At 43.1% G+C, this 57,671-nt stretch carries 49 protein-coding genes and 1 pseudogene (1 of these 50 running past the window's edge); 16 read left to right on the top strand and 34 right to left on the bottom strand.

Annotated features, from left to right (window positions below):
* From B0O44_RS23495 to B0O44_RS23485, 3 genes are all read right to left on the bottom strand, one after another.
* A protein-coding gene (locus tag B0O44_RS23495) for a metallophosphoesterase family protein (RefSeq protein WP_110834546.1) crosses the window boundary here: on the bottom strand, positions 1-126 show its start. The gene continues 1,053 nt to the left of window position 1, outside the view; 126 of the gene's 1,179 nt are visible here — the first part of the coding sequence; its start codon is at positions 124-126; its stop codon lies beyond the left edge, outside the window.
* Positions 127-231: 105 nt separating this feature from the next.
* Complete coding sequence (locus tag B0O44_RS23490) at positions 232-1,002, bottom strand: GLPGLI family protein (RefSeq protein WP_110834666.1); 771 nt, start codon at positions 1,000-1,002, stop codon at positions 232-234.
* Positions 1,003-1,007: 5 nt separating this feature from the next.
* Positions 1,008-3,809, bottom strand: coding sequence for a TonB-dependent receptor (locus tag B0O44_RS23485; RefSeq protein ID WP_110834545.1), 2,802 nt, complete (start codon positions 3,807-3,809; stop codon positions 1,008-1,010).
* 142 nt (positions 3,810-3,951) lie between these two features.
* Here B0O44_RS23485 and B0O44_RS23480 point away from each other — a divergent pair, with 142 nt between their 5' ends.
* Together B0O44_RS23480 and B0O44_RS23475 are read left to right on the top strand one after the other, a co-directional pair.
* Positions 3,952-5,010: a 2Fe-2S iron-sulfur cluster-binding protein gene (locus B0O44_RS23480; protein WP_110834544.1), complete on the top strand. Its 1,059-nt coding sequence runs from the start codon at positions 3,952-3,954 to the stop codon at positions 5,008-5,010.
* 27 nt (positions 5,011-5,037) lie between these two features.
* The gene (locus B0O44_RS23475) at positions 5,038-5,520 is read left to right on the top strand and encodes a GtrA family protein (protein WP_110834543.1); all 483 of its coding nucleotides are present in this window, start codon (positions 5,038-5,040) and stop codon (positions 5,518-5,520) included.
* Here B0O44_RS23475 and B0O44_RS23470 read toward each other — a convergent pair.
* Together B0O44_RS23470 and B0O44_RS23465 are read right to left on the bottom strand one after the other, a co-directional pair.
* Positions 5,495-6,268: a polysaccharide deacetylase family protein gene (locus tag B0O44_RS23470; protein WP_110834542.1), complete on the bottom strand. Its 774-nt coding sequence runs from the start codon at positions 6,266-6,268 to the stop codon at positions 5,495-5,497. The genes B0O44_RS23475 and B0O44_RS23470 overlap by 26 nt on opposite strands.
* Complete coding sequence (locus B0O44_RS23465; protein WP_110834541.1) at positions 6,268-7,203, bottom strand: glycosyltransferase family 2 protein; 936 nt, start codon at positions 7,201-7,203, stop codon at positions 6,268-6,270. The genes B0O44_RS23470 and B0O44_RS23465 overlap by 1 nt, the downstream gene beginning before the upstream one ends.
* A gap of 175 nt (positions 7,204-7,378) precedes the next feature.
* Here B0O44_RS23465 and B0O44_RS23460 point away from each other — a divergent pair, with 175 nt between their 5' ends.
* Entirely contained in the window at positions 7,379-9,967 is a 2,589-nt protein-coding gene (locus tag B0O44_RS23460) for a phosphatidylglycerol lysyltransferase domain-containing protein (protein ID WP_110834540.1), read from the top strand.
* A gap of 7 nt (positions 9,968-9,974) precedes the next feature.
* Here B0O44_RS23460 and B0O44_RS23455 read toward each other — a convergent pair whose 3' ends face one another.
* The 5 genes from B0O44_RS23455 to B0O44_RS23435 form a co-directional block, all read right to left on the bottom strand.
* Positions 9,975-10,661: an alpha/beta fold hydrolase gene (locus B0O44_RS23455; RefSeq protein WP_110834539.1), complete on the bottom strand. Its 687-nt coding sequence runs from the start codon at positions 10,659-10,661 to the stop codon at positions 9,975-9,977.
* A 15-nt stretch (positions 10,662-10,676) separates the two neighbouring features.
* Positions 10,677-11,444: an AcvB/VirJ family lysyl-phosphatidylglycerol hydrolase gene (locus B0O44_RS23450; RefSeq protein ID WP_110834538.1), complete on the bottom strand. Its 768-nt coding sequence runs from the start codon at positions 11,442-11,444 to the stop codon at positions 10,677-10,679.
* Positions 11,445-11,591: 147 nt separating this feature from the next.
* On the bottom strand, positions 11,592-12,206 hold the full coding sequence (locus tag B0O44_RS23445; RefSeq protein ID WP_110834537.1) for an HAD family hydrolase: 615 nt from the start codon (positions 12,204-12,206) through the stop codon (positions 11,592-11,594).
* Between the two features lie 18 nt (positions 12,207-12,224).
* On the bottom strand, positions 12,225-13,244 hold the full coding sequence (locus tag B0O44_RS23440; protein WP_110834536.1) for a cytochrome d ubiquinol oxidase subunit II: 1,020 nt from the start codon (positions 13,242-13,244) through the stop codon (positions 12,225-12,227).
* Positions 13,245-13,247: 3 nt separating this feature from the next.
* On the bottom strand, positions 13,248-14,576 hold the full coding sequence (locus tag B0O44_RS23435) for a cytochrome ubiquinol oxidase subunit I (protein WP_110834535.1): 1,329 nt from the start codon (positions 14,574-14,576) through the stop codon (positions 13,248-13,250).
* 372 nt (positions 14,577-14,948) lie between these two features.
* On the opposite strand from B0O44_RS23435, the gene B0O44_RS23430 reads away from it, so the two are divergent.
* Both B0O44_RS23430 and B0O44_RS23425 read left to right on the top strand, forming a co-directional pair.
* Positions 14,949-15,353, top strand: a complete 405-nt coding sequence (locus B0O44_RS23430; protein ID WP_110834534.1) for a hypothetical protein — start codon at positions 14,949-14,951, stop codon at positions 15,351-15,353.
* Between the two features lie 43 nt (positions 15,354-15,396).
* Positions 15,397-15,870, top strand: coding sequence for a hypothetical protein (locus tag B0O44_RS23425; protein WP_110834533.1), 474 nt, complete (start codon positions 15,397-15,399; stop codon positions 15,868-15,870).
* Positions 15,871-15,988: 118 nt separating this feature from the next.
* Here B0O44_RS23425 and B0O44_RS23420 read toward each other — a convergent pair whose 3' ends face one another.
* Entirely contained in the window at positions 15,989-17,194 is a 1,206-nt protein-coding gene (locus tag B0O44_RS23420; RefSeq protein WP_110834532.1) for an MFS transporter, read from the bottom strand.
* A complete protein-coding gene (locus B0O44_RS23415; protein WP_170123398.1) occupies positions 17,194-18,060 on the bottom strand; it encodes an ROK family protein in 867 nt (288 codons plus the stop codon). Before B0O44_RS23415 ends, B0O44_RS23420 begins: the two co-directional genes overlap by 1 nt.
* 232 nt (positions 18,061-18,292) lie before the next feature.
* Between B0O44_RS23415 and B0O44_RS23410 the strand changes: the two genes are divergently transcribed.
* Positions 18,293-20,923 (top strand): PAS domain S-box protein, encoded by a 2,631-nt coding sequence (locus tag B0O44_RS23410; RefSeq protein ID WP_110834530.1) that lies wholly within the window; start codon positions 18,293-18,295, stop codon positions 20,921-20,923.
* A gap of 11 nt (positions 20,924-20,934) precedes the next feature.
* Here B0O44_RS23410 and B0O44_RS25370 read toward each other — a convergent pair whose 3' ends face one another.
* The 10 genes from B0O44_RS25370 to B0O44_RS23365 all read right to left on the bottom strand — a co-directional run bounded on the left by B0O44_RS25370 (position 20,935) and on the right by B0O44_RS23365 (position 35,370).
* Complete coding sequence (locus B0O44_RS25370) at positions 20,935-21,786, bottom strand: TolC family protein (RefSeq protein WP_394340878.1); 852 nt, start codon at positions 21,784-21,786, stop codon at positions 20,935-20,937.
* An 18-nt stretch (positions 21,787-21,804) separates the two neighbouring features.
* Positions 21,805-22,347 (bottom strand): TolC family protein, encoded by a 543-nt coding sequence (locus tag B0O44_RS25365; RefSeq protein WP_394340877.1) that lies wholly within the window; start codon positions 22,345-22,347, stop codon positions 21,805-21,807.
* A gap of 16 nt (positions 22,348-22,363) precedes the next feature.
* Positions 22,364-25,579, bottom strand: a complete 3,216-nt coding sequence (locus B0O44_RS23400; protein WP_110834529.1) for an efflux RND transporter permease subunit — start codon at positions 25,577-25,579, stop codon at positions 22,364-22,366.
* A 24-nt stretch (positions 25,580-25,603) separates the two neighbouring features.
* Positions 25,604-26,740 carry an efflux RND transporter periplasmic adaptor subunit gene (locus tag B0O44_RS23395; protein WP_110834665.1) on the bottom strand — a complete coding sequence of 379 codons (1,137 nt, stop codon included), beginning with the start codon at positions 26,738-26,740 and terminating at the stop codon, positions 25,604-25,606.
* Between the two features lie 217 nt (positions 26,741-26,957).
* Positions 26,958-27,557: a TetR/AcrR family transcriptional regulator gene (locus B0O44_RS23390; RefSeq protein WP_110834664.1), complete on the bottom strand. Its 600-nt coding sequence runs from the start codon at positions 27,555-27,557 to the stop codon at positions 26,958-26,960.
* Between the two features lie 120 nt (positions 27,558-27,677).
* The gene (locus B0O44_RS23385; protein WP_110834528.1) at positions 27,678-28,457 is read right to left on the bottom strand and encodes a TerC family protein; all 780 of its coding nucleotides are present in this window, start codon (positions 28,455-28,457) and stop codon (positions 27,678-27,680) included.
* A gap of 121 nt (positions 28,458-28,578) precedes the next feature.
* Positions 28,579-29,526, bottom strand: a complete 948-nt coding sequence (locus B0O44_RS23380) for a helix-turn-helix domain-containing protein (protein ID WP_110834527.1) — start codon at positions 29,524-29,526, stop codon at positions 28,579-28,581.
* A 30-nt stretch (positions 29,527-29,556) separates the two neighbouring features.
* Entirely contained in the window at positions 29,557-30,657 is a 1,101-nt protein-coding gene (locus tag B0O44_RS23375) for an efflux RND transporter periplasmic adaptor subunit (RefSeq protein WP_110834526.1), read from the bottom strand.
* A 27-nt stretch (positions 30,658-30,684) separates the two neighbouring features.
* A complete protein-coding gene (locus B0O44_RS23370) occupies positions 30,685-33,963 on the bottom strand; it encodes an efflux RND transporter permease subunit (RefSeq protein WP_110834525.1) in 3,279 nt (1,092 codons plus the stop codon).
* A gap of 12 nt (positions 33,964-33,975) precedes the next feature.
* Positions 33,976-35,370, bottom strand: a complete 1,395-nt coding sequence (locus tag B0O44_RS23365) for a TolC family protein (RefSeq protein ID WP_110834524.1) — start codon at positions 35,368-35,370, stop codon at positions 33,976-33,978.
* Between the two features lie 177 nt (positions 35,371-35,547).
* On the opposite strand from B0O44_RS23365, the gene B0O44_RS23360 reads away from it, so the two are divergent.
* Both B0O44_RS23360 and B0O44_RS23355 read left to right on the top strand, forming a co-directional pair.
* Positions 35,548-35,919, top strand: a complete 372-nt coding sequence (locus B0O44_RS23360; protein ID WP_110834523.1) for a group III truncated hemoglobin — start codon at positions 35,548-35,550, stop codon at positions 35,917-35,919.
* 86 nt (positions 35,920-36,005) lie between these two features.
* Positions 36,006-36,854 carry a DUF2911 domain-containing protein gene (locus tag B0O44_RS23355; protein ID WP_211321444.1) on the top strand — a complete coding sequence of 283 codons (849 nt, stop codon included), beginning with the start codon at positions 36,006-36,008 and terminating at the stop codon, positions 36,852-36,854.
* A gap of 31 nt (positions 36,855-36,885) precedes the next feature.
* Here B0O44_RS23355 and B0O44_RS23350 read toward each other — a convergent pair whose 3' ends face one another.
* The 7 genes from B0O44_RS23350 to B0O44_RS23320 form a co-directional block, all read right to left on the bottom strand.
* Positions 36,886-38,580 carry a sodium:solute symporter gene (locus B0O44_RS23350; RefSeq protein ID WP_110834522.1) on the bottom strand — a complete coding sequence of 565 codons (1,695 nt, stop codon included), beginning with the start codon at positions 38,578-38,580 and terminating at the stop codon, positions 36,886-36,888.
* A 115-nt stretch (positions 38,581-38,695) separates the two neighbouring features.
* Positions 38,696-41,140 carry a PIG-L family deacetylase gene (locus B0O44_RS23345; RefSeq protein WP_110834521.1) on the bottom strand — a complete coding sequence of 815 codons (2,445 nt, stop codon included), beginning with the start codon at positions 41,138-41,140 and terminating at the stop codon, positions 38,696-38,698.
* Positions 41,141-41,232: 92 nt separating this feature from the next.
* On the bottom strand, positions 41,233-41,832 hold the full coding sequence (locus B0O44_RS23340) for a hypothetical protein (RefSeq protein WP_110834520.1): 600 nt from the start codon (positions 41,830-41,832) through the stop codon (positions 41,233-41,235).
* A 63-nt stretch (positions 41,833-41,895) separates the two neighbouring features.
* Complete coding sequence (locus B0O44_RS23335; protein WP_110834519.1) at positions 41,896-42,330, bottom strand: DoxX family protein; 435 nt, start codon at positions 42,328-42,330, stop codon at positions 41,896-41,898.
* 54 nt (positions 42,331-42,384) lie between these two features.
* Positions 42,385-42,993 (bottom strand): TetR/AcrR family transcriptional regulator, encoded by a 609-nt coding sequence (locus tag B0O44_RS23330; RefSeq protein WP_110834518.1) that lies wholly within the window; start codon positions 42,991-42,993, stop codon positions 42,385-42,387.
* A 108-nt stretch (positions 42,994-43,101) separates the two neighbouring features.
* Positions 43,102-43,707 (bottom strand): alpha-ketoglutarate-dependent dioxygenase AlkB family protein, encoded by a 606-nt coding sequence (locus B0O44_RS23325; RefSeq protein ID WP_110834517.1) that lies wholly within the window; start codon positions 43,705-43,707, stop codon positions 43,102-43,104.
* Positions 43,708-43,740: 33 nt separating this feature from the next.
* Entirely contained in the window at positions 43,741-45,234 is a 1,494-nt protein-coding gene (locus tag B0O44_RS23320; protein WP_110834516.1) for a L,D-transpeptidase family protein, read from the bottom strand.
* 189 nt (positions 45,235-45,423) lie between these two features.
* Here B0O44_RS23320 and B0O44_RS23315 point away from each other — a divergent pair, with 189 nt between their 5' ends.
* Entirely contained in the window at positions 45,424-47,802 is a 2,379-nt protein-coding gene (locus B0O44_RS23315) for an ABC transporter permease (protein WP_110834515.1), read from the top strand.
* Positions 47,803-47,849: 47 nt separating this feature from the next.
* Here B0O44_RS23315 and B0O44_RS23310 read toward each other — a convergent pair whose 3' ends face one another.
* Complete coding sequence (locus B0O44_RS23310) at positions 47,850-48,344, bottom strand: GNAT family N-acetyltransferase (protein WP_110834514.1); 495 nt, start codon at positions 48,342-48,344, stop codon at positions 47,850-47,852.
* A 513-nt stretch (positions 48,345-48,857) separates the two neighbouring features.
* Here B0O44_RS23310 and B0O44_RS23300 point away from each other — a divergent pair.
* Positions 48,858-49,352 (top strand): SRPBCC family protein, encoded by a 495-nt coding sequence (locus tag B0O44_RS23300; RefSeq protein ID WP_110834662.1) that lies wholly within the window; start codon positions 48,858-48,860, stop codon positions 49,350-49,352.
* Positions 49,353-49,482: 130 nt separating this feature from the next.
* On the opposite strand, the gene B0O44_RS23295 is transcribed toward B0O44_RS23300, so the two are convergent.
* From B0O44_RS23295 to B0O44_RS23285, 3 genes are all read right to left on the bottom strand, one after another.
* A complete protein-coding gene (locus B0O44_RS23295) occupies positions 49,483-49,905 on the bottom strand; it encodes a hypothetical protein (protein ID WP_110834512.1) in 423 nt (140 codons plus the stop codon).
* A gap of 119 nt (positions 49,906-50,024) precedes the next feature.
* Positions 50,025-50,498 (bottom strand): hypothetical protein, encoded by a 474-nt coding sequence (locus B0O44_RS23290; protein ID WP_110834511.1) that lies wholly within the window; start codon positions 50,496-50,498, stop codon positions 50,025-50,027.
* A gap of 33 nt (positions 50,499-50,531) precedes the next feature.
* Positions 50,532-50,885: a winged helix-turn-helix transcriptional regulator gene (locus B0O44_RS23285; protein ID WP_110834510.1), complete on the bottom strand. Its 354-nt coding sequence runs from the start codon at positions 50,883-50,885 to the stop codon at positions 50,532-50,534.
* Positions 50,886-50,982: 97 nt separating this feature from the next.
* Between B0O44_RS23285 and B0O44_RS23280 the strand changes: the two genes are divergently transcribed.
* The 6 genes and pseudogenes from B0O44_RS23280 (at position 50,983) to B0O44_RS23260 (ending at position 57,349) form a co-directional block, all read left to right on the top strand.
* Positions 50,983-51,876, top strand: coding sequence for an NAD(P)H-binding protein (locus B0O44_RS23280; protein WP_110834509.1), 894 nt, complete (start codon positions 50,983-50,985; stop codon positions 51,874-51,876).
* A 231-nt stretch (positions 51,877-52,107) separates the two neighbouring features.
* Positions 52,108-55,461: an eCIS core domain-containing protein gene (locus B0O44_RS23275; RefSeq protein WP_110834508.1), complete on the top strand. Its 3,354-nt coding sequence runs from the start codon at positions 52,108-52,110 to the stop codon at positions 55,459-55,461.
* A 317-nt stretch (positions 55,462-55,778) separates the two neighbouring features.
* Positions 55,779-55,994 carry a hypothetical protein gene (locus B0O44_RS23270; protein WP_110834507.1) on the top strand — a complete coding sequence of 72 codons (216 nt, stop codon included), beginning with the start codon at positions 55,779-55,781 and terminating at the stop codon, positions 55,992-55,994.
* Positions 55,988-56,365 (top strand): annotated as a pseudogene (locus B0O44_RS25405) (type II toxin-antitoxin system VapC family toxin). Before B0O44_RS23270 ends, B0O44_RS25405 begins: the two are co-directional and overlap by 7 nt.
* Positions 56,366-56,541: 176 nt before the next feature.
* Positions 56,542-56,712: a hypothetical protein gene (locus tag B0O44_RS25030; RefSeq protein WP_170123397.1), complete on the top strand. Its 171-nt coding sequence runs from the start codon at positions 56,542-56,544 to the stop codon at positions 56,710-56,712.
* Position 56,713: 1 nt separating this feature from the next.
* A complete protein-coding gene (locus tag B0O44_RS23260; protein ID WP_110834506.1) occupies positions 56,714-57,349 on the top strand; it encodes a hypothetical protein in 636 nt (211 codons plus the stop codon).
* A gap of 19 nt (positions 57,350-57,368) precedes the next feature.
* On the opposite strand, the gene B0O44_RS25025 is transcribed toward B0O44_RS23260, so the two are convergent.
* A partial coding sequence (locus B0O44_RS25025) for a hypothetical protein (protein WP_211321442.1) occupies positions 57,369-57,671 on the bottom strand: 303 nt, incomplete at its 5' end.

The following is a 57,671-nucleotide window of genomic DNA, read 5'->3' as shown; positions in this document are numbered from 1 at the left end:
GGAAAGAGGAAGGTCCAGGTGGTAGGGATAGGCCCCGGTTGGCAAAGGTGGGAACTGGAATTTGTAGGAATCGTCGGGCTGGTCCTTCTTAAAAACCGGCCCTGTAAAAATCTCTTGTGTACACATAGGTCCTTGAGCTTAAAACAAAGCTAGGGGACTCCTGTTAACCAAATGTTAACAAACATCAAAATTTACAATTACTTTACCTTGGACAGCCCGGGATTTTTCCTTTTACAGCTGAAATGCTTTTAAAGCCGGTTTGGCATATTCGCCCCATTCCTTAAGCGCCGAATTCAGATATTTTTTAAATCCGGCCAGGTCCATGGCCTTTCCTTTTGTGGGCGGGGCAATTTCTTTTGGCACCACAGGCCGGTCGGTTACCTTTTTTGCAAACCAGGTAATGTTTTCATGAGGAAGGGCCACACCAAGGATCATTCCCGGTAGTCCCGAAAAAGATTCGGGCCCGCTGGACACCGGAATTTTATCGGTATAAAAAGCCACCACATAAACAGAATCCATCATCAGGCCGTTTGCCCTGCGACAATTGTAACCGGCAATTTCCCTTTTTTCATCCGTTATTTTCCATTTGATTTTCCGCGTGGTGTCCCTCACTAAAAAGATCTCTTCATAAACATTTTTCTGACTGGTGCTCATTCCAGTTTTCAGGTCGTTAAAAATGATGTTGTTCTGGCTGGCAGTTGGTTCGTTTCCAAAAAAGCCACCACCTGTAATTTCTTTACTTTCTACCGGGGCAAACAAACTTTTCTGATCGCCGAAGGTAAGCTTACTTTTGAGCACCTTAAACTGCGGCTGTGATTTTTTAAAAGCATCATAAGCTTGTTCATAAAAAGAACTCGTGCCCATGTTTTTTTTAATCATGGCATACATATTTATCGTTTTTTCGAATTCAATTTCGCCTTCGGTGGTAAAGTGGGCATTTTGTGCATGCAGCAGGTCTGTGCAAAGCAATAGCAACAGTAGTAGAATATATTTAGGGTTCATGGTCATTATTTTTGAGTTTTAGCCCCTCCGCCCATTTTATTAAAATCCCAGGTCAGAGAACACATAAAGTATCTTTTAATTGTGGTAAAATTAGTTTGTGTAAGCATGTTGCCATAAGCACTTCTGTTGAACCCTGTATTTTGGTTCAGCAGGTCCCGTCCGGAAAGAGATAGTTTCAGTTCTTCGGATTTAAAGAATTTTTTGCTCAGTGAAGCATTCCATATGGTTCTTTTAAAATCCTCATTGAAAGATTCTGTTTTTCCCCTGTATTCATAACCCACATCAGAACTGATTTCAAATTTGGCAGGAAGGTATACCGTTGCCGAAGAATTTGCTGTAAAGCCCCAGCCGTTGTTGTTGACATTTTTTTGCAGGGAAGATTGTCCTGTGTTGTAATTGGGACCAAAACTCACATAAAAATTATACTTTTTCTCGGCATACCTGGACACATTAAACCCACCGGAATAAGTATAAGATTCTGTTTTGTTCAGCTCACTGTTCACATAATTGTAAAAAGTATTCCCGTTTGCATTTAAAAATAGCCCGGCATCAATGCCAATCGCCTTAATTTTGCTGCTGATGCTGCCATACAGATAATAATTTGACGTGTTTTTTGTCGTCAGGTTAATGGATTGATAAGTGGTTTTTCCACTGGCTGCATCCGTTGTGGTATTGCTAACGATGGGGTTCATGGTAAAAGAATAAGAGGCATTTAACCACAGATACCTGGAGCTTAAAACCTTATAGGAATTATAACTGGCATTAAAACGGTTGGTAAAGGAAGGTTTGAGGTCGGGGTTACCAACAGTAATGTTTAAGGGGTCTGTATTTACCCTCACCGGCTGGATCTGGTCTATACTCGGCTGGGTATTGTTACCATTGTAACTGATACGGATAGATTTCTGTTGAGAAAACTTATACTGGTAAGAAGCCTGAGGGCTCCAGTTCAGGAAATTCCGGTCCATTTTTTTATTGGTAAACTGGTCCAGCTGTTCAAAATTTACAGCCGTCATTTTTGTTCCGAAATTGATAATAGTTTTTTCCTTTTTATAGTTAAATATCGCGCCAACCTGGTTACTGAGCTGATCCAGTTTATAATTGTTACTGAATGCACTGTCCAGTACCGTATACTGGCCCGGGCTAACCGCGTTAAATGATTTTCTATCCTGCAGACCATTGTTTATGCCCAGGCCGTAGTTCAAAATGACAGAAAAATAAGGAGAGAAAGGTTCGGAATAGGTCAAATTGGAATTGAAAACACTGCTTCTGATGCGGTTGGTTTTGTACTGGTCTACGATCCTGGTACTGTCCAGCTTCCCGCTTGTATTGTAAAAGCCGTTTTCTGATCTTAAAAATCCCTTGCTTTCTTTTTCATTAATGCTTTCACTCAGGCTTAAGGAAATACTACGGCCTTTCTTTTTCAGTTTTTTGTTCCAGAAAGCGGTGGCTTTAAAGAGTTTCTCATCGGTTTTATTATCCAGGTTACGGTCCGTTGTGTTTAAAAGCACATCATTTTCCCTCAGGGAATTGCCTGAATAATGCGTATTGGTCTCATTGTTTTTCAGAGTACCTTCAACGGAGACCTTTAGTGAAGAAGTGGAGTCCAGCTTGATTTCATAGATTCCATCCAGTTTCTGGCGAAAAGCATAATTGTTAAAGGTTTGGTCTGAATTGCTTTTAATGATCCCTCCTGGCAGGTTATTTTGTGTCTGTACATTTTTTGTTCCATCCACGCTTAAAGAACCAATCTTGTAGTTGCTGTTGATGGACTCTTTGTCCTGGTTCCATTTGCCATCATAATGTACCCCACCAGTACGCGCCAGAGGAATTCCTTCTCCATTGTACTGACCACTGAAGGATTCCAGGTCATCACCGCCCCCGCCAAAAATCATAATCCCCCCGTCATCTGAAAACTCCATATTAGAAGAAGAACCATACTTACTGTTGTCCTGCCAGCCCAAACCTGTTCTGCCAGTATTCCCTATGGTCCCATAGGCAGAGAACTTCTTTTTGCCTTTGAACATATTAAACATGCCCTGGCCCTCATAATTTTTATTTGTGCCGGCACCGGCGTCCAGTTTACCAAAATAGCCTTGCTTTTTATCTTCCTTGAGTTTAATGTTCAGGGTTTTTTCTTTGACCCCGTCATCAATACCTGTAAAGGTGGCCTGGTCACTTTTTTTATCGTAAAGCTGTACTTTATCGACCATATCTCCACGGATGTTTTTGGTCACCAGGGTCGGGTCGTCTCCAAAAAACTCTTCCCCATCCACTAAAACCTTATTTACTTTTTGTCCCTGGGCAGTAATTTTACCGTCCTTGTCTACCTGAATTCCAGGAAGCTGTTTAAGTAAATCCTCTACTTTGGAGTTGGGCTGTATCGTAAAACCGGAGGCATTAAATTCGGTGGTATCGCCTTTTATTTTAATGGCCCCAGCGGTCCCTTTGATCAGCACTTCTGATAATAATTTTGCCATCAGGATCAGGTTTACTTTTCCAAAGTCCTTTTCTTTGTGCAGGGAATCCAGGTTAAATTTTTCGACATAATCTGCATAGCCCGGATAAGTGACCAGCAAAATAAATTTACCGGTAGGGATTCCCGGAATGTTAAATGCACCGTTTTCCCCCACCCGGGTAAACTTTACCAGCGTAGAATCTTTGGCATTTAAAACCGAAACAGAGGAGTTTATGAGCCTGGTCGTATACAGGGTATCGACCACAAAACCTTTAATGGAATGTGGTCCTTGGGCGCGCAGGGAAAGTGTGCCCAGCAAGAGCAGTAAAACTACTGGTATAATTTTTTTCATACAGGATTTAGGTTGGCCCTAATATATAACTAAGTAGTTAGTTTAAAAGAACCTTTAACTTTTTTTAACATTTTTCTTTATTTTGACCCGGATTTAGCCTTATTATTACAGTTTAAGGGCAATTATTTCCGATGATAAGGCCATGACTAAAACAATACCACTTCGCATTATAGGACACGAGCGAAAAGCCGCAGAAAATGTAGTGATCACATTTGAACCTGTACAGGGGCACAAAATCAGTTACCTGAGCGGACAGTTCCTGGTCTTTTCTTTTATCATCAATGACAAAGAAATCAGGCGTTCCTATTCCATTTTCAGCTCACCGGTTATAGATGAACCGCTTAGTATTGCAGTTAAACTGGTAGAAAACGGGGAAATCTCTAAATTCCTTCATCATAAAGTAGGCAAGGGAGATGTTTTAAATGCCCTGGAACCCGGTGGTATTTTTACTTACCTGCCCATTCCGGAGTTGAAAAGAACAGTTTTCCTGTTTGCTGCAGGCGTGGGCATTACCCCGGTTTTTTCTATCCTAAAAACCGCCCTGCTTACTGAAATTTATTCCAAAATTGTATTGGTTTACAGCAATAAATCTGTTAGGGACACCCTTTTTTATGAAGAACTGAACCAATGGCAGCACAATTACCGGGAACGCTTTCAGATTGTGTACCTGTTTAGTGAATCCAAAAACCTGCTTTTGGCCAGACTGAACAATGTCCGTATAGAACAAATTGTAAATGAACATTTAAGCTACGACCGCAATGACGCTTTATTTTATACCTGCGGCCCAATCAATTATATGGTCCTGTGCAGAATTACCCTTCGTGCCATGGGTTTTGCAATGGAGCAGATCAAAAGAGAAACGTATTTTATCCCGGAAGACGAAGCGGATGATGACGACCAGACCGAGAAAAAAATAAAAGACACCAATACCTATTCGGTTGTGCTGGATTACCTGGGCAAAACCTACAAACTGGAAGTTCCCTATTACAAAAGAATACTGGAAACGGCCCTGGAGCAAAACATTAACCTTCCTTATAGTTGTGGCGCGGGTATGTGCAGCACCTGCGCATCAACCTGCGTAGAAGGCGGCGTAAGAATGGATTACAATGAAGTATTGACCGACCAGGAACTCGAGCAAGGCCGTGTATTGATTTGTACAGGACATCCGACCGCCAATAATACACGTATCATTATTGGCTGAGCCGGGCTTTTAGCTATCTTTGAAGCGATGAAAGGCCGTATTATCCAGTTTATAGATTTTTTTTATCCTCCATTTTCCAGGTTCATTCCGCTCCAGACCTTCAGGTATGCGGTTTCGGGCGGAAGCAATGCCGCGTTAAACCTACTGGTCTTTTTCATCAGCTATAATTTTATACTCGATACAGCACTTATTCAAATCGGGCCTTATACGCTGACCAGGTACATCGGGGCTTATGTGATCGCTTTGTGTTTCAGTTTTCCGGTGGGCTTTATGCTAAACAAGTATGTGGTTTTCCAGGAATCGGACCTCGAAGGCAGGGTGCAATTGTTCCGCTATGCTGCTGTAACAGGCATGAGCATTTACTTTGACTATGCTTTATTGCACCTTTTTGTGGGTTATTTTGGCTTTTGGGCAACACCCTCCCAGGCACTGATCATTGTGATCCTGTCCCTGTTCAGTTATTTCTTTCAAACCTATGTGACTTTTACAAAGAAGAAACGAAATCCCTGATGGTCCCGGTTTTGTAATGTTGCTTTTTAACCCAGCTCATAAAATTATCCATTCTGGAGATCATCTGTTTTCCGGAATTTCTGCTTACATAGGAAGGAAAACCAAATTTATTTTTATCCCGCAGATCTGTAAATTCCCAGGGATGAAAGTACACGTTCAGATAGACATCCTTACGGATTGTTCTTTTAACCAGATATTTATAAAGCCACAGGGGCAGATTGTGAAAAGAAAGCCAGAACAACGGAAAACGCAACTGCGGACTGACCGAAGCTGGTAATTGCAGCACCCCATGGTCATTAAAATAAGTTCTGGAGATGTGCAGGTTATTGTACCTTCCCGGCAGCCAGGTTGGGTTAATGGAACTGTTGTACACATAGCCCGCCTTGCGCACTTCTTCTTCGTCCACAGGCATCATCCGGGCCATACGGTAGCCTGTTACTGTCCTGCCCGATAATCTTTCCAGTTCGAGTCTGGACTCCAGAAGGTGTTCTGGTTTAAAATCAGAATGATAATAGCCATGAGAGGCCAGTTCATGTCCTTCATCCAGTATCCTGCTGATGATTTCCGGTGCATGTTGTGCAAATGTAGCTGTACAGAAAAATGTTGCCTTTATTTCGTGTTTTTGTAACAGGTCCAGAATGTGCTGTGTCCCGGTCACCGAAATGCTGATCTGTTCCTGAAAACTAATGCTTTTTCCGTACTCAAAAGCCATATCGAATTCCTCGATATCAAAACTCAATAACACCATCAGACCAGGTTTACCAGATTAGAGGAACGGATAATGTAATTTGGCCGGTTTTTGCTTTGAAGAAACATTTTGCCCATGTAAATTCCAATAATGCCCAGGATGATCAGGTGCAAGCCTCCAAAAAACACAATCGTTACAATGGTCGAGGCCCAGCCGTCTACTTCTTTTCCTGTATATAAAGCATGCAGCACATAAGGAATGTATAAAACAGACAGAAAAGAAAAAATGAATCCAAGGTATACGGCTGTATATAAAGGCTTAATGCTAAAAGAAGTTACCCCGTGCATGGCAAGCCTGAGCATTTTGGAGACGTTGTATTTACTTTCACCGGAAAACCGCTGGTTTGGGGTATAATCAATGGCAAACTGCTTAAAGCCCATCCATTTGATCAATCCGCGGATAAAAGGTTCATTTTCATTAAACTCTTTAAAAACGTCCACTACTTTTTTATCCATTAACCTGAAATCGGCCGTTCCAGGTTCAATTTCTATATCCGAAAGGGAGTTCAATAACCTGTAATACAAAGAAGAAGTTACCCTCTTTTTATAAGGCAGGGAACGGTCTTCATGTCTTCTGGTATACACCACTTCGTAACCTTCCTCCCATTTTTCCAGCATTTGGACGAGCAGTTCCGGGGGATGCTGCAAATCGGCATCCAGCGAAATCACACAATCACCATCGGCGTGGTCCAGTCCGGCCTTCAGGGCAGGCTGGTGGCCAAAATTTCTGGAAAACTCTATGTAAAAAATATTTTTTCTGGCCAGGGTCATGGCCTTGATGACAGAAAGGGTTTTGTCCTTGCTCCCGTCGTCGACCAGTATAATTTCAAAGTTATACGATCTCCCCTCCATAATGTTTTCCAGTCGGTCTACAATAGCCACCAGATTATCTTGTTCATTATAGGCAGGAATGACAATTGAAACTTTTTTGCTCATTGGTTTTTCGGGGCCCCGGTAACATATGCGTTACAACATCATTGTTTACGGGGTATTTATTTAGGTTCACAAAATTGCAAATAAAATTACAACTACACAGTACATTATATATTTTTGTCAACCTTTTACAAAGATTTAATGTTATTTATTGTGTTAATTTTTCTAAAATTGCAGAATGCATAGCGCGAAAAACTTTATTTCTAAACTGATCTATAACAAATTCTTCTGGCAGTTCTTTGTTGCAATTTTTATGATTGCCATGGCTGCATTTTTTATCAGGGCAGAACATATAGAGGTCATCAAGATCACGGCACAACTACAAAGCAGTGATCCTGTATACATCAGTTTAGGGATTGCCCTGACCGTAGTTTATGTGCTCGCGCAAGCTGTTATGTACATTTACAGCTTTAAAGCTTTAAATAAAAAAATCCCTCTTGGGCTGGCTGTAAAGCTTTTTTTAAAGCGCAACCTGGTCAGTATATTTTTACCGGCAGGTGGCTTTTCTTCCCTTGTTTTTTTCACAAAAGAAGTAGAAAAAGAAGGAATTTCTAAATCCCAGATCCACCTGGCCTCTACCTTATTTGGTTTTTGCAGTATTCTTTCTGTTGTGGTGGTTGGTATTCCTGTTTTAGGAATTGCCTTGTTGTTTACCAAACTGGGAACGGCCGAATTACTTAGTTTCGTGTTCCTGCTCCTGCTCACTGCAGGCCTGGTATGGCTCATTTATTCTATTGCCAAAAAAGGAGCTGCCTATAAATGGCTGGCCCGCATCAGACCTTCACTGACCACCATACTCGATGACATGATAGACCAAAAGGTTAGCAGAAAACAATTCTGGAATACCTTATTGGTTTCTATAGGCATAGAGGTTATTGGTATTGTACACCTGTACATTTCCATGTTGGCCCTTGGTTTAAATGCCAGCTGGCCGGCAGCGATTATCGGCTATATGGTGATGGTCATTTTACTGATCGCCTCGCCATTTTTAAGAGGACTGGGCACCATAGAAATTTCACTGACCTTTATTCTTCAGCAATTTGGTTTTCCTATTGTTGCGGCGGCCACCATTACCCTGCTTTTCAGGTTTTTTGAATTCTGGCTCCCGCTGATTGCCGGTATACTAAGTTTCATGACCAAAAAGGACAATCTTATCCTTAGGGTCCTGCCTGCGTTTATCATCCTGATCCTGGGTATTGTGAACATCATTTCTTCCATTACCCCTGCCATACCAGCCCGTTTGCGGCTGGTGAAAAACCTGCTTCCTGAAGACGTTATTGTAACCAGTAATGCCCTGGTTTTGGTTTTCGGATTAATCCTGGTGATGCTGAGTATCTTTTTACTCCAGGGCTCCAGAAGGGCCTGGTATATTGCCGTTGCCTTAACTGCTTTTTCTTTTTTTGGTCATTTGCTTAAGGCTGCAGATTTCGAGGAAGCCATACTTGCTTTTGTGGCCGGCTCTGTGTTATGGTACACCAGCGGCAACTATAAACTAAGGCCCCACCCCCGTTTTATATCCATTAACTATTTTGTGCTCATCTATGCTGCACTGGCGGTGATGGCTTATGGGGTACTCGGTTTTTATTTTATTGACAAAAGACATTTTGGTATAGATTTTAAGTTTACAGAAGCCATAAAAGCGGTACTCAAACTGCTCTTTCTGGTAGACGATAAGGCCCTGGTGGCCCGGACCCATTTCGGTAAACATTTTGAGGACTCCATTTATTTTGCCGGGGCCAGCCTGATTTTGTTTTTTGTATTTAGTCTTTTAAAACCATATTTCTCTAAACCCTATAATAAAGAAGCCGATTTTGATACCGCAAATGACCTGCTCAAAAGTTTTGGTTGTTCGGCCCTTGATTATTTTAAAACCTATCCGGATAAGTTTTTATTCTTTAATGAAAGCAAAAGTGCCTTTATCAGTTTTAAAATCACCAGGCATTTTGCCATTGTACTTGAAGATCCTGTGGCAGAAACCGCAGCCGAAAAGCTGGACATGGTCAATCAGTTTGAAGTGTTCTGTAAGGAAAATGGTTTCATTAGTGCTTATTACAGGGTACCGGAAAGGTCGCTGGAATTTTACCATGCCTTAGGACGCAAATCTATTCCTATTGGTGAGGAGGCCATTTTAAACCTGAGCACTTTTACCATGGATGGCGGTAAAATGAAAACCACACGCAGTGCAGTCAACAGGCTAACCGCCGAAGGATTTGAATTAAAAGTTTATAAAGCCCCTATTAAGGAAGGCTTACTTCAAAAACTGGAAAAAGTATCGGACAACTGGCTGCAGGAATTACAGCAAAAGGAAGTTGCTTTTACACAAGGGGTATTTGATGCCAGCATTCTTAAAGAGCAAACCATTTTAACCATAGAGGACCAGGAAGAAAAAGTGTACGCTTTTTTAAACCTGATCCCCGATTATGCGCCTGGCGAGGCCACTTATGATTTGATCCGGAAAATAAAGGATGCTCCAAACGGGGTGTTGGACATGTTACTGGCCAAAACCTTCCTTTACCTGAAAGAACAAGGCTATACCTCTGCAAATATGGGCCTGGCCCCGCTTTCGGGTATGGAAGATGTAAACGTAACCCAAAAGACCATTAAGTATGCCTACGAGAACCTTAAGGTTTTCGGACAATTTAAAGGCCTTAGAAAGTATAAGGAAAAATTCTTCCCTTCCTGGGAAAAGAAATATCTGATTTTTAGCCACAACTACCACCTTTTACAGGTGCCAAGGGCTTTAAAAAGGGTTTCTGAAGGCAGTTAAGCTTTAATTAAAAACCCTGGATGATTGCCCTGGCCACTTGTTTGATGTTGTCGTCATAACGATGGGAACCGGGAATAATGATCTTGTGAATTTTATCAGATGTTTTAATGGCCTGATAAAAATCGCTTTCTTCGTCCTTTCCAAAAATACAATGAACCGGTACCGGGCTTTTTAGCAGTTCGGGATAGGTTTTGAATTTGCCCTTATTGGTTCCGCCAAAGCCCAGCATATTGGAAATTTTAGTGACAAAGTCGGTTGAAAAACCCGGTGAAAGCAGCACCAGCGATTTTAATTTCTGGCTTTCTTCGGCAGCCAGGTGTGTGGGCAAAAAAGCACCTACATCCGCACCAAAGGAATAGCCCAGGATCACAAAAGACGATTTGTTCCAGGCTTTGAGGTAATGCTCTATAATGCTTTCGGCATCAAGAGCAAATTGTGCCGGTGTTTTTTGTTCCCAGAAGTATTTTCTGGTGTCCAGAGCGACCAGGGCATAACCATTATCGGCCAGTTCCTGGCTCAGGTTCTGCGAAAACTTATTCCATCCACCATCCCCGCTCAGGTAAAAAACAAGGGGCTTATTTTCGTTCCTTTGTATGGTATGAAGGGGAAGTGCCGAAAGGGGGGCTTTTTTTTGTGCTTTAACCATAATGGAAAAAGACAACAACAGCAGACTTAAAGAAAGTTTAAAATTCATGCAGGTTTAGGTCTTTTAAATTTTTCCCAAAGATATTAAACTCAGCTGACGGCCAAGAAATCTTTTTGGCCTTAGCGAAGAGATGATCTTTGTATAGGCAGCCGGATCATAACGGTGGCTTCCCGGAAGGAGCTCGAGTTTAAAATTAGGGAGATTGAGCTCACTTAAAGGCTTTGCTTCTTCAGCTTCCCCATAAAAACAAAATACAGGTATGGTAATTTTTTCGACTTCAGGAGCAACTTTAAAGGGCCGGTTGTCCCCTGCAATATTGAGCAGGTCTGAAGTATGTACTTTAAAGTCTGAAGAAGAAAAGGGACTCATGAGCTGGATGGCGGCCACTTTTTCCTTGGTTTTTTCTGGAAGACGGTTGTAAATGAAAGGAACCACGTCGGCACCAAATGAAAAGCCGCAGAGGAAAATACGGTTTGTTTTATACAAAGCATTGTATTTGTCCAGGAGCAGGAAAATATCATCGGCTGTTTCCTGAGGGGATTTTTGTTCCCAGAAATAACTTCTTGAATTGAAACCGATCACATAAAAACCCCTTTTGGTGTATTCAGTTGCCAATTTGTCTTCAAAATCCAGCCAGCCCCCATCACCTGAAAACAGAAACAATATCCTTTTGGATAAAATATTGGAGGTCGGGTATACAATAACCGGAAGGTTATAATCATTTTGTTCTATCCCATGGTGACTGCTAATGCGGTTACGGACCAGCAGCCCGCAGCCGGATAAAGTAAACAACAGGAAGAAGATGCCTAATAATTTTAACCCGAGCTTCATTTTTTCAGATAGAGAACATATCGCTTGTCAGCAAAAAACACACCAATCCATAAGGGCCTGCTTAGATTTATAAATTAAACAGGCCCTAAAGTATTCAAATATTTTTATTGCAGAGAAAACAGGCTGTAACAAATAAAAAACAAATGCTTAACCAAAGGTCATTTGGTCCACCCGGATCCAGTGCATTCCGGCTGCTTTGGCTGCCTCCACTCCCGGAATGCCGTCTTCAAAAACCAGACAATCAGATGCAGGAACACCCAATAAGGTCGCCGCTTTTAAAAAGGGATCGGCAAAAGGCTTTCCTTTCTCAGTATCCCCTGCGCAGACCAGCACCTCTACCAAATGGTCTATCCCCAAAACCTGCAGGGTCCTTTGAATGGCCGGCCGGTCGCCACCAGATACCACACCTATTTTTACTTTCCCCGCATTCGCTTTTAAATGCGCTACAACGTAATCAATTGGCTTCACATGATCCAAATAACACTGGGCATAAATTTGTGCCTTCCTGACCTTAAATTCCTCCGGCACCAGTGAAGCACCATAACGACGGTTAATTTCTTCCACGACACGGGCAATGGGCCAACCTGCCAATTCTGTAATCATTGCAGGATTAAACACCACACCCTGCTCCTGAGCGGCTTCCACATAAGTTGCCGTATGTGCCGGCATATTGTCGGTAAGGGTACCGTCACAATCGTATAGAAAAGCCTTGTAACTGCCTTCAGAAAGTTTTGAAAGCGCTAAAAATTCGGATTGCTCCATAAATTATTGAAAAGTAAATTAATGTTCATTAAAATCTGGCTTCTTTTTCTGAAAAACATAAATCAGATAAAAAAGCGCAGGCAGGATAAAAATACTCCCGATCAGTAAGGCATAGGCTAAGGAATCAATTGTTTTGGCCTGCCCCTGATGGGCAAGGAGCGACAATTCCTCCCCATTTTTTAGTAAAACAATGTTTGGAAAGTGGGTATAGGTGGCCGCAAAAAGGATCATGGTTACCTGAAAACCCGCAAGCAGACGTAAAACTGCCGGTTTATCCTTATCTATGGTAAACCACATGACCAACAAGGAAATACTGGCCGAACTAATGGCCAGCAAGCCCAGTGGATGGCCAAATATCCATTTCCAGACTGGAATCTGTTCACTATAGGCCGCTATAAAAACCAGGGCCCCGGCAAACATAACTGCAAATACGCTACGTTTGGCCTTTCGGATAAACAGCGCCCGGTCTGCCGCATTATCCGTTTGCCCAATAATAAAAATCGCCGCCAGATACCCACAAATGCTCACTGTAAACAGGCCTACGCTAAGGGAAAACCAGCTGAGCCAGCTAAACACATAAGCAGAAAGGAAATCTGTTGCCTGCAGGTCTATTTGTCCGGATACCGAGCTCGCCGCAATGATGCCCAGAAAAAAGGGTGTAATCAGACTGGAATAGATAAAAATGGAGGTATACAATTTCTGCATATTGTCCTTTACCGCATCGTAATTGCGGAACACAAAGGCTGTACCCCTGGCAATAATACCCAGCAACATGCAAACCAGCGGAATGTGCAGATAAACCGACACGGTGGTGTATATTTTCGGAAATCCGACAAACAAGATGACAATGGCAATAATGAGCCACATGTGGTTCGCTTCCCATACCGGGCCAATGGCCTGATACATGGTTTTTCGGGCCCTGGACCGGTTTGGCCTGGAGGTAAACAGCTCAATGATCCCTGCTCCGAAATCGGCACCGCCCAACAACACATATAAGAGTATCGCAGTCCATAAAAAGGCAATTACAACATATACCATAGCTTAATCATTTTGTGGTTTAACTTCAGAATCATACAACCTGCCCACCATGGCAATTTGACGGTAGAGCAAAAAGGTAACAATCAGGGAAAGCGAAATATAAACCGCCGTAAACAGGTAAAAAGAATAACGGATACCCGGCATGGGCGTAACGGCATCTGCGGTTCTCATAATGCCATTAATGATCCAGGGCTGACGCCCCACTTCTGTAACCGTCCATCCGGCTTCCAGTGCAATAAAACCCAATGGGGTGGCTATTACAAATAATTTCAGCAGCCACCTGCCGCGGAGCCATTGTTTCTTTTTCCATAAGGCGATAAAATAAAGCAATGCCAGGCCCAGCATGGCCATGCCCAGGCCAACCATCACCTGGAAGGCATAATGAGTTACTGCTACCGGCGGCTGGTCGGCAACTGGAATTTTATCCAGACCGGTCACCTCGGTATTAAAATCGCCATGCGCCATAAAACTCAACAATCCAGGAATTTTAAGGGCGTATTTAACTTCTTTAGCTGCAGTATCCGGAATCCCCCCAATAATCAGTGCAGCATTTTTTTCGGTGTGGAAATGGGCTTCCATGGCTGCAAGTTTGGCCGGCTGCCGTCTGGCAACATCCTTGGCAGAAATGTCGCCACTTAAGGGCTGCAGACAAGCTGCAACTGTCGCAAATACAGCCGCAATTTTAAAAGCTTTACTATGGAACAGGACGTTCCGTTTCCTTAGGATCATCAGGGCATGTACACCTGCCACTGCAAAACCCGTAGACACAAATGCCGCAACACACATGTGCAGGGCCTGGGAAAACCAGGCCTCATTGAACATGGCTTTAATCGGGTCAATATTTAAATAAGCACCATTTACGTAATCAAAACCCGAAGGGCTGTTCATCCAGGAATTCGCTGCCACCACCAGTATCCCTGAAATGAGCCCGCTTACCCCGACCACGACCCCTGTTGCCCAGTGAAACCAGGGATGAATCCTTTTCCAGCCATACAGGTAAAAACCCAGGGCTATGGCCTCTATAAAAAAAGCAGTTCCCTCCAGGGAAAAGGGCATTCCAAAAATAGGCCCCGCATGTTCCATGAATTTTGGCCAGAGCAAGCCCAGTTCAAATGACAATACTGTTCCTGATACGGCCCCGGTTGCAAAAAATATAGCCACCCCTTTACTCCAGGCTTTGGTTACATCCAGATAAACCGCCTTACCGGTTTTTAACCAGATAAAGTGCGCTACTGTCATAAAAAATGGCATTACCATTCCTATACAGGCAAAAACAATATGAAAACCGAGGGAAAAGGCCATTTGGAGCCGGGCAGCCAGAAAATCATCCATAGGGGCAAGAATTTAGTTTACAATTTAAGAAAGAAAAAATGGTCAGAAGACCGGTTTTGGTCTTTCTTAGCTTGCTCACAAATTTAATTGTAATTGCACAGCAACCATAAAAGTCCGGGAATTAATTGCTGACTGAATGTAATTTTATTTGAACAAGGCATGCCGGTGATTTATTTACCGGCCCTTTTTTTTCTCCTCAAAATATATCTTACCAGTATGATGATCATCACAAGGACCACCATACCCAATAACAGTTCGGTTTTATTTAAGGAGATGTCTTCCATATTTGAACAACATCCACCCTGCTTATTTGTTTGAAAATGAAGGCTTAAAGAAAACAAACAATAGCCCCTGCTCCTTTGTAATAAGAACATGATTTATGATCAACCCCTTTACTGGCTTTTTATTTTAGCCATCCCCGTGGCCTGTATGGCCTGGACAGTTACCCATGAAGAGGTTTTCAGGGAGCCCAGGGAATATTTTATAAAAAGGTCCAGGGAATCAAAATCCCTGCTGCAGCGGAAATTTTTCTACCTGTTTACCTGTGAATATTGTTTCAGCCATTATGTCACCATTCTGATCCTGTTGCTTACGGATTACCACTTGTACCTCAGCGACTGGAGGGGCTATATCCTGGCAGGTTTTTCACTGGTCTGGATTGCAAACATTTACATGAGTTTATACAACATCGTTCGCATTGACCTCAAAAAGGAAAAGATCATTGCCAGTAAGGAAGAAAAATCGATGAAAGAAGAAGAAGAAGACAAATCAAAGTAACGGTACAATTTTTGTCCGTCTAAGTCCTAAAAAACCTTATATTTTGTTTAAAAAAGGAACACTAGTATTTACAGACGGGCTTAAGCTGCATGAGGGTGCAGGTTTAAGTGCCCCCTATTTTACGGCCAGGGCTATAGTGGTTGCCCAATCCGGAGATCAGTATCATGGAAGCATTGAAGAACTTCCGGTCAGTGACCTGATCTTAAAACAATCCAGTTTTCTTTATGATGGTGTCAACACCAGGGAAGCACATAAACTGTATACCTGGCCCCGCAACCTTGGGGACCATAAAGCCTGGGCAGAAAGTAAAAAAGCTTTTCTGGAGCAGCATGTGATGCACTTTCCCCTGCAGATCCGGGCCGTTGAGCAGGAGCACCACCTGACCTGGGAATTCATCACTCCCGAGCAATTTAAAAAAATGCCAGCAGGAATCACTTACGATGAGGCTTTCAGGGATTTCTATGAACATCCGGGAAATTATTTCTTTTTAAGGAAAGAACGGAATGACCCGGTTTAAAACTTTTTTTTTCGGTCTTATACAATAAAACCATTATTTACCCGTCTATATATTTGAGAGCGTTAATTTAAACGGGGGTGTTTCGGACGGAACATCCCCGTTTCCTTTAAGGTCTTTTTTATAACCGGTTTATCTTTAACCGGCTGAAGCCAAAAGCACACAACAGCAGCAAAGCCACCATACCCGCCCATAAAACATTGTACCCCATTTTTTCTGCCACATAAAACCCCGTTGTAGGGCCAATGACCTGGGCAAAAGAAGAACTCAGGGTATAACCGGCAGCATATTGCCCACGGTTAAATTCGTTGCTCCTGCTGATGACAAAAGTATTTATAAAGGGAAGGGACAACATCTCTCCAAAAGTAAAAAAGACCATAGCCACCAGGGCCAGGATTACCGGAAGTGATTTGGGTATCAAAAACAAGGCAAAAGAAGCCCCGACCAGCAACACCCCCGCCACGATATAATGGACAAGAGACCTTTTGTTTTCTATTTTACTGATCATCACCATTTCAAAAAGGGCAATGATAATTCCGTTCAGGCCAAGGATCATCCCGATAACGGATTCATCCATATGCCATACTTCCTTAAAAAACAGAGGAACGACCCGAAACATCAAAAAGAAAAAAGTAAAAAACAGGGTTGTGAGCAAGATAAACCTCACAAACAGGCGGTCCTCCCAGGGTTTGGCCACAACAAGCCCTTTTGTTTTTTCCTTAACCGCTTTCCGGTAGCCTTTTACAGCTGGTAAAAAAGCCAGAATGGCTATACCACAAAGTATACTTACAGTGCCATCCACAATAAACAGCAGCTGGTAATTATAGGAAGCAATGATCCCTCCTATACTGCTGCCCACTGCCCAACCCAGGTTTGTGGCCAGGCGGTTCAAAGAATAAGAACGGGTTTCTTTGCCTGGTTTGGCATAAGAAGCAATTGCCGTAAAATTGGCCGGTCTGAAGGCATCCGAAAAAAAGCTAATGACCAGGGTTAAAAAACAAAGGGTTTCAAAATGCTTAATGGTCGAGAAAAAAATAAAAAAAGCACCTCCGGCCATCGTACTGAAAATCTGTACAGCCCTGAAACCAAATACATCGGTAAATTTCCCACCAGCGGTAGCCCCCAGAATAGAGCCTATTCCAAAAATGGTAATGATGAGCCCTGCATCGGAAGTTGGACGGTGAAGGTACTGCGTTACATAGAGGCTCATAAAAGGTACGGCCATGTAACTGCTCCGGTTAATGAGCATCACAATGCTCAATAACCAGGTTTCACGACTTAATCCAGTAAAAGACGCTTTGTAAGTGGTAATAATTTGTTTGAACATTATAAAATGGCCGCTGCTGCTGCCCCAATCAAAGTCGCTTTTTCGTTTAACAATGATTTTCTGACCGGAAAACTATAGCCCATCATTTCTGCAAGGTTTCTTCTGGTGTCGTCCAGAAAATATTGCTCCGCATTGGAAATGTTTCCTCCGATCACAGAAGCCAAAGGCATTTTTTTCCGGATAAACTTATAAAGAAAAGCGGCCAGGTTCTGACTGAACTCGGCAAAGACCTCTTTAAATTCAGGCGTGCCTGCATATTTTTCGACCAGTTCCCGAACATCTTTAATGGTGTTTCCGCTGAGTTCAAAATACCTTTTGATGAACCACCTGGTAGACAGGTAATCTTCTGCTATTCCTTTATTGAAAGGCATTTTCCAAAAATCGGCATCTTTAGCCTGCCCGTTTACATAATGTGCAGTGCCCAATCCTGTTCCAAGGGTCAGGCCTATGGCATGGTCATAACCATTCATACTGCCGGTAAATACTTCACCCTGTAAAAAACAGGCCGCATCATTCATAAAATGAATTGCAGATGTGTTGATGTTTAACCGATCTGCCAGCATGTCTTTTATATTTTTACCATACAGGGAGCGGTATTTGTCCTGGTTTTTGATCAGACTAACCCCCTTTTTATAGGCAAAAGGGCCCGGCATTGCGATATGAATCTGACTAACCTCGCCTGCATAAGCACTTGTTACCTTTGCGATACTTTCGGTCCAGGCATCCATGACTTCATTAATTGTGCCCCGGCCATTTACCCGATCCCTCACCCATGTACCTTCCACTTCTTTTTTCAGATCAAGATCAATCAGGGCGGCAGTAATATGGGATCCGCCGATATCAATTCCCATTACAATTCTTTCCATGTACATCAAATATAATTCTTTTCATTTGCTCCGCAAGAGCCAAAACCCATATGGGTTCAACGAATCAAAATCAGATTGCAATAATACATGAAAAAGTAAATAAAATTAGTCCAATGCTTTAAACTTTTATTAAATTCCGCAATTTCTTTTCGTAAGATTTTTAAACCACAGAATCCCGAAAAAATCTTATTTTTAAATGTTAATAGTCCTGTTTAACCCACCGGAAAGATAAATGGATATATCTGAAGAAGTCTACAAGGATATTTTTTACAAAAGCCCGGTAGCAAAACTGATCCTGAAACCAGATGCACCTCATTGCACCATTCTGGATGCCAATGAAGCCTATCTTTCTTTGGTCCAGCGCAAAAGGGAATCCCTGGTCGGACAATCTGTTTCGATAATGAACCCCCCGGCCGCGGTTCTGGATTCTATTTGCAGGGCCATAGAAAGCAAAGAACCTCAGACCCTGGAACATTTCCGTTATGACCTGCCCACACCTGGGACGGATACTTTGGAAGAAAGATACTGGAGCTGTCTGAATACCCCGGTAATGGATGCCCGGGGCGAGCTGAACTTTCTGATCCATACCCCCAGGGACATCACAGAAAGCCACCGGTTGCTAGAAAGGGAAAAAGCAGGGGTGCAAGCGCTTAAAAACCAGCGCAAACAACTGTACTCCATTTTTATGCAGGCCCCTGTTGGTATTGCCATATTCAAAGGCGCAGATTTCAGGGTAGACCTGATTAACCCCACTCTTTGTGAAATATATGGAAAGTCGCCAAAGGAAATGATAGACCAACCTGTATTTGAGGTGCTGTTTACTGCCAGAAGAGGGCATATGGAAAAAGCACTTCACCAGGTGATGGAAAGTGGTAAAACAGTTGAATTTCTGGGCATGGAAGTTCCGCTGATCCGTAAAGGTTTACTGGAGAAAGTTTACATAGATTTTGTGTACGAACCCTTTTTTGAAAAGGACCACGGCATTAGCGGGGTTATTGTGGTGGCCACCGAAGTCACCGAACAGGTCAATGCCATGCGTAAGCTGGAAGAAGCCGAAGAAAGGGCCAGACTGGCGGCCGATGCGGTGGACATGGGCATTTTTGACCTGAACCTGTTGTCGGGCGAAATGGTTACCTCTGAACGCTTTGCCAATATTTTTGGTTTTGAAAAACCGGTATCCCGCGATGAATACTTTTCGGTTTATTATCCGCAGGACCTGAAAATCAGAAGCAGGGCCTATGAGAAAGCCATTGTGACCGGCGTTATGTTTTACGAAGCCCGGATCGTCTGGTCTGATCAGTCCCTGCGCTGGATAAGAGCAGAAGGCAAAGTGATTTATGACAAAGAACAGAATCCGCTAAGGCTACTGGGTACTTTACTTGACATTACAGAACAAAAAAGGTCGAAGGAAGAACAGCAAAAATTGATTTCACTGGTGAACAACAGTGCGGATCTGATGTCCGTCATGAGCCTGGAGGGCTTTAACACTTATATTAATGCCTCGGGCATGCAGCTTTTGGGCATGGATTCGGCCCAGCAAATGCTAAAAACACCACTATCAGAACTTCACAGTGCCGAGGAGCTCAATTTTGTACAGCAAACCATTTTGCCTGAAGTTTTTAAAGAAGGGAAATGGGCCGGAAAATTAATTGTCAGAAATGTTAAAACCAAGGAGCTGATTCCTGTATACAATTACTGCATCCGGATAGACGACATTGTAACCGGACAACCCATAGCCATTGGCGCCATTATGAGGGATATGCGGCCAGAACTGAAAGCCAAACAAGCGCTTGAAGATAGTGAGCTGCAACTCAGAAGCATCACTACCGCATCCCCTACGGCCCTATGGATGTCCGATGCCAATGGAGAGATCACTTATGTAAACCAGAGCTGGCTCGACTGGAGCGGGCAAAGCCTGCAAGAGAACCTTGGCAGAGGCTGGACTTCCGTAATTTTTCCGGAGGACCGCCGGCAGGTATTGAAGAAGTTCCAGAACGATACCAATTTAAGACATCAGTATGAGGTAGAATTCCGGATCAACCATGCAGACGGGACACCACACTGGTGCGTTGCCGCCGGACAGCCCCAACACAATGCACAGGGAGTTTTTATGGGTTATATTGGTTCCTGTACAGACATCACCGAACAAAAAGAACTGCAACACCAGAAAGACAATTTTATCGGTATTGCCAGCCACGAGTTAAAGACCCCGGTGACCAGCATTAAAGCCTATACCCAGGTGCTGGAAAAAATGCTGCGCAAAAAAGGAGATGAAAAAGAAGCCGACATGATCCGGAAAATGGATTTGCAGCTCAACCGTCTGGTCATTCTGATCGGGGACCTTTTGGATGTAACCAAAATGAATACAGGTAAACTTCCGCTGAACAACCAGGCCTTTAACCTGAACCAGGTGATCAGCAACCTGGCAGAGGATATCCAGCGAACCACCGAAAATCATGTCCTGGAAACCAACCTTAAAACAATACCTGCAGTATTTGGGGATAAAGACCGGATAGAACAGGTCGTGATCAACCTGATTACCAATGCCATTAAATATTCACCCCATGCAAAAAAAATCATCATCCATTCTCAGCAGATGGATGATGAAGTTATTGTGTGTATCCAGGATTTTGGCGTTGGCATTTCCCCGCAAAACCTTCCAAAAGTTTTTGAACAGTTTTACCGGGTAAGCGGTGAAATGCAACATACTTTTCCCGGACTTGGCCTGGGCCTTTATATTTCATCGGAAATTATTAAACGTTCCGGTGGCAGGATCTGGGTAAATAGTACAGAGGGAAAAGGTTCCTCCTTTTACTTTGCAGTGCCTGTTGCAAAATCATCTGCCTCTTCCCCTGTACTGTGACCTGGGTATTTTTAATTCCAGCCTCCGCCCAGGGAACGGTACAGCTCAATCATGGAATTTAAACGCGCTGTTTTCAGGGTTGCCACATCCAGTTCGCTTTGTAAAAGGTTTCCCTGTGCGGTAATGACCTCCAGGTAATTGGCCATTCCGTTTCTAAATAAAAGGTTTGCATTTTTCACGGCTTTTTGCAGGGTCTCTACTCTTGTACTGGCGATGCGGTATTGTTGCTGCAGTTTCTCTTGTTTAATCAGTTCATCTGAAACTTCTCCTACGGCATTCAGAACCGATTGTCTGAACTGTAATACTGCTTTTTCTCTTTCTACTTTGGCAATTTCAAACTGAGTTCTTAACTCTTTGCGCTGAAATATAGGCTGGGCAATCCCGCCTGTTACCAAACCAAATAAAGAAGCTGGTACATTGAACCAGTTGCTGGCTTTAAAAGAATTTAAACCACCACTGGCAGTAATAGTTAAAGAAGGGTACATACTGGCTTTGCTTACACCCACCTTCGCATTGGCAATGGAAAGTCCAAGCTCAGAAGCTTTGACATCAGGTCTTCTGCTTACCATGGCCGAAGGGACACCCACGGCAAGGTTGTCTCCAACTTCCATTTGGTCCAGACTGCGTTTTCTTTCTATGGCAGAAGGCAGTTTTCCGGTTAAAATGCGCAAGGCATTTTCCTGTATCCCTACATTTTGCTCCAGCTGGGGAACCAGTTGCGCAGCAACGGTTTGTTGTGCCTCTGCCTGCTGTATAGCCAGGGAGGTCACTTGTCCGGCATCGAACTGCATGTGTATGATGCGCAAGGTACTGTCATTTAAAGCCAGGTTCTTTTTAGCGATGAGCAGTTGGGCATCCAGCATTAGCAAATTGTAATAACCCTAGGCTACATTGGCAACCAAACGGGTCTGTACTGCTTTTTTTGCTTCATTCGTTTGAAGATAAGTCGCCAGGGCGGCCTGTTTCTGACTTCTGATTTTTCCCCAGATGTCTGCTTCCCAGCTTAAGCCAAGATTGGCATTATAATCTTCCACATGACTGGTCTTTAAGAACTGACTGGTACTCAAACCATTCAAACTGTTGTCAGAAGGCCTGTTGGAATTCGCTGTCACCTGAAAGTTCAGCGAAGGTATATTTCCCAGTTTAGATTGTTTGAACAACAGTTCTGAACTCTCTATATTTTTCACCGCAATTTGCAGGTCGTAGTTTCTGGCAAGTGCCGTATCGACAAGCTCCTGCAGCTCTGCTTCCCGGATAAATTGTTTTACAGGCAATGCTGCAATACTGGAGGTATCCGACCCCGTAGCCCCCCTGAAAGCTTCAGGGGTGGCCGATTTGGGTACAGGAATATCTTTTGAAACCTTACAAGCGCTTAAAAAAGCGACCAGTGCTAAAAAAGCATATGGATTTATATATTTTTTCATTTGATTTTCTTTGTGATTAATTGTTTTGCAATTCAAGTTGTTCTGCTTCGAGGGCCTGTCCGTTTTTGCCGGTTTTATCCTCCCTGTTCAGCACGGCCAGTGGTAAGCCTGTAAACCTTTCCTGCAAATGCTGAAAAATCACAAACAATACCGGAATGATGAACAATCCTAAAACAACTCCGGAAACCATACCCCCTGCTGCACCAATACTGATGGAGTGGTTACCTTGAGCAGATGGACCGGTGGCAATACTCATCGGAAACAAACCGAATACAAAAGCCAGGGAAGTCATGATGATTGGACGGATCCTTAGTCTGGCAGCCTCTATTGCTGCTTCTACCAGGCCAGCTCCGGCCTTACGCCTTTGGACAGCAAACTCCACAATCAAGATGGCATTTTTTGCCAATAACCCAATAAGCATAATCAATGCGACCTGAACATAAATGTTATTTTCAATGCCAGTTAAACCCAGTACCACAAACACACCAAATACACCTGTAGGAATAGAAAGTATAACGGCCAATGGCAGGATATAGCTCTCGTACTGCGCGGATAGTAAGAAATAAACAAACACCAAACAAAGTAGAAATATCACGGTTGACTGCCCACCTGAAGAAATTTCCTCACGTGTTTGTCCAGAGAATTCATAAGAAAACCCAGTAGGCAATTCTTCTTTAGCCGTTTCCTGTATAGCTTTAATGGCATCACCAGAGCTGTAACCCGGTTTAGGGATAGCATTTACCTCGATAGAGTTAAACAGGTTATAACGCGAAGCCGTTTCTGAGCCATAAACGCGGGTTAATTTAACAAGCGTATTGATTGGCACACTTTCTCCGGCCTTGTTTTTAACAAACACACGATCAATACTTGCAGGATCAGTTCTGTCGGCAATATCAGCCTGAACAACCACCCGATAGTATTTACCAAAGCGGTTAAAGTCTGAGGCCTGCGCAGTACCAAAAAAAGTCTGCATCGTTTGTAAAATGTCTTTGACACTTACGCCCAGCTGATCCGCCTTTTCGTTGTCAACATCCAGCTGCAACTGAGGATAATCTGCTTTATAAGAAGTAAAGGCAAAAGCAATTGCCGGTTTCGCCATTAACTTTCCTATAAAGTTATTCGCTACACCACTAAATTTATCCAACCTTCCATTCGTTTTATCCTGTAGGGTCACATTCATGGCCTCAACGTTACTAAATCCTGGAACGGTTGGAAAACTAAATACAAAGAAGGTACCGGCAGATATGGCCGCCATTTTAGCTCTTACTATATTTTGTATATCGTCGATATTTTTTACCGCCCCTCTTTGGTCATTTGGTTTTAACAATAAGAAAATCTGACCAGCTGAAGGGCTGTTTGATGCGGTTAAGAAGTTATAACCCGCCAGCGACATCACAAATCTTGCTGATGGCATAGCCCTCAACTCTTTTTCAGCTTGTTTTAATATTTCGTTCGTCTTACTTAATGAAGTTCCTGATGGACTGGCAACAGCAATAGCGACAAAACCTTGATCTTCTGTAGGAATAAAGCCCGTTTTTGTTCTGTTTACAAGGAAAATTGTAAGAACAACGATCAATGCAAGCCCGCCCATGCTCACCCATTTATTACGGATAAGGATTTTTAAGCCGCCAATATATCTTCTGGTCATATAATTAAACCCACCATTAAAGCCCGCATAAAACTTCTCAACAAAACCTTTTTTGGGTGCATCGTGACCATTTTCTGCATGTTTATTCTTTAAAAATAAGGCCGCTAAAGCAGGGCTTAAAGTTAAAGCGTTTACCGCTGATATAATAATGGCTATAGCCATGGTTAAGGCAAACTGTTTGTAAAATATACCTGTGGAGCCAGTCATAAAACTAACCGGTAAAAATACCGCCGCCATGACCAACGTAATCGATATAATTGCCCCTGTAATTTCATTCATCGCCTCGGTAGTTGCCGCTTTGGGCGTAAGTGTCGGGTTTTCCTCCATTTTGGCATGCACCGCTTCGACCACCACAATTGCATCATCCACCACAATACCAATGGCCAGTACCAGGGCAAACAGCGTTAAAAGATTAACCGAGAATCCGAAGAGATTCATGAAGAAGAAAGTACCAATAATCGCAACCGGAACTGCTATCGCCGGGATCAAGGTAGACCTGAAATCCTGGAGGAATATAAATACAACAATAAATACCAGGATAAAGGCTTCCACCAAAGTATGCTCAACCTGGTTAATAGATTCATCAAGATCGGTTTTAGTCCGGTAAAACTGATTGGATTTAATGCCCGCAGGGAAATCTTTTGAAAGTTTTTCCATCAGCTTATCAATGGCAATCTGGATTTCGTTGGCATTTGATCCTGATAATTGTATGATACCAATGGTAATTCCATCGTGTCCGTTTAAGCGGTTTACGCTGCTATAACTATAAGCACCCAATTCAACACGCGCTACATCTTTTAAACGCAATACAGAACCATCTGAATTGGAACGGATAGCAATATTCTGATATTCCTCGGGTTTAGTAAGCTTACCTCTATATTTAATTACATACTCAAATGCCTCATTACTCCGTTCACCAAGTCTACCTGGTGCTGCCTCCAGGTTTTTGTCCTGAATAGCACTGATTACTTCATTAGGTGTAATTTTATAAGTTGCCAATTGACTCGGATTTAACCAGATACGCATGGAGTAATCTTTAATACCACCAAATACACTGGCAGAACCTACACCCGGGATACGTTTGAGTTCAGGAATGATATTGATCTGTGCATAGTTATTTACAAAAACTGCATCGTATTTTTTTGGATCCTCTGAGTAAACACCTATTGCACCAATAAAGCTATTTTGCTGTTTAGTAGTCGTTATACCATATTGTACAACCTCTGCAGGCAATTGGCTCGTTGCTTGTGAAACACGATTTTGCACATTCACAGCAGCCTGATCGGGATTGGTACCTTGTTTAAAGTAAACTGTGATACCCAATGTACCATCATTACTGGCAGTAGAGGTCATGTAGGTCATATCCTCCACACCATTAATCGCCTCTTCGAGGGAGGGGGTCACCGAACGTAAAATAGTTTCGGCATTAGCACCCGGGTAAACAGCAGTTACCAATACCGACGGCGGTGCGATATTAGGAAACCGCTCTAAGGGTAACTTTGTTAAGCCAAGTATACCAACTATCACCAATAATATGGAGATAACAGTTGAAAGTACGGGCCTTTCTATAAATTTTTGAAACATGACTTTTAAACTTTAAGTTTTGTATTATTTTTTTGTTCTCACAACAGCTACTTTTTCCGTTGCCTTTTGAGGCTGGATCACCATGCCTTCCTGTAATTTATCAATGCCGCTTAACACAATCTGGTCGCCAACTTTTACACCGTCTTTAACCAAATAATTTCCGCCGGCTTTACCAATAATAGTAATGGCTTGTTTTTTCACCTTACTGCTGTCACCTACGGTAAATACAAATACTTTATCCTGCATATCAATGGTAGCCGATTCTGGTACGACCAGGGCATCGTTGTGTTTCAGGCTCAGGCGGATTTTACCAGTATTACCAGACCTGATCAAACCCTGAGGATTTGGGAAACTGGCCCTTACGGTAATGGCACCTGTATTTTTATCAAACTGACCATCAATTACATCAATTTTACCTGGTTTGGCATATTCTGTATTGTCAGCTAAAAGAAGGGTCACTGCCGGAAGCTGTTTCAGCTTATCTTTTAAGGTCTGACCAGGATACTGGTCTTTAAAGTTTACAAAATCCTTTTCACCAAGGGAAAAATACACATGAACATCATGAACATCAGATAATTGAGTCAATGCCTCTGCATCGGCCGGACCAACAAGGCTTCCCTGTTTTTTCTGCAAACGGCCAATATAACCGCTTACCGGTGCTTTGATTAAAGTATAACCCAAATTGATAGAGGCTGTAGAGACATTTGCCTTCGCCTGTTCAATATTTGCCTTGGCTGCCTGGGCTGTTGCTTTAGCCGATTTCAGCTGGAAGTCGGAAATGACCTTGTTTTGTACAAGCGGTGTCAAACGCTCCACTTCAAGCTGTGCATTGATCAGCGCGGCTTCAGCAGCATGCTGGGCGGCCAGTGCATTGTTTAAAGCGGCACGGAAAGGCTGCTCATTGATTTTAAAAATAGGCTGGCCTGCATTGACAAAAGCGCCTTCGTCTAGAAAAACTTTATCGAGGCTTCCGCTTACCTGAGGACGTACCTCTACGTTCACGACCCCTTCAATAGAAGCCGGGTATTCCTGGAAAGTTGTTTCTGTACCAGACACGACACTTGCTACCGGCAAAGATGGCGGCGGAGGTGCTACAGGTGCAGTATTTTTATTTGAACAAGCCAGTAAAAAGAGAAATGAGAGTAAAATTAACGGTTTCATAACATGAGTAGGTGATTTAACAGCGTTAAGTGACAGGGTACTAAAAGGAGGATATTTCATTTTGATTAAGATTTACAATTTACATTAAACACAAACGATCTAACAGTGTTAGATTTTAAAGTACAGACAGGATTATATTTCATTCATTTGAGATTTAGACTTATTTTATAACGGGTATAATCGATTTAACAGTGTTAGATTCTAAGGCAAAAAATTTTTAATCGTTGATGAACCTGATGATACCCTTGAGTGCATCTCTGAGGATATGCTGGTTCATTTCTTCATTGGTCCCTTTTTGAACAAGGTTGATTGAAATCAGTCCATGAACAATTGACCAAAACGTATAATACTTTCTACAGATCAGATCCTCGTCGGCAACGACTTTTGTAATTAGTTTTCCAATGATCTCACCATACATTCTGCTCACACGTTCTGCTTCTGGCAAGGCTTTTTTCACCTCACAGCAGATCATCTCTACGCCAAACATGATCTGGTAAAACTCTTTATATTCGAAAGCAAAGTCCCAGTAAGCAATCCACATGGCTTCCATCTGGTCGGCAGGAAGCTCATAGGCATTTCTTGCCGCTTCCACTTTTGATCCCAGAAGAACGTAGCCCCTGCGGGTCAGTTCCAGAAGAATTCCTTCTTTGTTTGCAAAGTATTCGTAAATGATCGGAGCCGTATACTCAATTGCATCCGCAATTTTACGCATACTCAGCGCCTGCCATCCCTCCTCCTGTGCAATCTGAAGTGCAGCATCAAGGATGTTGTTTCGGGTGTCCTCCTTAAGACGCTGAATTCTTTCTTTACTTCCCATTGGTTTTAAAATTGGTGTAAATAATTTAACACTGTTAAGCAAATGTAGAAACTTCCTGGGAAATGGATCATCATCCATTTGTCAAAATGGAATTATAGGCCTTAAAAGCAATTTAAAGACCTATTTTTCTGTTTCATGTTTTTTTGGAAAATTAAATATAAGGGAACTCAGCACCGGAACAGCAAAAATGGTTACGGTTAAAATGGAAATAAAAAGGTCGGCATGCTCCCCTTCGAGTACATGCGCCAGAAAACTGTCCGGCATAAAATGGCTCAGTACCGAAGAACTTAATTTTAAGCCCAGAATACCGATCACAATAAAAGCAACGGATTCCAGAAAAGTAAATTTTTCCATGAGCTTTACAAAACCCTGGGCCACAAACCGCATGGCCAGAATGCCAATAAACACCCCAATATAAATAAGATAAATATGATTGGTAAAAGCAACTGCTGCAAAGACATTGTCAATCGAAAAGGCCAGGTCCATAATTTCTACCAGGGCAACCGTTGCCCAAAAGTTTCCGATTAAACCAACTGTAGAACGATAAAACCAGCTTTTTTTCTTATCAATGGCCTCATGCTCTTCTATCTTTTGCTTTTTTATTTTTTTTACAAAATAGTTAATGCAAAGATACAGCAGGTAAATACCGCCCAGGGGCTTAAGCCACCAGATCTGTACCAGCCAGGCGGCAAGCAGCAAACAAATCCCCCTGAATACATAAGCACCGATAATCCCATATTTTAACGCTTTTTTCCGTTGCTGGGCAGGCAAATCCATCACCATTGTGGCCAGAACTGCCGCATTATCAACCGAAAGGAGACTTTCAATAACGATCAGGTTTAAAATAATCAGCAGGCCGGCCTGTATGTCCTCACCTAAAATCGTATGCAAAAAGTCCATGTATGTAGAGATTAAATGTATAGGCGCCCGAAAGCATATGGGCTTCCATTCCTATAGCGGCTATAAAGATAATGCCAAAGCTGTTAAAACTTTAAATTTCTGCAAACTTATTCCATCCTGCTCAGGCAGAGATTTGCCGGAAAGATTTTGGGGTACCTTGCATTTGCCTGCGAAAGAAGATGTTAAAATTGGCAGGATATTCAAAACCAAGACAATAAGCGATCTGTGAAACATTCCATTCTGTATGTTTCAACAGCGCCACGGCCTCACTTGCAATTCTTTTTGCAATATGTTCTGAGGTTGTTTTTCCCGTAACTTCTTTAACGGCATGGTTCAAGTGGTTCACATGAACAGAAAGTTTGGCTGCAAAATCATTTGCAGTTTTTAATTCCAGTACATGATCTGTTGAGCCTATAGGAAATTGTCTTTCCAGCAGCTCCATAAACAGGGCCGATAAGCGGACAGAGGCATTGCTGTGTTTGATTTCCTCGCAAACCGGCTGTACTTTTAAAGCTTCGTGCACCACCAGGTTGATGTAATTTCTAATCAGGTCGTATTTATGCATATACTCCCCGTTCATTTCGTCCATCATTTTCAAAAACAGCGCCATAAACACTTTTTCCTGCGCTTCATCTATAAAGATCAATGGGTTCGCATGGATTTTATACAGCAGGGACTCCCGGATGCTTTCATTCCGGTTGCGCATAAAGTTTTCTGTAAACAAACAGAAATAACCGCCCTGGGTTTCCGAAGTTCCTTCCCAGGCATAAGGAATATTGGGGTTGGTAAACAGCAATGCCCTTCCCTTCACTTCTATTCTTTCATTGGGAAAATGCAGCACCCCACAACCAATAATGAGGGAAATTTTGTAAAAGTCCCTCCTGTTGTAAGGTGAAGGATTTGCAGAACAATAAACAGATCTTTTAAACACATTAAAATGCCCAAGGTCATTTACCATTCCAAGACTTGGTATAATGACCTCCGGCTGGTTAATTTTCAGTCTGTTGTAAAAATCCTCAAGGGATTCACTTTTAATTACACTGTAAATTTCCTGATTCCTGCCTGGCATAGTTAGATATATAGAAGTATATGTATAAAGTTAAGATTTTATTTTTGTCCCATCCCGCATTTCTTCAGTCGGTTCTGTCACAAATTCATCACCTGCATTCAGGTTTCCAAAAATCTCTACCTTATCATCGGCCTCCCTGCCCTTTTTAACCGCCACTTTTTCGGTTTTTCCATCTTTTACCCGGACCACAAAAATACCTTCACTGGTATCCAAAATTGATTTTTTTGGTACAATAAAGGTTTCGCCGTTTGCCGGAAGCGGAATGTTAACCTCTGCAACCATACCTGGTAATAATTTTTTATCCAGGTTTGGCACATCCATTTCAACTTTTTCAGAACGCAGGCGCAGGTCGAGCGCACCGGCCAAACGTTTTACATCGGCCTTGAAAGTCTGGCTTGGAAGAGATTTTACGGTAAAACTAACCTGGTGCCCGTTTTTCAGGTAACCGGTATAAGCTTCGGGAATGGCAATCGCCAAACGCAACCTTTTTTGTTCCTGCAAAGTGAAAAGCGGAAATTCCGACCCTTTACCAGAAGGGCCAACATAAGCGCCCAAATTGACATTTCTGGCCGTAATGATCCCATTAAAAGGGGCCCGGATTTCCAGGTAATCCTGTATGGCACCCAGTTCTTTCAAAGAGGCTTTTGCCGCTTCAAACTGAGCCAAATCGGAGTTCTTTCTGGCCATGGCCTGGTCGAGGTCATTTTTGGAAATGGTACCCGGGGTTTTGCTGGTTTCGTAAAGCCGGTCGTAATTGGCTTTACTGGCGGCATAAATTGCTTCCTGCGATTTTAAACGCGACTGAGCGGCCGAAATCTGGGACGTCATTTCGGGCGCCTCCAGGGTCATCAGGAGCTGACCTTTACGTACCTCAGAGCCAATATCTGCTTTTAGCGTTTTTACAAAACTGCTCACCTTGGCATACAGGTCTACCTGCTGATAGGCAATCAGCTCACCAGGTAAATTCAGGGCGGTGGACAACTGCTGCTTTTCCAGTTTAAAGGTCGCCACCGGGGCTGCCTTGGCTGTTTTTGCTTCTTCCTTACTGGCGGAAGCCGAACAGCCATGAAGCACCACTGCAAGGGCCAAACCACTTAGGATTAAACTTCCGTGAAATATCTTTGTTCTCATTTGTATCAAATTTAAAAATCTTTATAATTAATCTTTCAAGCCTTTAATGTAATGTTTGCTTTCCTGGTCTTCTGGGTCCAGTGAAATGGACTGGGTAGAAACTTTGCCCTGTACCCATGCAAAAACAAGTGGTAAAATAACCAGTACCGCAAATGTAGAAGCCACCAGCCCCCCAATTACGGCCCTCCCCAGCGGAGAAACCTGTCCACCACCTTCTCCATGTCCGATGGCCATTGGAAGCATACCGGCAACCATGGCCACACTGGTCATGATAATGGGTCTGAGCCTTAAGGCAGCAGCTTCTTTTGCCGATTCCAAAGCATTCCCATTGTGCCGCCTTAAATGCTCTGCATTGGTGATCAGCAGGACGGCATTGGCAATGGAAACCCCTACAGACATAATGATCCCCATATAAGACTGCAGGTTCAATGTAGATCCGGTAAGGGTCAGCAACAGCAATGAACCCAGTACCACCGCAGGCACTGTAGCCAAAATAACCAGGGGAACTTTAAAGGACTGGAAGTTGGCCGAAAGCATTAAAAAGATCACCACAATGGCTACAAAAAGACCCGATTGCAAACTGCTTAAAGTTTCGGTGAGTACTTTGGATAAACCTACGGTTTGAATGATCACCCCTCTAGGTGGTTCTCCAACCGCTTTAATGGCCTGCTGGACATCTTTGGTCGCCGCGCCAAGATCTTTATTGTTTAAATTGGCTGTAACCGAAATAAAAGGTGTTGCCCCGACATTGTCATTTTCACCATAGGTGGTGTCTGGTGTAATGGTGGCCACATCGCTCAATACCGGTCTGGAGTTGTTTTTCAACAAAGGAATTTCCCCAATGTCGTCTTTGGATTTCATCTGGTTAAAAGGAACCTGTACCTGAACATTATAGGTCAAACCGACCTTTTCGTCCATCCATACGTTTTTATCCGTATAGCGGGAAGAAGAAGTAGAAGCCACCAGGGACCTGGATACATCGTTCATGTCCACACCGAGTTGTGCTGCCCTTACCCTGTCAATATTGATGTTCATAGAAGGATATTTGATGGGCTGGGCAATCTGTATGTCCCTGAGGTATTTTATTTTTTGCAGTTCAGCCATCACTTTATTGGCATAAACCTCATTAATTTTTTTGTTTTTACCTGCAATTCTGACTTCTATTGGTGTCGGAGAACCCTGGCTAAGTACTTTATCGGTCAATTCAATCGGTTCAAAAGAAAGTTTCAGGTCAGGTGAAAGTTCTTTGATCCGGTGTCTGAGTTTGTCCTTAAACTCGTCCATATCGACCTCATAGTCTTTTAAACCAATTTGGAAAACCGCCTCATGAGGGCCTGCCATCCACAAATAAATGGGGTTTACAGAGAACAAGGCCGGGTGCTGGCCTACATAGACCGAGGTAATGGAAATGTGCTCAGGACCAACCATTTTCTTTAATTCCGAAAGGATCAGCTGGGCTTTTTCTTCGGTGCGTTCCAGACGCGTTCCGTCGGGGGCTTTCATTCTCAGCTGAAACTGGCTGGAATTGACCCTTGGAAGTACATCCCTTCCAATATTGGTCAGCAGCAATACAGCCGCTCCGGTGATCACCACCAGGTAAATGACCACCACCAGTTTACGATGCGGCAATAAACGGTTTAAAAACCGCATAAAACGGTTCCTGAACCTTTCAAACAAACTGATCTTGCCGTCCTTGTTAAAATCTTCCCTTTCGACCAGCACTTTTTTCTGGTTCATTGTGTCGTGTTCGGACTCCAGACTCAAACCGGTTTCACGGAAAACAGCTTCATCTTCTGTCATTCCCTTAGGCTGTTTTTTTACTTTATGCGGATGGGCAACCATGAGCCAGTTGGCCATAATGGGCACAAAGGTTTGCGAAAGGAAAAAGGACACCACCATAGAAAAACCAATGGCCAAAGCCAGAGGCAAAAACAGGGCGCCCGGAATTCCACTCATGGTAAAGGCAGGGGCAAATACAGCCAGGATACACAACAGGATCAGCAATTTCGGAAAGGCAATTTCCTTACAGGCATCCCATATGGCCAGTGCCTTGGGTTTGCCCATATCAAAATGCTGGTGGATGTTTTCTATCGTTACCGTAGATTCATCGACCAGGATCCCTATGGCCAGTGCCAGACCACTTAAGGACATGATGTTAATGGTTTGTCCAAAGAGTTTTAAAAATAAAACCCCCGCTATAATAGAAGTTGGAATGGTCAGAATAACAATTAAAGCTGCGCGCTTGTCACCCAAAAACAAAAGCACCATTAAACCGGTCAGTATGGCTCCAATAGCCCCTTCACTGATCAGACTTTTTACCGCATTGATTACATATACAGACTGGTCAAACTCGTAAGACAGTTTCACATCTTCAGGAAGGGTATTCTGGATTAAGGGAAGGTTCTTTTTGAGGCCTTTCACCACATCCCAGGTAGAAGCATCTCCCGATTTGGCGATACTCACATACACCGAACGTTTCCCATTGATCAGCGCATAACCATTGGTGGCATCAGCACCATCCTTAACCACAGCAATATCTTTCAGATAAAGATTTTGTACTGCCCCTTTAAACAAAGGAATGTCTTCAAAATCTTTAATTTTCCGGATGGTATAATTTGTTGGTGTAATGTAGTTTTTGTTCCCGATCCTCACGTTACCCGAAGGGGCGGTTTGGTTGTTTACCCGAATGGCTTCGACCACCTGGTCTACGGTCATGTTGTGCGAACGCATTAAATTCGGGTCCACATTGATCTCAATGGTCCGCGGGCTACCCCCAAAAGGTGCCGGGGCGAGCAAACCTGGAATGGCCGTAAAGGAAGAACGGACGTAAATATTGGCCATATCCTGCAGTTCGTTATTGGAACGGGTTGGACTGCTGAGGACCAGTTGCCCGATGGGCAGGGAAGAAGCATCAAAACGAATAATAAAAGGAGGCTGGGAACCTGGCGGGAAAATGGCCTGGGCCCGGTTGGAGAGCGCACTGAGTTCCGAAGCCGCCTGGGCCATATTGGTCCCTTCATAATAGGTTAGCTTCATGAGCATTAAACCCTGCACATTTTTAGTTTCTATGCTTTTGATCCCATTGGCGAACAACAGGATGTTGATGTATTGTTTACCAAAGTAAGCCTCCATCTGTGTTGGCGTATAACCACCAAAAGGATGGGCAATATAGATTACCGGCAAATTCATCTTTGGCAGGATATCGACTTTAATGTCGCTTATGGCCCCGATTCCAAAAAAGAACAACCCGGCAACCAGTACCAGAATAGATATTGGTTTTCTAAGTGCGAAACGTATTAAATTCATTTAGTGTATAGGTTAAAATTCGTTTATAAACAGATCAAAATTGCCCAGCGCTGCAGATTTTAGCAACAAGGCCTGCCATACATTGTTGTAAGCAATGTCACGGTCTGTTTCTGCCCTGTTCAGGGTGTATAAAGCCTGGGTTAAATCTACAATGGTGGTAAGGCCATTTTTGTATAAAGTGCTTTTTTGCAGGTAAGCATCCGAAGCCGCTTTTACCTGCACAGGTGCTTCCTTATAATTGTCAATTGCATTTTTAAGCTTCGTATCCGAGAGGAGCAGCTGAGCCTGTAATTGTTTATCGATCAGTTCATATTCATCTTCCATAGCCCTGGAAATGTATTGCTGGGCCCTCACCTGGGGTTGTGTTTTGGCAATGGTGGTTAAATTCCAGACCAGCCCCAGCCCGACCAGGTAATTTCCCCGGGTTGGGTTAATCCCATCGGCATAACTTTGGGTAAAAGCAGTTTGGTTCTGGGCATAAGCCGAACTGAAACCAGAGCCCTTGCCCTGCATAACGCCAAACAATGAAAAAGTAGGGTAATAAGATCTTTTAAAAAGGTTCACCTGTTCGTTGCTCAGGTTTACCCGGTCTTTATAGAATTTTAAAAGGGGATGGTTATTTTTCAGAATGGTATCTGCACCATATTGGGCCGGCACGCGGGTAATAGAAGCTGTATCCAGGGTAAATGCCGTGGCATTAACGCCCATGAGCACCCCCAGTTTGTTGGCCTGCTCCTGCTGCAGGTCTATGGCCCTTGTTAAAGCAATTCTGGCGCTGGAAACCTCTGCTTTGGCAAAGGAAGAATCTACCCCGGCAATTAAACCGTTTTTGGCCCGCAATACCGCCGTACTCTGAAAAATCAGGGCCCGTTGCAGGTTTCTTTCCTGTGAACGGGTCAGGCGCTGGGCAGCCAGCAAATTTAAATATGCAGCGGAAACCTTAATTTCCTGCTGGAACCTTTCCTGTTCCAGGTCTTTCTGGTCACGGCTTAAAACGGCCCTGGCTACTTTTACCCTTTCTTTGATCCGGCCAAAAGTGAAAAAGTCCCAATTAACATTGGCCAGATACAATGCACCAAAGGCTGCATTCCAGTTTTGTTTGTCCAAAGCAGGCCCCGAAGAAGCCACGGCTAATCCACCGAGTCCATAAGAAGGACCGTTCTGTCCGTTTATGGTTCCATAGTCCTGCTGTGCAGAAAGGCTCAGGTTGGGCAGATAGTCCCTTTTGCTTTGTTTCAGTGATTCCTCGGAAGCATGGACATAATTGCCTTTTGCCTTTAAAAGATCATAATTAGTTAATGCGGTATTTACCGCATCTTTTAATTTAAGGTCCTGGGCTTTGACGGCACAGGTAAAGAGCAACAGAAAATAAATTGAAAAGAGAAAAATTAGTTTTACGCTACGCATAGTGTGTTTATTACACCGCAAATTTATCCCAAGGGTATAAATTCAAAGTATTTACTTCAAATCAATTATTATGAGAATCAAATAATTTCCGGTAACCTTAAGTCTTGACTTTTCTATTACAATTAGGGGGACAGATTTTAACAGCTATTTTTTGCTTATGCTTAATTTTATGGCGATATGAGAGATCTGGAGAAAAAAGAAGACCTTACCCTACTGGTTCATGCCTTTTATGCCGGGGCACTGGAAGACGAGCTGATTGGCCCGGTTTTTAAAGTGTCGGATTTTTCCTTGCAGGAACATATTCCGGTAATGGTTTCCTTTTGGGAAACGATTTTACTGGATGCACAAAGCTATAGTGGCAACCCTATAAAAAAACACAAAGCGCTGCATGAGCTTGTACCCTTACAGGCGGTGCATTTTGAACGCTGGTTAGCACTATGGAAAAAAACCATCGCTGAAAATTTTAAGGGTCCCAAAGCAGACCTGGCCATTAGCAGGGCCAGCTCTATTGCCGGGGTCATGCAGGCCAAACTTGCCGGCCCGTTTTAGTCATCGCTGTTTCCTAAATTGCTAAAGTTTTATTGTGCCCTGTTATATTAAATTCCTTAACGTATTTTAGTAGAAAAAACAAAACAATGAAACGGATCTTAAAATCAACGCTACTCCTACTGGTAGCCTTATCCCTGAATGCAGAAGTAGAAGCACAGGGTGTAAAAATTCCGCAGGCCAGCAGCGGACAAAGCCTTACCCAGGATTTTGGTTTAGGTAAAATCACTTTAACCTACTCCCGTCCAAATACCAAAGGCAGAAAAATTTTTGGTGGCCTGGAAATGTATGACCAGGTATGGCGTACAGGTGCAAACAGTGCAACCACTATTAAATTTACAGATGATGTTACTTTCGAAGGCAAAGCAGTACCAGCCGGTGAATACGAATTGTTTACCATACCCGGTAAAAACGAATGGACAGTGATCCTAAGTAAAATGACCAAACAATGGGGTGCTTATGAATACAAAGAAGATCAGGACTTTTTAAGGGTTAAAGTAAAACCTGTTGCCTTGCAAAACAAAGTAGAAACCTTTACCATACAGTTTGCCAATGTTTATCCGACCAAAGCACAATTACTGTTGCAATGGGAAAACACCTCGGTGAGCGTAAACCTGACCACCGATGTGGATACCAAAGTAATGGCCAGTATAGATGAGGCCATGAAGGGTGAGAAAAAACCTTACTTTTCAGCCGCCCAATATTACTATGAAAATGGAAAAGACCTGAAAAAAGCACTGGAATGGATGAATGCTGCTGAAGCAGCTGATGCCAAAGGTCCGTGGATCAGGTTATGGAAAGGCCGTATCCAGTTAAAAATGGGAGATAAAAAAGGTGCTGCTGCAAGCGCAGAAGCAGGCATCAAACTGGCCAAAGAAGCTAAAATAGATGAATATGTAAGGCTCAACAGTGCTTTACTTGCAGAAGCCCAAAAATAGGCTTGTCTGTATTCAAAAAAGAAAGGCCTGCTTAAGCAGGCCTTTCTTTTTTGAATAGCTTTTGTAGAGCAAACGACAATAAAACCACCAGCAGGCAGCCAATTACATTGAGCCACAAATAAGCCACTACTTTATAATAGCCACATATGCACACTGCAAGTTCAGTGAGCAGTGCCGCAATAAAAACTGCCCTTCCACCAACCTGTTTCAGGTAAAAAGCCACCAGGAAAACCCCCAGAATGGTTCCATAAATGTAGGAACCCAATATGTTTACCGCCTCAATGAGGTTTCCGATTTTACTGGCATACAGGGCCATTAAAATACAAATGACACCCCAAAAAACTGTAGCCCATCTGGATGCCTGCAGGTACTGCTGGTCTGAGCCGTCCTTTTTGATGAGCCTTTTATAAATGTCTATTACTGTGGTAGAAGCCAGTGAATTTAAAGCACTGGCCGTAGAGCCCATAGAAGCTAAAAATATAATGGCAATCAGCAAACCAATGAGCCCGGTGGGCAAGTATTTGGTCACAAAGCTTAAGAAAATGTAATTGTTGTCATTTACATCTGCCTTGGGATCATTTTTCAACATCAGCCCGGTTGTTTTCTCACGAATGCTTTTGGCTTTTTCGTCTGCCTGTTTTAAAGCCAGGCGCTGCCGGTCAATTCCGGCTTGGTCTTTTGCATCCAAAGCCCTATCCAGTTTGGCCAGTTCCTGTTGTTTTTCAGTAAATGCCTGGTCATATTCGCTTTTGATTTCATTGAGTTCCTTTTTATAACTGCTGTTTTCGAGCTTGTTCAATTCAAAACTGTTGAAAAAAACCGGAGGTTTATTGTACTGGTAAAATGCAAAAACCAATACCCCGATCAGTAAAATTAAAAACTGCATGGGAATTTTAACCAGGCCGTTCATAAGCAGTCCCATGCGGCTTTGCCCTACCGATGCCCCAGTCAGGTAGCGGCCAACCTGGCTCTGGTCGGTCCCAAAATAGGAAAGCTGCAGAAAAAATCCACCAATCAAACCACTCCAAACCGTGTATTGGTTGTTCCAGTCGAACTTAAAATCAATGGCATTGGTTCTGCCCATTTTACCCGCAATGCTAATGGCCTTACCAAAACCCACACCCTCGGGCAACAACTGCACAACCACTACACCTGCTGCAAACAAACCACAGAAAATAATGCTCATTTGCAGCATCTGCGTATAGGAAACGGCCTTTGTACCTCCATAAACTGTATAAAAAATAACAAGCCCACCAATAAACAAAGTGGTATAAACCGTATTTATATTTAAAATGGTAGACAGAATAATAGAGGGGGCGTAAATGGTAATGCCTGTGGAAAGGCCACGCTGTACCAAAAACAAAAAGGCGGTAAGTGCCCTGGTTTTAAGATCAAAACGCTGTTCCAGGTATTCATAGGCCGTATACACCTTTAAACGGTGAAATATGGGAACAAAAGTAATACAAAGCACAATCATGGCCAGGGGAAGACCAAAATAGAACTGGACAAAACTCATTCCCGAAGAATAAGCCAGGCCCGGGGCTGAAAGAAAAGTAATGGCACTGGCCTGAGTGGCCATGACCGATAAACAGACACTATACCAGGGCATAGACTGGTTCCCCAGTAAATAACCCTGTATGTTCTGGGCACCGCGGCTTTTATAAATACCGTAAAGTACAATGACCAGCAGGGTGATGATCAATACGGCCCAATCAATACTGCTCATTCAAAGTATTTTGTAAAAAGGTAAAACAACAGAATCAATACAGCCAGCCAAATGATCAGCAACCGGTAAAACTGTTTCCAGCTTTTCACAAAAGGAGGCAGTTCCGGATCTTTCATTATTTAAGGGCAGGATTTGAAATCAAGTTCACAAACAGACGGTAAGCCCCCGGAACACCGGCAGGCAGCTCCCTGAAAAAGGATAAACCCGAATAAACATATTTTCCTTTTCCATAAGAGGCTATAAAAAGTGAGCCATTTAAAGGCTGTTCACCCGTATCGTGCATGGACAACACTGGGGTATATTTAGCATCGAGGTCAGATGCAAAATATAAACCACGTTCCTGTATCCAGCCTTCAAAATCTTTGGCCGTAATTTTATTCGGAACATTTAGGACCGGATGTCCGGGCGCCAGAAAAGTCACTTCAGCATCTTCTTCGGTAACCCTGTCCCTGGTCAGTTTAAAGGGATAAGGTCCAAGGGCAGCGATTTTTAAAGGCGCATTCACATTGTACTGGACCATCAGTGTGCCCCCATTTTCTACATACTTCATCAGTTTGGGCTGCATGGCCTTTACCTGTTCATTGATGTTGTACAGGCGGACCCCGGTAATAATGGCATCAAAAGCCGAAAGGTCTTTGTTTAAAACCTCATTTTCAGAAAGCAGGTTTACTTCATAGCCCAGTTGCCTTAAAGATTCAGGAATCAGGTCTCCGGCACCGGCAATATAACCGAGTTTTTTGTTTGTTATTTTAAGGTTCAGGCGCTCTACTTTTGCCTCAGCAAAAGGAAATAAGGTTTGTAAAGGAATATGGTCGTACGCAATTACATGAAGTCCTTTATCGTACGTTTTGCCTCCTGTGCTGATGTTCAGGGCCAGTGTGCCCCCGTTCACCTCACCGGCAGGGCTCAGGGTAAATTCTACTTTTTCTTCATCTCCCTTTTTTGCCAGTGAAAAATCGATGTTTTCGGGCGTGGCCTTCCAACCTTTAGGCACCAGTACCTTTAAGGTCCCTTTGGTCCCATCCTGAAAACTCTTCAGTTGGACCGAAAATGTCCTTGGGGAATTGCCGTTAAAAACATAAGCCTTTTCGGCAAGGCTAGCCGTTACAGGAGGTGCAATGGCCAATGGCTGGTATACTTCGCCTTTAACAGGGTCTGTAAATTTATAAACGATGGGACGGAAAACTTCCAGTTTCTCCCCACCAATTTCTACAATTACCGGACCTGCAGAAGGGGCCTGATTTTCAGGCATTCCAATGGCCGTTTGCGGACTGACCACATAAGCCCCCACTGGATGTCTTTCCTGCAACCAATAAGGCTGGGTTGTTCCCAAAGCAGCAGCAGGTACTTTTAATGAAAAAGCAGACATTTGATTGGGTTTCAAATTGGCTGAAATACCTGCATTCGGCATACTGATTTTTACCGGAAGTGTGTGTTTTGCCCTTACAATGGCCTGCAGCTGTACGGCAAGGGTATCGGTCAGGGCATAGGCCTGTGACGGTACATTGGTTTCTATCCATATTCCGGCACAAGCCAAAATAATTTCATCGAGCAGTTCTTTTTTAAATTCCACCTGCGCGGGTCTGACCAGTTTTCTCAGCTCCAACAATTTGGGAAGCGATGCTGCCGGGTCCGAAACCTTATAACCGGCATTAATTTCATTCAATAGTTGTTGAATGGCCTGCATATCAGCATTACGGTCCAGGCCAAAGTTTATGTTTTCGAAAATATCATTTTTAGCAGCTTCTCCACCAACCGGGCTAAAATACTCTATGGCAGAACCCCGCTGTTTTGCAGAGCCAAAACCCTGACTTTTATGATTCGATCTGCTTAAAGCCGCTATTTCACCATAACTTTTGCCAAGCAAAGGATTAAAAGCACCAACATCGAGTTTCAGCTGATCTTCGGAAGTGGTGTTGCTGCCCCCAAAATTAAAGGTATTCCAAAGGATGCGTTTGGCCTGCCAGACCTTTACATATTTTAGCTGCTCTGGAAACTGTTTGGGATCGGCTGCTGCTGCAAAAGCTTCCCTGGCCAATATGGCCGAGGCAGAATGATGGCCATGTCCGGCACGGGAATCTTCAGGAAAACGGGTAATGATCAAATCTGGCCTGAATGTCCGGATGACCCAAACCACGTCGGAAAGTATTTTTTGTTTGTCCCAGATTTTGAAGCTTTCGGCTGGATTTTTGGAAAAACCAAAGTCATTTGCCCTGGTAAAAAACTGCTGTGCCCCATCGGTCAAACGTGCAGCAATGAGTTCCTGCGTTCTGATCAGCCCCAAAAGATCTGCCTGTTCGTTGCCAATCAGGTTCTGTCCCCCATCTCCCCTGGTCAGGGAAAGATAACCGGTCCTTATTTTTTTTTCCTGGGCAAGATAGGCCAGTAAACGCGTATTCTCGTCATCAGGGTGCGCGGCAATGTACAATACGCTGCCACTGGTGTTTAAGGATTCTAATTGTTGTTTAATTTCAGCAGCGCCCGAAAAAACACGGTTCTGTGCATGAAGAAAAAAAGAGGGTACAAATAAAAATAGAAATAGAGCAGCCCTAAGTTTCATATATTTTTTTCGTTTCGTTTTGTTTTGACCTGCCGGAGCAGATTCCGAAATTACTTAAAATTGTATGAAAGTCAGGGCCCGCTTCAAATATTTTACAAGAGGATTTTACTGCTGATTTCCTTGTCTATGGTAATAAAACCCGGATATTTAACCAGGCCACCTGCAACTTTAATGCTTGGTCTGATTTTCAGGGTTACAATGCCCTTTTGTTCCGGGCCACCATTACGTGCTTTTAAAAAACGGCTGATGTCGTCCATAACCGCTCCATTGGAAATAAAAGGGTAAATATTGGCCGACATGTCAATTGGAACTACAGTCGATTTTCCAGGTTCAACGCTCACATTCTGGTTTACAAAACCCGTTGCAATTTCCTGTTTATTGATTAAAATTTTATACTCAAATTCATTGATCGAAGCCAGGTCTCCGGTAGGATTGCTGATTTCCATATTCAATTTGGCCCTTAAAGGAATGTCCCTTCTTAATAACCCAAGCGCCAGGCCGGGTAAACTGCCCAGGTTAATGTTCTGCTCGGAAATCATACTGCGCAGGTCTGTTCCGGCAATAGATATCTGATCGGCAGAAGTAATTTTGTATGTACACTTTTCCAGGGCTTTAATTTGTTGTGCCTGTTTATTAATGCCGCAGCTCGACAGGAATACTGCTGTAAGGCAGAACAATAAGATTCTCTTCATAATAGGTATAACGGCTAAATCGTCAAAATGATATATACGGGGCCGTGTTCGGTTGCAAAGGTATTAAAATGAACGTCTTCTGCCAGACTTTCTGCTGATCAGACTGTCTACACTGAAACGTCCGGCACCAGAAAACAATAAAAACACATAAACCAGCAAGTAATGTGCGGCCAGTTCCTGTTTTCCAAAACCATCGTTCGAATGGATAATAAAAATGGCCACCACCATGGTTATAATTAAGGGAATGACGGCAAGACGCGTTGCCAGACCAAAAAGAAGCAATAAAGAACAACCTACCTCTGCAAACACGGTCAGAAAAAAAGAAAGCTTTTCACCTAATCCGACAGGGTCTCCAAACTGTACAGGAGCACCGTTAAGAATGGGGGTTAATTTAGCCAGGCCATGGAAAAGCATAAAACATGCAATGCCTATTCTTAATAAGAGTAAGGCAAAATCCAGGCTTCCGTGATTGTAATTGGTATTAAAAATTCTCTTCATACTTTAATCTGATCGTTTAAGGGGGGATGAACCGTAAATATATTATTTTTGGTTTTAATCTACCAGAGATTTTACAAATCCGGCCATTGCATCTCCTACAATCATCTTTTTGGTGATATCCGGCTGTTCATTTCCGGGACATTCAATCATTTGTATAGACACCAGTCCATGCAGGATAGACCAGTAGGTATGGTATTTCAAAAAGTAATCTGCCTCGGGGTTTTTCCCCATAGCCAGGGCTTCTTTAATGGTAGAAATCATCAGACAAGTCATTTCCTTTAGCTCGGGCACCCGTTTTACGGTGTCACAAGCCGGAATCCCCAGACCAAACATCAACTGATAGTATTCCCTGTTTTCAAAGGCAAAATCCCAATAGGCATCCCCCATCGCCACCAACTGTTGTGCAGGTTCATTATACTGTTTTTTAACTTCATTTAAAGTTTCGGCCAGCTTTTCGAAGCCCTCCTTTGTGAATTCGAGCAGAATGGCCTCCTTATTTTCAAAATGATTGTAAATCACCGGAATACTGTATTCAATCGCATCTGCAATTTTCCGGATCGAAAGAGATTGCCAGCCATCAGTGATCACCAGCTGCCATGCGGCTTCCAGGATACCAATCCTGATGCTTTCTTTATGCCTTAGTTTACGTTCAAGAATACCCATGCCCTTATATTTTAATTAACAGTGTTAACAAAAATAAGCGTATTAGTAGTTCTGGCAAAAAAATAGATCAAAGCTGACGCAGAGATAACAAAGCAGCGTTTTTTTTGGTTACAGGTGCACGTACCGAAAAGTCAGGTTCACCCTGGGCCCATTGGATTTTAACAACTTAGGCAGCTGGTGTTCCCAAAGGTGTTGGGTTTCCCCTTTCATGAGCAGTAAACTACCATGCTCCAGTTCTACAGAAATAACAGGTAATTTTTCTTTATAATTTCTAAACTGAAAAATCCGCTGTGCACCAAAACTAAGGGAAGCGATGGTGGGGTTGCGGCCCAGCTCTCTTTCATTGTCCCTGTGCCAGCCCATACTGTCTTTACCATCCCGGTAATAATTGAGCAGACAGGCATTAAAAGGAGCTTCACATTTTTCGGCCACCTTTTCCCTGATCTGCTTTAAGAGCGCTGTCCAGGGACTGGACTGCATGGTAATTCCCGAATAGCTGTAATTTACACCAGGATCACCAAAAAAAGCAGTTAACCTTGGCTGCATCACCGTTTTTCCAAACATTTTTATCGGCTCCTGTTTCCAGGGAATTTCATTTTTTAAGTATTCCAGGTAGGCATCACTTTTTTCTGCCGGAAAAAAATCCGGAAAAAAAAGCACTTCTGAAGGATGGCTAAGCACATTTACATGCTCACCGTACACAAAGGGTTCCATGTCTGTTTAATATGACTTAAAGGTACAGATTGTTTACAAATCAACAGTTGTTTTCCCCTCATTGATTTTTTGCAGATAGCTGTCCAGCTGACGGTCAAGGCCATAGACATCATTGTAAAAATGAATCACCCCATTTACATCTGCCCAGGCCGTATAATAGGTAATCCATATGGGCACCTGCCTGGGCAGACCTATATATTTTGCACGCGGATAACCCGAGTCCATGGCACTTTTTACCTGTTGGTACTTCTTTCCGTCGGCAAATAAAGCAAAGGCCAGTTCGAGTGGTTTTTCGACCCTTACGCAGCCATGACTAATGGCCCTGTACCATTTGTTAAACGGCTTTTGTACCGGTGTATCGTGAAGGTATACACTGCTTTGATTTTTAAACAGAAATTTAATTTTCCCCAAGGCATTTTTTACCCCAGGTTGCTGCTTAAAAGTATAACTGCCCGGATCTTCCACTGTCCAGTCAATAGACTCGGGGTCAGACACCAGTTTTCCTTTACGGTATACATTGATGTTATTATTGGCCAGGTAATAGCGGTCTTCGGCCGCATGCCTGGTGGTTTCGGCAATAGCAATGCTCAATGGAATGTTCCAAACCGGGTTTACCTGAACACTATGAACCATGCTGCTAAGCTGGGGCGTCGCCTTTTCTCCGCTTTCGCCTACACAAACTTTCATGTTTAATACAGACTTACCGTTTTCAATCACATCCAGCCCAAACCCGGCTATATTTACCCGTACATATTTTTGTGCAGCCGGTTTGTTTTGCCAGCGGAGCCTTTCCATATTCAGGGCCAGGTTCCGGCAAATGCTTTCTGCACTTTTACCTGGCTCCAGCTGCTCTGTTTTTAAAGTCCTTTGCAGGGCCAGATATTGTTTTGCAGTGGGTTGCAAACTGTCCAGGTAATTTTTAAGTTGTTTCATGTCGAAAATCCGGAGTATATAAGTACTATCGGGACGTCTGGTGGCCGTGCTGTATAAGGCATATACTTTAGCCGGGTTACTGACCCCAAACTGCATGGCCACACTATACCTGATCAGCGCCGCAGCTACCCTTAATTCCAGCTCCATGGTTTTCCGGTAGCTTTCGGCATCCGGTGCTCCGGTTTTGGTATAGGTTTCGAGTTGTTTTCTTAGCTCATTTGCAGAAAATAACCGTGGATCGAGGCCATGATCTGCAGCGGCCATCAGGTAGTCAAATAACAATGCCGGTCCCTTTCCTTCCATTAGTTTGGACAACAGTACCGGCTCATAATTTTTCTTTTGATAAGCGGCTTGTATCCATTGCGGATAGGGCAATACAGCAGAACTATTTTTCAACACGCTGATAAATTCCTGTTCCAGGTTTAGCCCTTCGGTTTTAGGGGCCAGCACCCTTGCAGGCAAAGACACTTCTGTGTTTTTTTTTGTCGTCCCACGCTTTACCGCACAAGATTGCATGCCCAGCAAAGCAGCCATGAGCAACACTAAAATGCCTTGAGCCGGAAAAAGCCGCCGGGGAGCGCCTCGATTAAGCATCTGTTTGATGAGTTTCTAGTTCATCATTTAACAAACAAAGCCAGAATTTGTTTCGGCCCTGTCGTCCGTTAGCGTACATATATTGTTCAGTTCTGAACAATGCCTTTTCGGATAAGCCATTTATTTCCACCAATTTGCGTATTTTTAGTTTTGGCATGTCCTTTCGTTATACTCCGAAAACAAATGACTATGTTCAGGCTCAGTTTAAAAATCGCATTCAGGAATCTTTTAAAACACAAAGGCTTTAGTCTGATTAATATCGGAGGCCTGGCCATAGGAATGGCCTGCTGTTTAATGTTTTTATTGTATGTCCGCTATGAATGGAGTTACAACAAACAGTTTAAAAATATTGACCGTATTTATGCCGTTTATAAAAATTACCACGCGAGTGCGGAGATATTCACCTATGGAGGAACAGGTGATGCCCTCCCGCGTACCCTTGCCCCCGCTGCCCTGCAAACCATTCCCGAGGTAGAACAGGCCAGCCGCATTGCCAGAAGGTATAGTTTGTTGTTCAATTACAAGGAAAATACTTTTAAAAAAGACGGCTATTTTGTCGACCCTTCCTTTTTGAACATCCTGGATTATCCCTTTACCAAAGGCAATGCCCAATCTTCGTTAAAAGACCCGGGTTCGGTGGTATTAACCGAAAGTACAGCAAAGGGCTTATTTGGCAACGAAGATCCGATGGGCAAAGTGGTCAAATGGGACAACCACATTAACCTGAAAGTGACCGGTATTATTGCAGATCCTCCACTAAACCAAACCTACCGTTTTGATATGCTTATGCCCTGGTCGCTGTTTGAACGGGAAGCCCCGGACGTATTGAAAACAGACTGGGGCAGCGGCTTCTGTAATACGATCGTATTACTTAAGGAACACAGTAATTTTAATTCTGCAGATGCACAGTTCCGGAAAATATTTAAACTTAATGAGCAGCAAACCCATTCGGAAGCCTTTCTTTTTCCCTGGAGCAAGGCACACCTGTACAATAAATTCGAGAACGGCAAACAAGCCGGCGGAAAAATAGAACAAGTGAGAATGTTTGTTCTATTGGCTTTTTGCATTTTGCTGATTGCTTGTATCAATTATATGAACCTCTCTACAGCACGCTCGGAAAAACGGGCCAGAGAGGTCGGTGTACGTAAAACCCTGGGCTCTTCCAGGGCATCCCTTGCCGCACAATTTTTCACAGAATCTATACTGCTTTCGCTGGTGGCTGTAGTTATTGCTTTTATGCTTACCGAAGCAAGTCTTCCCTATTTTAACCGGCTGCTCGACATACAAATGACTATAGACTATTACTCGTACACCTTTTGGGGCGCTTTACTTTTGCTGATGCTCGTCACCGGACTTGCTGCAGGCAGCTACCCTTCATTTTACCTGTCGTCTTTTATTCCCGTTAAGGTTCTTAAAGGCTTTAGCGCTTCGGGCAGATCCTCGTTGCCGATCCGCAAAATACTGGTGGTGCTGCAATTCGGATTTTCTATTTGTATGATCATTGCAGCCCTGGTGATTTATGGCCAGATTAACTTTATCCGTAACAAACCCCTGGGCTTTGAGCAAAACAACCTGGTCCAGCTGGACCGCTCGGGTGAATTTAAAAAAGCAGAAAAAAGGGAGCTCTTTAAAGCGGAACTCATTAAATCGGGTGCTGTAGTGTCAGCCACCGAATTTTCCAATGGCTTTACCAATGGCGGGGACAATACCACTTCATTTGAATGGCCGGGTAAACTGCCTAATGAAAACATTGTCATGAACTACAGGGCCACAGGTTATGATTTTACCAAAACAACAGGTGTGACCCTACTGCAGGGCCGCGATTTTTCAAGGGACTACGGAACCGACTCCCTGTCTGTGATTCTCAACGAAAGTACGGTTCAGGCCATGCGGCTTAAAAATCCTATTGGGACAAGGATCAAATGGGAAGGTAGTACGTTCACCGTCATTGGGGTAATGAAAAACTATGCTTATGAATCTGCGGTCTATAAAGTAAACCCCACCCTGTTTTTCCTGAACCCCAAAGAAACCAGTGTACTGCTGTTAAAACTAAACCCTGCCAAAAGTCTGAACAGTTCTTTACAGGCCATACAGGATATGAATGCCCGGATCAATCCGGCCTATCCATCAAATTTGCAGTTCATCAGTCAGAACATGGAAGATAAATTCAGGAATGAAAGGACCCTGGGTGCCCTTTCCAATGTCTTTGGCGGCTTTGCCATTTTCATTTCCTGTTTGGGCCTGCTGGGACTTGCCTTATACATGGCAGAACAGCGTAGTAAGGAGATCAGCATCCGTAAAGTACTTGGCGCAGACCTGGGCAATATTCTGGTGCTGCTCAACAAAGACTTTGTAAAGCTGGTTTTAATTTCCAATGTTATCGCCTGTCCGGTTGCTTATATTTTTGCAAAACAATGGCTGCAGAAATACGATTATAAAATTGACATTACCATATGGCCATTTCTTCTGGCTTTATTGTTATCCCTTTTAATCGCCCTGCTGACCATTAGCATGCAAAGTTTTAAAGTGGCCCGGGCCAATGCAGTGGATGCTTTAAAATACGAGTAGAATTTTAACCTGAAAATGCAGAAATGACCTGAGGTCGTTTCTGCATTTTAGCTTAGTGTTTTTTGAAAGGCATCCCTGGGCGTTCCATCGCTCACATAAATAACCCCACAATAGGTAAAACCACTGTTTTTCAAAAAATTCTGCATCGGAATGTTGTCGTGATTTGTATCCACCCGAACATTACTGGTCTGGCTAAATGCAAAGTCAAAAGCTTTTCGGGCAACCCCTTTTACTACTCCTGAAGAGGCCAACCGGTGTATTACTCCATAAGGGGCATTGTTTAACCAGGCTCCCGCTTCAATGACTTTATAGTTTGGATCGGGATCATTCCCTTTTATAAAACAAAAATAACCAACGATTTCGGTATTTTCCACGCATACAAAGGCATGCTGATTGCGAATATCAGTCTCTATGATTTCCACAGAAGGGTATCCGTTGATCCATTGGGTATGATTGCCATTTTTTCGCATAATACTTTTTGCCTGCTCAATAATGAGCATAATCTGATCTATATCCTGGGGTTGGGCGGCAATAATTTCCATTGTTATTTTTAAATGTTTGGGTAGTTCTTATACCCCGTAAAATTACCATTTCGGCAGGTTCAACAATAAAAAATTATACTTTATTTTACTTGTGATCGCATTCTACTGCTCGGTTTCTTTCTGATAAATTACCTGGGGTTTATCAAATCCATCCCAAAAAACATGAAGCCTTTGGCAAACTTTACACTTCACAACAATATTCATTTTTGAATACAATACTTCAGGATCCATCGGATTTTGAAAGGCGTCATATTCTACATCCGAGATCATCATCCATTGGTCTGGACTTGGAATTTCACATAAAAAATGATCATTAGAACAACAGTCAAAACAAACTTAGCTTTCTGATTTTCAAATAATTTCACAAAAAGACATTTTTGATAAGCCATCATTTTGAATTTAAACTTGTTCTTTATACCTTATATCCCTTACCCATATGCAATACAAAAACTTATGGTTCAACAGGGCCTTTCCCGGAAAGGACAAACAATGTTTAACAATTATTCCCAACGTATGAAAAATTTTGACTGGACCTCCTTTACCAAAAAAATAGCCGTTAAAGCCCCCTTAACAGACATTTATAATGCCTGGACCAGGGCCGGGGAATTGGAAAAGTGGTTCCTGAGACAAGTGATCTTTACAGACAAAACCGGAACAGAGATTGCCCCAGGTGTAAATGTTCGTGCAGAAAGCACTTACAGCTGGCTTTGGTATTTATACGAAGAAGCTATGCCGGGGTTCATTAAACAGGCAAATGGTAAAGACTTTTTACAATTTAGCTTTGAAGGCGATTGCCTGGTGGATGTAAAACTCACGGAAGAAGCTGGTTATACCATTGTAGAATTAAAACACTATAACATACCCACAGATGACCATTCCCGACAATTCATCAGACTTGGCTGCGCAAGTGGATGGGCTTTTTACCTGGTTAACTTAAAATCAGTGTTCGAGGGCGGACTGGACCTTAGAAATAAAGACGAACAACTGCCGCCAATGATCAACAATTAGCAAAACGATACTATAAAGAATGGTAGGTTTTGATTACTTTTAACCTATCATGAGCCATCCCATCATATATCAGATAGATTCTTTTACAAGTGGAAAATTGCTCGACGAAGTCCCTTTTATGCTTTAAGAATTAACTTTTAATCAGTTGTTTTGACATAGGCAATTCGATTTCTAAAGGCAAGTCACTTTTAAGGTCGGTAAACTCAACGATTTTTACCTCGTTCACTAAAGCTTCAAACTCTTCCAGAAGTATCTTATCGAAATTTTCAGGTACCGGGTTATTCCAGTCCAAAAAACGCTTTGCCATGCTATGGATAAATTCCGAAACTGTAACTTGTCCGTTGGCAAACAAATAAATTTGCTGGGGCCAATACTCCATCGTGATCATTGTTGGTCTGTCATTCAATTTAGAAGCCACATAAATTTCTTTTTCCGTTAACCAGTCCCAGGGTTTTAAACGTACAAAAAACTTATTTTTTGTGGTAGAAGCCTCCAGGCTCTCGAACACGGGCATACTTACCTTTTTCTTTTGGAATAATTTTCTGAGGATCATTTTATGCAAATAGCGTTATCGTTTTGGCTTTCGCTTAACCAAACGCCTAAAGATATTTATTTACACCCTAATATACAATCACTTAAACCATACACCTATACCGCTTTAAAAAACTCTTGTTACTCTTCCTTTTCAGTCACTTCCTCCACCACCTCTATTTTCCTGTCCATGCGATACAGCAATAAACCAAAAACCAGGGGTATGGCATAAGAGGCAATCATGACCAGGTTGCCTTTGTTCCAAAAATTTCCAAGGTCCGACATGGAAAACATCATAAATATTCCCGCCGAGCAGCCTGTGCTAAACAACATTAATACGCCCCTGATGCCCCAGGGTGCCAGGGCTGTTTTTTTCAACAGCGCATAAAAAAGCCACAGTAAAAGAAAACAAGGTATGGAACAGGCGGCACCAATGCCTACCGCAAGCAGGTAATAACTTACAAAATCACTCGAAAAAACATAGTCTATAATTTGGGTAATGTCTGTATTGAACATTACCGCATTGCTGTTGCTGGTATTGAGCAGCAGCAACAATGGGCCAATAAAAATACTGGTTAGCCACACTTTAAGCGGAAAGCCAAGCGTTTTATTCATAAGTGTGAATTTAAGAAAATCCCCTCAAAGAAATTAACATTGCTGTGCACGAAATGCCCACTCTACCATTGCATTTAAAACAGGCGTCAAATCGGTGCCTAAAGGAGACAAGCTATAGGTCACCACCGGAGGCACTACCGGCCGGGCTTCCCTGTTGACCAAATCATCTGTTTGCAATTGTTTCAGGTGCTGAATGAGCATTTTTTCTGTAATCTCTGGAATTGCCTTTCTGAGTTCACTATAGCGCTTTGGCCCGCTCATCAACTGGTGAATGATTATTGGCTTCCAATGTCCGCCAATTTTATTCATAACATAAGTTACCGGACAGTTGTTTATAGAAATGCCTTTATTGTAGTTCCGTGTGGAATTTTCCTTGACTTGGGTCATGATACATACTTTAGGGTAAGTACTTGTATAAAAGTAAGTACAAATATAGCTTTGTACAGAACAAAAAATCAATTCACGTCCATTAAAAAAAATAAATATGAAAATTACAATAACAGGATCCCTGGGTAACATCAGCAAACCTTTGGCCCAGCAACTGATCAGCAATGGCCACCAGGTAACCATTATCAGCAGCAATGCCGATAAAACAAATGCCATTGAACAATTGGGTGCAAAGGCCGCAATCGGATCAATAAACGATACAGATTTTCTGACCCGTACCTTTAAAGGTTCAGATGCGGTATACACCATGGTTCCACCTAGTTTTTCTGCAGCAGATTACAGGGGCTATATTAAAAGCATTGGGGAAAATTATGCGAAGGCCATTGTTGCAGCAGACGTTAAAAAGGTGGTCAATTTAAGCAGCATTGGGGCCCACCTTAACGGAGGAACCGGCCCAATTGCAGGATTACATGATGTGGAACAAATTTTCAATACTTTAGATGGTGTTGCCATAAAGCACCTGCGGCCGGCTTATTTTTACATCAACTTATTTAGCAATATAGACATGATCAAACATGCAGGCATTTTAGGGTCCAATTACGGCCCTCAAATCCAACAGGTACTTGTTCATCCAAATGATATTGCCGCGGCGGCCGCAGAAGAAATACAACAAAACTTTAACGGAAAAAGCATTCGTTACATTGCCAGCGATGAGCGCAAAGCCGGTGAAATTACAGCTGTTTTGGGTAAAGCCATTGGAAAACCAGAACTTCCATGGGTGGAATTTAGCGATGAGCAAGCTTATGAAGGAATGATCCAGGCCGGTTTACCAGCTGAAATAGCAAAAAATTTCACCGAAATGGGGGTTGCGACAAGAAGCGGAAAATTATATGAAGATTATTTTTTAAACCAACCTGTTTTGTCTAAAACAAAACTGGAAGATTTTGCAGGCGACTTTGCCCTGGCTTATCAGGCAAGCCAGCACCAGTAAAATTTGGTCTTTGGCTATTAAAAACAAACCCATAAGAAATGGCCTAAGGCCATTTCTTATATAAAACCACTTTACCACAAGACAGCTTAAGTAAAGTGATCCGCTCAAAGGAGGATGCCGAAGTCTTTATGGCTGATCTGGAAACCGTGGTAAGGAGATCAAAATAATCTACGCTTTAATCTAAAACCAAAATATAAAGCCTTATATTAGAAATACAATTAGCGTAACCTCATGTATACCAGCAAAGAAAGACATGAAGACCACCCACAGAAGGCAGCTGCAAACAACAGCACTTCCGGGGCCTTGTCTTTACCCGCTGTGCCCCTTACAAATCAGGTATCGCCTCTGCAGCTTCAGCAAAGCAACACTACAGGACTGCCAGATCACCTAAAATCGGGTATAGAAAACCTTTCCGGTCATTCTATGGACGATGTAAAAGTACATTACAACTCGCACAAAACGGCACCACTGCAGGCGCATGCCTTTGCACAGGGAACGGATATCCATATTGGCAGTGGTCAGGAAAAACATTTAGCCCATGAGGCCTGGCATGTGGTGCAACAAAAACAAGGCAGGGTTAAGCCGACCCTGCAGTTAAAAGGCAGTATCAATGTAAATGACGATGCAAGCCTGGAAAAGGAAGCCGATATCATGGGCAGCAAAGCCCTAAGCCATCAGGCTCCCGCAGTACCGCTCAGTCCTTTAAAGGTGAGCCAGCCGGTTGTACAACGACAACGCATAAACAGCATAGTTACAGGAACCACCCATTTGGTGCAGGCACTAAACGGGTCCATTTACCAGGGTACTCAAGGCAGGCTATTGCCCAACAACACCCGTATTGAAGTAGAAACCTCCGATAAAATACGATCAAGGCGGGGCCCCAACCAGGAATCTTTCCGGGAATATGATGCCCAAAATGCGCCCGAATACCGCTGGGTAAGGGTAATTAGTGTCGAGGGCGAACCACAAGCCCCAGGAACCTATATCAGGGATGATACCTTTGTTGGAGGTGCCGATATACCCCGGGGATCGGCTTTTGTTCCGGCCCTGGACCACAGAGAAAGAACACAACCTAACCTTCCGGAAAGAACGTTTGCCCCAATACATGCAGCCCAGTGGTACCAAAGACCTCTGGGACACGATAAGTCGAGCACTGCAGACCGTAAACACACCAAACTGCTTTCAGTTGCTTTTGATGTTTCGGCTGCCCATATTGGAGCCGCCATGCGGCACCATGCAAAAGATTCCGATACAGGAATTGTACTGGAAGCAATTGGCCAGCACTTTAGCCATGTTACCCCCTGGACAGCAGACAATATAGAAAGCCAGGGAAGGGACCGTCATCCAGGACATCTTAAAGGGGGAGAATATTACCGGACCAGTCCGGGCCATCCCCTGCATAAAGATTTTCAAAGTCACCAGCAACTGCTGGGCATACATAAAAAGGATGTGACTACCGAGCCGATAAACCCTGGCTGGGGAGATATTGCCGAACGTGTTATGGGCGTAGATACGATGAAAGACGTTGTAAAAAAGGGCCCCATGGGCACCAGTTACCGGGAATCACAATCTCCTGGCCGGTTTGCAAGAGGTCCGGGCGCAGCCATTGGTCATGAAGAAATGGCCAGGGAAACGGCAAGAATGCGACATGCACTTCTCGGAGGTATGGATCCCCGTTTTTTTGACGGGGTAGACGAGCAAATAGGCAAAATCAACACCGAACTCGAATACCTTACCCGCCGTGCCACCCCTTTATCAGAGCGGCTGCCTAAAGTAAAAGCAGCCCTGGAACAGCACGCTGCAGCTAAAGTGGCCCTAAAAAAACAGATCGCTATAGTAACTGGTAGACTTAATAAAGCCGCTGCTGCGAAAGCTAAGGCTGAAAAAACGCCCACTGCAGATGACCAGGCCGCTGCAAAAGCCCAGGCCGAAGTGCTTCCCCAAAGTGCAGTTCCATCAGAATTGGACGATTTAACAGCACGAAGAGAGCAGGTACTTAAAGATGAAGCAGGGGACAGCGAGGAATTCGAGAAATTAACAGCGGAACTGAGTAGAATACAAAAAGTAAAAAAGGACCTGACTAATCAGCTGGAGCCATTATTGAACAAAAAAGCCTTTTATTTACAACGGCCAGAGCAGCCGGTAACAGGCCCCCTGGCTGCCCCGCTTCAAAAGCCCAGAGTAACGGATCTGCGGCCACTAGCCGCCCTGTCCCCTGCCCGGCATCAAGCCCTTGAAGATCCATTTGCTAGCCGTTTACTGGTTAACAGGCGTTCTGCTAAGCTGCCGCAGCTCCTTGGTGCGGCACAAATAGGGCCCATAACAGACAGAAGCGGCCCTGAACACCCAAATCTGGTGCTTCATAAAGCAAATTGGAACGATAAAGAAGATACCTTAGGTGTGCAGGAAGTCACTGACAATTGGAAAGCAAGTACCCTGAAAACCAACCTTCAGGTTAGGGGAAGTTTTGGTCATTACAGACCATCTATTGCACCCCTTCTTAATGGGATGATTAGAATTAATCCCGGATTGTATCCCCTGAGCCTGCTGCAGTTTGGATTAATGTTTGCCACTCAGGCACCTGGTCCCTTCCCTAAAATAGACTCCGCAAGGGACTTTATACACCGGGATGCATTAAATGTAGCGGTAAACCATGCCTTAGCTGTCATTGCCGCAGACCGGCCCGGTAAAAGCGAAAAAATACATCGGATTAAAACCTTTGCCAAACACAACCTGATGATCAACCTGCTTAAGGCCCAAACTATCCTTAAAGCACAGAAACCCGACCCGGCAGAATACATGCCTTACATTCTCTGGCTGGAAAAAGATTTTTCCAAAACAGCCCAGGTACTGGAAAATTTGAACGAGTCGACTCATTTGCTGCTTTCGGCCAGGGTCAATGAAGAAAAACCACGCCGCTTGGCCGAAGAACCGCTCTTGTTGAGACCGGGGCCGTTCAGACAGTTTGTTGAGGGCACCTTTGCGCGTGGCGGGCGCCAATGCCAGATTTATTATGTGGCCAGCGGAATGCAAGCCATTACCACCGGTGCCATTGCTGCTGTGGACTACAGAAGAGCAACAAGCCGGACAGCAGCTGGTAAAGAAACTGGTAAAGCAGCCGGTTTTGTACCTTTGCACCCTTATTTTGAAATGAAAGACGCAACCGCCAGGGCAGCAGGTTTTGATGCCCGTTTGCCTGCCGAGACGATCATTTCGGACCTTTCCCCGCTGGATACCGCTGCCACTGTTGAGCAACAATCGAAAGCTTCCATACGAACCCGTTTGCGCACTGAAGTTGACAAAGACAAAACGCTGGTCCCTGTGCTGGACGCTACGGCCATGCCCTTGGCAGAGGTACCTTCCATGGTCCCTGCGGATGCCGAAAACTTTATCATTGTAGAAAGCCTGACCAAGTATGCCCAGCTGGGCTCTGATAAAGCCCTGGGCGGCCGGATCATTGTAGTAGGAACCGAAGATTTTATAGGACTAACCTACAAAATTATTAGCCCCGTGGAGCAAAGTGCCGATATCGTAGTGTCAAGAATCTGGTTTGAATCTATGGAGAACATCAGGTACAGCCATTAAATAGTTGGCCCCCTACAAATAAGATAACTTTTCCAGTTCGGGTAAAGAAAGCCCGGTATATTTTGCAATGTCCTGTAAAGGAACACCATTCTTTTTCATTTCAAGAGCAATTTCAAATTCAGCTTCTTTCTTTACAAAGAAACATTGCAACGGATTCCTTAACAGGCTTAGTTTATTTTAATTTGAATTTTGGTACTATTAGTACCAAAATTCAATCTATTTTAAACTATAGTTTTATCTTGAACCTCCATCGGATTGAACTAAGCCTTACGAATTTGCATGATAATTGGACTAGAATATCTTCGTATTTTTGAGTTATGAAAAAACTAACCATTAATATTCCTGATACAAAAAGCTCTCTGGTAAAACAGATTTTAAAAGAGCTCGGCGTGATCATACAAACAGAAAAAAAGGTTAATGTCTCTTCCTATAGAAAGAAACTGACCAACATTTCCGTTTGGTCTGATGAAGACCTGAAAATGTTTGAAGAGAGTACAACAGCCTTTGAAAGTCTTAAACCTCAACAATGGTAGCAGACACTGGCATCTTTATAGAGCATTTGCGCGCAAAGGATAAACTGTCCACAACGTTCTATAAGGTTTCCGAGAAACAGGATCTCTATATTTCTGCTGTTACTCTGTATGAGTTATATACGGGCGCAACTACAAAAGAAAAGGAAAAAGATGTAGAGAATCTTGTTTAGGGTCTTTCTAGACTGCCTTTTACAGACATAGTTTCTAAAAAAGCTGCAGAAATTTATCATAAACTGCGAAAAAACAACCAGCTGATTGAATTTAGAGATATATTTATCGCAGCAACTTGTCTTGTAAACGAACTGCCTATTATCACTCTTAATAAGAAACATTTTCAACGTGTAGCTGGTTTAAAATTTGGTCATTTCTGACCAATCCCTACACCCTTTCCAAATGCGCATAACCCAGCCTGTACAAGGCCAGCCCCTTTCTTTACAAAGAGATATAAACCAGTCGCTTAGTAGCCTTCTAATTTTTAAAATTAAATTAACAACGCTTGGTGCTCCCGCAAATTTTACTTAAATTTGTTACCATATAAAAAGCCAAAATGAGCAACAAAGACAGTCAAAAATTAATAGATCTTGCTAAAAAGACCCGTAGCGTTAATTCCTCCAAACAAGAGGCAATGGACAGGTTGGTCAATGCAGGTATTTTTGACCAAACTGGCAAGTATACCAAACATTATCCCACACTAGCTTTGTTCTCAAAAGGCAAGTAAAATGTATAACCAGCGGCCGAACCTTATCCTAGGCTTTCATGGTTGCGATGAAAGTGTTTGCAAAGAGCTTTTATTAAATCCCAACAAGTATAAAACAAGTAAAGAGAGCTACGACTGGCTTGGTCATGGAATTTATTTCTGGGAAAACAATTACGACCGTGCATTAGAATGGGCTAAAGATAAAGAAAAGCGTGGTAGCCTTAAAAATCCATCAGTTATTGGTGCGGTTTTACAATTAGGTAATTGCTGTGATCTCACTGACAAAAATTCGATTGAAGTTGTCAAATCCTATTACGAAAATTTAAAAGACGACTTCAATAGCGTTGGTAAACCACTTCCGGTTAATAAGGATCTGCAAGCTGACCAACACAAAGACAGGTTGCTCAGAGAATTGGATTGTACTGTACTGGAGTACATGCATTCTAGTATTTTATCTACCTATAAGGCAGACATTGCATCTAAAGGATATAGTGAATATATTATTTATGATTCCACACGTGGTGTATTCACAGAAGGTGGCCCAGCTTATAATGGTGCAGGTATGTTTGATAAAAGTCACATTCAAATCTGCATTCGTAACTCTAACTGTATCAAGGGATTCTTTATGCCCAGAAAAGAAATTAAATGGCCTTCTTAATCTGGGCACTCCATACCCCCTACACCCTTTCCAAATGCGCATAACCCAGCCTGTACAAAGCCAGCAGGTCCTGCACGGAAATCTGCTCAATGGACTGGTAATTTTCAAAAGCAAAAAAGGCCATAAAAGCGCTTAAAGAGTAAAAAGAAGCACTTACCTGATAACGCTCGGGATAGTCAAGCTCGTTGCGCAGTAAAACAGAAAGTTCAACCAGGGCGCTGGCATGAAGGACAATTTCTACACCGCTGGTGGTGGTAATGTGGTTCCCGGATGTCCAGAAATAGTTTTCCAGATCTTTACTGGTAAAATTCATAAAGAGAAA

The sequence above is a fragment of the Pedobacter nutrimenti genome (assembly GCF_003208655.1).
GTDB classification, from domain to species: Bacteria; Bacteroidota; Bacteroidia; order Sphingobacteriales; family Sphingobacteriaceae; genus Pedobacter; species Pedobacter nutrimenti.
This window is presented reverse-complemented; position numbering and strand designations above follow the sequence as displayed.

What these genes read in the sequence shown, in the direction of transcription:
- B0O44_RS23340 (WP_110834520.1), bottom strand. Translation starts at nt 41,832, where the DNA reads ATGAAGAGAATCTTATTGTTCTGCCTTACAGCAGTATTCCTGTCGAGC.
- B0O44_RS23360 (WP_110834523.1), top strand. Translation starts at nt 35,548, where the DNA reads ATGAGAGATCTGGAGAAAAAAGAAGACCTTACCCTACTGGTTCATGCC.
- B0O44_RS25370 (WP_394340878.1), bottom strand. Translation starts at nt 21,786, where the DNA reads ATGCTGGATGCCCAACTGCTCATCGCTAAAAAGAACCTGGCTTTAAAT.
- B0O44_RS23415 (WP_170123398.1), bottom strand. Translation starts at nt 18,060, where the DNA reads ATGGAAAGAATTGTAATGGGAATTGATATCGGCGGATCCCATATTACT.
- B0O44_RS23450 (WP_110834538.1), bottom strand. Translation starts at nt 11,444, where the DNA reads ATGAAGCTCGGGTTAAAATTATTAGGCATCTTCTTCCTGTTGTTTACT.
- B0O44_RS23430 (WP_110834534.1), top strand. Translation starts at nt 14,949, where the DNA reads ATGATTTATGATCAACCCCTTTACTGGCTTTTTATTTTAGCCATCCCC.
- B0O44_RS23475 (WP_110834543.1), top strand. Translation starts at nt 5,038, where the DNA reads ATGAAAGGCCGTATTATCCAGTTTATAGATTTTTTTTATCCTCCATTT.
- B0O44_RS23260 (WP_110834506.1), top strand. Translation starts at nt 56,714, where the DNA reads ATGTATAACCAGCGGCCGAACCTTATCCTAGGCTTTCATGGTTGCGAT.
- B0O44_RS23355 (WP_211321444.1), top strand. Translation starts at nt 36,006, where the DNA reads ATGAAACGGATCTTAAAATCAACGCTACTCCTACTGGTAGCCTTATCC.
- B0O44_RS23300 (WP_110834662.1), top strand. Translation starts at nt 48,858, where the DNA reads ATGAAAAATTTTGACTGGACCTCCTTTACCAAAAAAATAGCCGTTAAA.
- B0O44_RS23445 (WP_110834537.1), bottom strand. Translation starts at nt 12,206, where the DNA reads ATGGAGCAATCCGAATTTTTAGCGCTTTCAAAACTTTCTGAAGGCAGT.
- B0O44_RS25365 (WP_394340877.1), bottom strand. Translation starts at nt 22,347, where the DNA reads ATGAAAAAATATATAAATCCATATGCTTTTTTAGCACTGGTCGCTTTT.
- B0O44_RS23270 (WP_110834507.1), top strand. Translation starts at nt 55,779, where the DNA reads ATGAAAAAACTAACCATTAATATTCCTGATACAAAAAGCTCTCTGGTA.
- B0O44_RS23490 (WP_110834666.1), bottom strand. Translation starts at nt 1,002, where the DNA reads ATGAACCCTAAATATATTCTACTACTGTTGCTATTGCTTTGCACAGAC.
- B0O44_RS23470 (WP_110834542.1), bottom strand. Translation starts at nt 6,268, where the DNA reads ATGGTGTTATTGAGTTTTGATATCGAGGAATTCGATATGGCTTTTGAG.
- B0O44_RS23350 (WP_110834522.1), bottom strand. Translation starts at nt 38,580, where the DNA reads ATGAGCAGTATTGATTGGGCCGTATTGATCATCACCCTGCTGGTCATT.
- B0O44_RS23410 (WP_110834530.1), top strand. Translation starts at nt 18,293, where the DNA reads ATGGATATATCTGAAGAAGTCTACAAGGATATTTTTTACAAAAGCCCG.
- B0O44_RS23460 (WP_110834540.1), top strand. Translation starts at nt 7,379, where the DNA reads ATGCATAGCGCGAAAAACTTTATTTCTAAACTGATCTATAACAAATTC.
- B0O44_RS23325 (WP_110834517.1), bottom strand. Translation starts at nt 43,707, where the DNA reads ATGGAACCCTTTGTGTACGGTGAGCATGTAAATGTGCTTAGCCATCCT.
- B0O44_RS23395 (WP_110834665.1), bottom strand. Translation starts at nt 26,740, where the DNA reads ATGAAACCGTTAATTTTACTCTCATTTCTCTTTTTACTGGCTTGTTCA.
- B0O44_RS23285 (WP_110834510.1), bottom strand. Translation starts at nt 50,885, where the DNA reads ATGACCCAAGTCAAGGAAAATTCCACACGGAACTACAATAAAGGCATT.
- B0O44_RS23435 (WP_110834535.1), bottom strand. Translation starts at nt 14,576, where the DNA reads ATGGATGATTTTCTGGCTGCCCGGCTCCAAATGGCCTTTTCCCTCGGT.
- B0O44_RS23320 (WP_110834516.1), bottom strand. Translation starts at nt 45,234, where the DNA reads ATGCTTAATCGAGGCGCTCCCCGGCGGCTTTTTCCGGCTCAAGGCATT.
- B0O44_RS23385 (WP_110834528.1), bottom strand. Translation starts at nt 28,457, where the DNA reads ATGGACTTTTTGCATACGATTTTAGGTGAGGACATACAGGCCGGCCTG.
- B0O44_RS23315 (WP_110834515.1), top strand. Translation starts at nt 45,424, where the DNA reads ATGTTCAGGCTCAGTTTAAAAATCGCATTCAGGAATCTTTTAAAACAC.
- B0O44_RS25030 (WP_170123397.1), top strand. Translation starts at nt 56,542, where the DNA reads ATGAGCAACAAAGACAGTCAAAAATTAATAGATCTTGCTAAAAAGACC.
- B0O44_RS23485 (WP_110834545.1), bottom strand. Translation starts at nt 3,809, where the DNA reads ATGAAAAAAATTATACCAGTAGTTTTACTGCTCTTGCTGGGCACACTT.
- B0O44_RS23380 (WP_110834527.1), bottom strand. Translation starts at nt 29,526, where the DNA reads ATGCCAGGCAGGAATCAGGAAATTTACAGTGTAATTAAAAGTGAATCC.
- B0O44_RS23280 (WP_110834509.1), top strand. Translation starts at nt 50,983, where the DNA reads ATGAAAATTACAATAACAGGATCCCTGGGTAACATCAGCAAACCTTTG.
- B0O44_RS23345 (WP_110834521.1), bottom strand. Translation starts at nt 41,140, where the DNA reads ATGAAACTTAGGGCTGCTCTATTTCTATTTTTATTTGTACCCTCTTTT.
- B0O44_RS23370 (WP_110834525.1), bottom strand. Translation starts at nt 33,963, where the DNA reads ATGAATTTAATACGTTTCGCACTTAGAAAACCAATATCTATTCTGGTA.
- B0O44_RS23365 (WP_110834524.1), bottom strand. Translation starts at nt 35,370, where the DNA reads ATGCGTAGCGTAAAACTAATTTTTCTCTTTTCAATTTATTTTCTGTTG.
- B0O44_RS23310 (WP_110834514.1), bottom strand. Translation starts at nt 48,344, where the DNA reads ATGGAAATTATTGCCGCCCAACCCCAGGATATAGATCAGATTATGCTC.
- B0O44_RS23275 (WP_110834508.1), top strand. Translation starts at nt 52,108, where the DNA reads ATGTATACCAGCAAAGAAAGACATGAAGACCACCCACAGAAGGCAGCT.
- B0O44_RS23440 (WP_110834536.1), bottom strand. Translation starts at nt 13,244, where the DNA reads ATGGTATATGTTGTAATTGCCTTTTTATGGACTGCGATACTCTTATAT.
- B0O44_RS23400 (WP_110834529.1), bottom strand. Translation starts at nt 25,579, where the DNA reads ATGTTTCAAAAATTTATAGAAAGGCCCGTACTTTCAACTGTTATCTCC.
- B0O44_RS23455 (WP_110834539.1), bottom strand. Translation starts at nt 10,661, where the DNA reads ATGAATTTTAAACTTTCTTTAAGTCTGCTGTTGTTGTCTTTTTCCATT.
- B0O44_RS23375 (WP_110834526.1), bottom strand. Translation starts at nt 30,657, where the DNA reads ATGAGAACAAAGATATTTCACGGAAGTTTAATCCTAAGTGGTTTGGCC.
- B0O44_RS23480 (WP_110834544.1), top strand. Translation starts at nt 3,952, where the DNA reads ATGACTAAAACAATACCACTTCGCATTATAGGACACGAGCGAAAAGCC.
- B0O44_RS23290 (WP_110834511.1), bottom strand. Translation starts at nt 50,498, where the DNA reads ATGAATAAAACGCTTGGCTTTCCGCTTAAAGTGTGGCTAACCAGTATT.
- B0O44_RS23330 (WP_110834518.1), bottom strand. Translation starts at nt 42,993, where the DNA reads ATGGGTATTCTTGAACGTAAACTAAGGCATAAAGAAAGCATCAGGATT.
- B0O44_RS23295 (WP_110834512.1), bottom strand. Translation starts at nt 49,905, where the DNA reads ATGATCCTCAGAAAATTATTCCAAAAGAAAAAGGTAAGTATGCCCGTG.
- B0O44_RS23335 (WP_110834519.1), bottom strand. Translation starts at nt 42,330, where the DNA reads ATGAAGAGAATTTTTAATACCAATTACAATCACGGAAGCCTGGATTTT.
- B0O44_RS23420 (WP_110834532.1), bottom strand. Translation starts at nt 17,194, where the DNA reads ATGTTCAAACAAATTATTACCACTTACAAAGCGTCTTTTACTGGATTA.
- B0O44_RS23465 (WP_110834541.1), bottom strand. Translation starts at nt 7,203, where the DNA reads ATGAGCAAAAAAGTTTCAATTGTCATTCCTGCCTATAATGAACAAGAT.
- B0O44_RS23390 (WP_110834664.1), bottom strand. Translation starts at nt 27,557, where the DNA reads ATGGGAAGTAAAGAAAGAATTCAGCGTCTTAAGGAGGACACCCGAAAC.